The following is a 57,671-nucleotide window of genomic DNA, read 5'->3' as shown; positions in this document are numbered from 1 at the left end:
TTATTCTTTAGGAGGGCTGATTTTGGACAAAATTCCTCTACTAAATAAACTTAATCTTCGAGAGAGAATAACCGCCAATTTTTTCTGGGGAGACCTCACGACCAACAATATTGCCTTTAATAAACTTAACACATTCCGCATTACCGGAAACATTCCCTATGCCGAAGTAGGCATAGGAGTGGAAAATATTTTCAACTTTTTTTCGATTGATTGTGTGTGGCGACTCAATCACCTTGATGGCGTTGATGTAGCTCGTATTACCCGCTTCGGCATATATACTGGTGTAAAAATTCAGTTCTAACTCCTAAATTTCCTCATGAAAACACTATTCATACTTGCAACTTTGCTTTTACTGCATTCTGAAAAAAGTATAACCGCTGAACAGATTATAGGTAAATGGATGTCGGAAGATAAAGACATAGCCGTTGAAATATTTAAAAAAAATAATAGTTATTCGGCACAGGTAATATGGTTTTTATGCGACCCTAAAACTCCGGAAATGCGCTCTTTCAAAGATATCGAAAACCCAGACCCCAAATTGAGAAATCGCCCTTGGCTGGGCATGTTAGTAGTAAACGACTTGAAGTTTGACGGTAAAAGTGAGTGGAAGGACGGTAATATCTACGACCCCAATTCGGGTAGAACATATAAATCAGTGGTTAGGCTACAATCACCTGATAGGCTCATTGTCAGGGGATATTGGGGAATTGAATTATTTGGTAAAAGTCTCACATTCAACAAAATACAATAATGAATCCAAATCCGTTCTCACAAATTCAAACGTACCTGACGAAATCATTTTTTGTACCGAAAAAAGCGATTGTCTCTGATTTACTTTTTAGGAGGTTAGCCTTCAGCAGCGCTGAGTTTATGGAAATTGTCTTTTTGTTGGAAACTCAAAACCAAATCACGCTGCCTGATGCTGATTTGCAGCAAGTTAAAACAGTAGGTGATTTGGTTTTGCTGACTGAACAATGGCTCAAAAATGCCACCGTCACTAATTACTAAAATCTACATCAGGTTTTGCCAGTTTGCTTTCTTTTTTGCGGAAAGTTGCGTCGGGTTTGCCGAGGGGTAATTGTAAGGTGAGTTTGTAAAAACGTACCTCACGACGGTTCATACTTGATTGATAAATAGCAGGTTGTTCAAAAGTGGTAACAAATTTTCGTGAATTGAAAATGTCATTGATACTAAACGACACGCTCGCACGGTTTTTCATAAATGACTTACGTAGCGCAAAGTCGGCGGCTTGAACAGGTAGTCTGTCGCCCTGTAAAGCTGGCGAACGGCCATCCCGATTGAGGTTTAGTTGGGCGGAATAATTGGCAGGAAAACGGTATGATGCACTCAGTTTGGCCCGAACAGTAACGAGTTCTTTGTGTAACGTAGTCGTCTGCAAAATAAAGTTGAACACATTGGCATTGGCCATAATCGTAAGCGGCCCAGATGCATATTTCAACGTATTTTCCATGCCGTATTGAATGTCCGCTTTGACATTGATGAAGGTCGTTACCAATATCGTGGGTTCAGTGGCCGAAGGCTGCACAAAAGGCTTGATGGTGTGGTCTTCGTAAATGTAATAGGCCGAAGCAAACCAACTCAGGTTTCTGATATTTCGATTGTAGCTCAGTTCGGCGGTATTTACAAATTCGGGTTGCACATTTGGATTGCCAATGGTGATATTTTGGCGGTCATTGGCCTGAATCCCGACAAATAAATGTCGAAAATTAGGCCGTCCTACTTTGCGACTCAAACTCAATCCAATTTCTGAATCTTCGCTGAATTTTTTGGACAAAGCAAACGACGGAAAAAACGCCTGAAACCAATGGCCACCCTTTGCCGATGGATAGGTATAGCCAAAAGTCGAATTGTCGAACTTGGAAAGCCCGTGCAGAAACGATTGTTCCATGCGTAGCCCCGCTTCCATCTGCACGTGGTTGCGTAGTCGGCGACTGTACAGCAAATAAGCGGCGTTGATGGTTTCTAACACATTGGCGTTCTGTGAATAATTGACCAACAGGTGATAGGCTTGCGTTTCGTTGTTGAGTTGGTTGAACAAATACTGCTGGTCACGGTCAAAGGTGTAGCTACGCAAGCCCATTTCGAGTCGGGTGGAGTCGTTGATTGGATGAACATAATCTAACTGCGCCAAATACTGACTACCAATCTGCCAACCCGTAATTTTGTCAGTTTCTGGGTAATATTTTTGGTTGCTTCCATCGGCATTTTGGGCCGTAGTGAGCCAATCAGCGGCGTTAGATACGTTGTTGCGGGTGTAAGAGGTAATCAAACTCAATTCTCGCCCTTTTCGGGCAAAAGTGCGTTTCCAGTCAAACTCCACCCCTACGTTGGTATAGGCGTTTTCGGGTAGTGTAGTACGACCGCCGTAGCTCGTAATCATTTTTTCAGCGTTACGGTAGTCGTATTGTTGATTGGTAACGGTATTGAAAGCCCCGCCCACGATATTGCCTGCTACTGAGAAAGTGTTGTATTTGTTGGGGGCATAATCAACCGCCAAACGACCGTTGTGGAAAATGTTATCAAGGCTAATATCGGTATTTTGGTTGAAGTAACTAACGGGCGAACCATTGGCAAAATTGGTGCGATGCACGTAGCCCGTAAGCGGGTTTTTGGTTGAATTCATATTGTAGAGAGCCGTTACATTCCACTTTCCTTCGTGGTAATCCAAGTTCAGCGAGCCATCGTACCGTCCGTTGTTGCCCACGCCTACGCTGACCGTACCGTTGTAGCCCGTTTTACGGTTTTTCTTCAAAACAAGGTTCACAATCCCGCCCGAAGTGGAGGCATCGTAACGTGCCGATGGATTTGAGATGACTTCCACCGATTCAATCTGATTGGCAGGAATCTGCGCCAACGTAAGTTGGGTGGGTTTGCCGTTGATGTAAATGGTCGTGGCCATGTTCCGCAAAGTTGCATTGCCGCTTTCGTCCAAGCTAATGGAGGGTACATTTCTCAACACCGATTCAGCCGTACCACCTATGGTTGTCAGGTTCTTACCCACATTAAAAACCCGTTTATCCATGCCCATCGAGAGCGGGTCTTTCTCACCCTTTACTTCCACTTCTTTGAGCATACTGGCATCGGGCAGTAGTTTTAGACTGCCCAAATCAAGCGGATTTTCGGTCAATTGGACGAGCTGGCTCAGGGTTTGATAGCCAATAAATGAAACTTTGACCGTCAGTTTGCCCGTTGGAAGATTGTTGATGATAAATTCACCCGTTTCGGAGACTATCACGCCACCCACGAGCGAATCTTTGGTATTTTGGGGTTTAAAAACACTTACCGACGCAAAGGCTAAGGCTTGGTTGGTGGAGGCATCGAAGGTTTTACCCAAGATTTTTCCAATTTTTGTAGAAGTAGGTTGCTGGGCTACGGCCACATTAGCCAATAGAAAAGCGATAAAGAACAAATTTTTGAACATAAAAATAATGGTTTTCATGGCACTTGATTCACACCTTTTCTGAGGTGACACCACAAACCTACGGCACGATTTAGAAGAAATTTTGAATTTTAAAATGCCACGAAAAAACAATGTAGTTGCTGGTCAAAACTGTAATGAATTTGCCAATGATAACGATTACAAATCTGTTTCACGATGGCCAGACCCAAGCCACTGCTGGGCGTTTCGGCAGAAGAAGTGCTAAACCGTTTGAACAGATTGGCGGTATTTAACGAGTGATTATGACCAGTGTTGGACACAATGAAGCGGTGTTTAGAAAACTCAACCCCTATTTTTCCATTTTCTACATTGTGCCTAATGGCGTTCAGTAACAGGTTGTTAATCAAGATTTCGAGTAATATTCGGTTGCCTTCTATAAAAACACCTTGCTCTATTTGTTTTTCGATGGTGATGTTTTTAGCTTCGATATGTTCGGATAGAAAGTCGAGGCTATCATTCATCAACTGGCTCAAATTGATGGGCTCCGTATCAACAAATTGCTGATTTTCAATTTTGGCAAGTAGCAACAGATTTTTGTTGATTCTCGAAGTTCTTGCCAATGCTTTATGCGCAGCTTCAATAATTTCAGATTCTTTGCCAGTCAATGCTTCATTTTGAAGTAACAAATCCAATTTCGACTGGATAATAGCCAAGGGCGTTTGCAATTCGTGCGAAGCGTTTTCGGTAAATTCCTTTTGTTCTTGGTAAGACGATATATTTTTCTCAATGAGCCTTTGCAAGCTGCCGTTTAGTTCTTCAAATTCGAGAATAGTTGTTTTTTCAAACGCAATACTTCGCTGGCTACTCAGGTCAAAAGCCTTGATTTGGTGTAATGTTTTATAGAATGGTTTCCACAGTTTGGCCGATATTCGTTGGTTGAGTACGATAAAACCGATGACCAACAGGATGAAAAATCCGAAGGTAACAAAAGCAATGTCGCTGATGATTTCATCGGCTTCTTCTACATTGGTTTCGACCGTAAGATGGTACGGTTTCCCGTTGATAATCAGATAAGAAGACAGCCCACGAAAGCGGTTACTGTGCCTTGAATGTAGGTTGTTGGCTCGCATAACCGTATAAAGACTATCTGATTTCTGAACAGGTTTGGCTAAGGGCCGTAGGTCAATGCCAGGTTCAATGCGATTCCAAAGGCTGAGACTTTGGATCAGAATGGTGTCGTTGATAACGATTTTACTGAATTCTGTCTCAATTTTTCTTTTTACAAATTTATTATGCAGGTCTATTTCGCTCAACCAAATGCGATTTACGATGTAATAATAAGCTGGGATACTACCTGCCAACACCAACAAGGCATAGAGCGTAAATGCTTTGAGTGGCGTATTCAGCAATTTATTCATTTTCCCATTTATAACCTGTGCCATAGACGGTCTTTAAGTAATTGTCGCAACCTGCTTCGGTCAATTTCTTTTTTAGGTTTTTGATATGGGCATACACAAAATCGTGGTTGTCGAGCATATCGGCCAAATCGCCCGAAAGATGCTCGGCAAGGGCATTTTTGGAAATCACCCGATTCCTGTTGCCCATAAAAAACAGCAACAAGTCAAACTCCTTTTTGGTAAGCAAAACGGGCGTGTTGTGTATCAAGAGGGTTTTTGCCAATAAGTCAATTTTTAGCTCATTTTGTTGAATGATGTTGGCATTGGCAAATTGACGGCGACGAATGACCGAGTAAATTCGAGCGGCTAATTCTGACAAATGGAAGGGTTTTGCCAAATAATCATCTGCCCCAAGGTGCAAGCCCTTTATTTTATCGTCGAGGGCATTTTTGGCAGAAATAATAATGACACCGTCTTGCTTGTTTTGTTTTTTGAGTTCTTCCAAAATCTTCATCCCATCGCCCCCAGGTAGCATCAAGTCGAGCAAAATACAGTTGTATTCGTAGGTCGTAACTTTCTCGAATGCTTCCTCAAACGAAGCCGCAAACTCACACAAATAGTTTTCGCCCAATAAATAATCGGCGATGCTCTTAGCCAATTCGGGTTCGTCTTCAATGATTAAGATTCTCATTGGGCTAAGGTAAGTGAATGATTTAGAAGAAATTTTGAATACTATTTCCAAATCAACACAATCATTCCAAAAAAAATCAGTCCTGCACCGATTAAAACTTTGGGAGTCATTGGCTCTTTCAACAAAAAGAAGGAGAGCAAAAGGGTAATGATAATGCTGGCTTTGTCAATAGCCGTCACATACGACACCAACCCATCTTTCATGGCTCGGTAGTAAAACACCCAACTAACGGTGGTGGTAATACCCGATGCAACAAGTAGAAGCCATTGCTTTTGGGTAAGCAACCCAAAATCTTTGTACTTGCTGCCTACTACATTGATGAGGGTAATCAGAAAAAAGATAACGGCGGTTCGGATGCCTAAACCCAAATCAGGGTGAATGTTTTTCAAGCCATACTTGGCAAGCACTGAAGTAATACCGGCAAATGCCATAGAAGCAAGAGCGTATAGTGTCCATTTTTCCATTCATACTATTTTTTACACAGTGAGCCACCTTGCTAATAGTAGCAGGACGGCTCACTATAAATTCAAATCAAATCTTTGCTACTGCTTTGCCGCCAGCATCAAAAAACAAATCTTTGCCCTTTACTTCGGCTTCGTAGTAGGTTTTACCACCTTTTTTTATTTCGGCGGCTTCTTTTATTTTTTTGCCTTTGAGGGCTTCTTGCACCGAAGCAGGCAATGCCGATACTTTGATTTCAGTTTCTACTTCCTGCACTTCCCCTTTGGCATTTAAGACTACTGATAGTTCTTTGCCTTCGTGCTTAAAAGAAGCCTCGTAATCGGCATTTTCTTTGTCCCATTTGACAGGCTTAGTATGAGGATACTGCTTGGCAAAGCCTTCTTTTACTGCCTTTGGCAATTTGTCGGCATTGACTTTTTGGGCGTTTGCCCCTGTGAGCGTAGCAGCTACGAAAGCCGCCATCAATAAGGTACGTTTCATGATTATAGTTGTTTAAAAATTAAATTTACAATACAATTTTACACCCTGATTTTGTAGAGATTCTGTAAATGAAGCAATTGGTTTGTTAAGATTTGTTAAATCTATTTCCATGCTATTTTGACAGTATGCAATAAGGCACTGTATTGGTATTGAGCCTCAAAACCATAAAACTCGCAAATTTGCTGAATGAGTGCCATACCCAATCCGTGAGAGTCTGAAGAATGATTACCTTTCTGAAAACGTTGCCATAGTTTTTCGGTATCTTGTAAAGGCTCGTTGCCAGTATTGCTGATAATCAACGAGTTGTCAGTTAATTTTATCGTAATGATTCCTCGTGGTATGTTGTGTTTGATGGCATTTCCCAACAGATTGTTGAGTAGCACTTCTGCCAAATAAGGATTGATATTCAATAGAATTTCTTTGTCAACTAAAATGCTGATTTCTAAGGCTTTGTGAGTAATCCAAACTTCCCAAAATTGTAGCTTTTGCCTAAAAAAGTCCCCTAAATTGAGTGCAACCATTTCTGTAAATTGCTGATTTTCTATTTTCACTAATAGCAGCAAGGTTTGATTGAGTTTTGAAAGATGCCGCACACTTTCTATCAACTCGCTGATTTTGGTAAGTTGTTTTTCGTGTAAGTTGTCGGACTGTATCAGTTGTTCTAAATTAGATTGAATAACCGCCAATGGTGTTTGAAACTCGTGCGAAGCGTTTTCAGTAAACTGCTTTAAGCTATTGTAATCGTGCCATATTCGGTGGGTGAGGTGGTTAATGTTTTGTTGTAAAACGCCGAATTCTTTGGTAGTGGTAGCCATGAAAGAAAGTGGCTTCTGTTCTTGAATTTTGAATGATTGTAGTTGTTGCAGGGCCTGATAGAACGGTCGCCAAAGACGATTTGATATGATGTAATTGATTATTAATAAGCCAATTATCAAGCCTAACAATACCACGCCGAAAATTAAGAGAATTACCCCTACTAAGTCTTCGGTTTCGTAAAGAGCCTTCGAGATAGTTACTTTTACAAAACCTGTATGAGTTTTAACACCAAAAATCAGTATTCGATAATCAAGCATTTCTCCTGTTTCGAGCGGATTGGGTAGCAGGGTATCAGACAAAGATTCTTTGACCAAAAAATTAGTATTTTCAATGCTAATACTGTCTGCCAGCGCAAACCACTTTTGCTCACTGTCCTCAATCTTGTCAATTTCTCGAAGTATCTTAGCTTGTTGTGCCTTTAATTGCTCAGTTGCTTCTCTGTCGAATACGTACATGAGTAAATAGTGACTAAATACGCCACCAAGTGCCGCTACGACAAAGGCAGAAGCTAAAAAAGAAAGAGCTGTTTTGTTACTGAGGGTCATTCATTTGACGAATTTATAACCAATGCCGTAGATTGTTTGAATGTAATCAAGGCAACCTTGTTCGGTAAGTTTTTTGCGTAGATTTTTTATTTGCGAATACAAAAAATCGAAGCTGTCAGCTTGGTCTATGTCATCGCCGTAGAGATGTTCCGAAATAGCCGATTTGGTCAGTATTCGGTTGGGGTTTGCTAGCAGATACATCAGTAAATCGTATTCTTTTCGGGTAAGTGAAACACCATTATTATTGACCCAAACCTCAAAAGAATCAGGATAGACCCGAATTTGGCCGTGCTGAATTTCGGTATTACCATTAAACTGTCTTCTGCGACCAACCGATTTCAAACGAGCATTGAGTTCGGAAAGATGAAAAGGCTTGGTAAGGTAATCGTCAGCACCTAAGTCAAGTCCTATTATTTTATCGTCTAAGGCATTTTTTGCCGAAATAATAATGATACCCGCCTCTGGCTGTTGTTTTTTGAGCAACTTTATCGCCGTAAGCCCCGACCCACTCGGCAGCATGAGGTCCACCAATACGCAGTCGTAGGCGTAAACTCCAATTTTTTCTTCAGCATCAGGCAAATCTACCACCCATTCTACCACGTGCTGTTGCGATTTTAAGAAATCCATCATCACCTCAGCCAATGGTTTTTCATCTTCAATCAAAAGTATTTTCATCGTTGTCAAAATTTTCGACTATACCCCGCCCGCACCACTTGCGTTTCGTAGTAGTCGGTGCTATTTAAGGTAAAACCCGTGCCATTGATCGTTTTGTGAATGTTCATGGTATTGAGTAAATCAGTGGCGTTTAAAAATAACTCACCTTTTTTCAAGGTTTTTTTCAAACCCATATCCAGCGAATACCGCTGCCCGATGCGTCCCTGTGGAATCAAGTCAGGGGCAAGATAGATGCTCGTTACTTGCCAATCGAAGCTCTGTGGTAGGTGCAGCAAGGCATTTACTTTAAAATTCCCCGAAGTGAGTTGTTGCTTTTGCCCCGTGTAGGTGGTCGGAATGGGGTATTTGTTGGTAATGCTGAACGCCTCAATGGTGTTTTGATAGATATTTACGCTGGCGTTGAGGTTTACAAATTTAGAAAAATCTTGTTGCCAAACCAACTCTACGCCTGTGTTATAGCTGCGGCCAATGTTCTGAAAAATATTGAACAACACTACGTTATTGGGGGCTTGCGTGGCTATGCGGCTAATCGTACCGTCAGTGAGGCGATGATAAACCGTCCCGTACAAACTGCCGCTATTCCACAAATGCCTATAGCCCAATTCTACCGAAGTTGTGAATTGCGGTTTGAGGGTAGGATTGCCCACTTTTATCAATTCGGGTTCGTCATATTTCGGAAAAATACGAATATCCACCTCGTTGGGTCTGTCCACCCGCCGATTGAAAAACACCGACAGCTTGTTATTTTCGTTGATTTTATAAGCCAATCGCACATTCGGAAAGGGCTGCGTGTAGTTGTATCCGTCGCTTTTGTAGGTGTTATGGTTGGGATTGATTTCATAGTTTACCCGCACGTATTCGAGGCGAAGTCCTGCTTCTACTTCTAATTTGGGGTTTTCGTAAATGTAATTTCCGTAGAGGGCAGGAATGGTTTCATAATAATTTGCCCAGCCGCCCGCATTGACATCAATGACCGAATTAGCCCCCGGGAAAAACTGCATATTCACAGGGATTGTCCGCCTCCGCAGTTTGATGCCCGTTTCCAATTTGCCATGTGCCAGCGGCTTCACGTAGTCAAGATTGAGGTCTGATACCTGTTCGTCGGAGAGCAATTTAAACGAATCGGTTCCTTTTGAAGTGGGCAATGTATTCGTAAAAAAATATTTTTCGTCTTCTCTATGGAAGGTATAATTGTAATTCAAGTTGAGTAAATGCCCCGCTTGCTTGAATTTATGCACCAAAACCGCCGTGGCTATCGCCGTATATTTTACCTCGTCTTCCAGAAATTGCCACAAACGATAACGATTTGCATAGTCGTTACCCAAAAAATACGGATTATCGCCATTGTCCAAAATCTTTTCACGATTGAACAAACCCGAAACCGTAAGTGTATTGTTTTTGTCGAAAGTATAATCTAAACCTGCTTTTACGGTGGCGTAAGTAGTGGTACGATTGCGTACAAGTTGCTGCACTATCCGCTCGCCTGTGGTATAGGTACGGGTCGAGAACTCGTTTTTGTTCAGTGTTTGGGTATAAAGCCAGTCGCCCTGCAAGAAAACATTGGCCTTTTGGCTACGATGATTCACCGAAAACGAAGGGTTATATTTAGGCGTAGCCTGAAACTGCGGTTGTACATTGGGCAAGTTTGTTTGTTTTTGCCACAACGCCCCCAGCCCAGCCGTAAGCCCTACCTTGCCATTCCAGCCAAATTGTTCGTTTTTCTTGAAAATCAGGTTGATAATGCCCGCATTACCATTGGCATCGTACTTGGCTGAAGGATTGTTGATGATTTCAATTTTTTCAATAGCTGATGCAGGAATATTTTCTAAACCTTTCTGGCTACCAAATCCCGTCAAGGCGGTTTGTTTGCTGTCAATCAACACTACTACTTTATCGCTGCCTCTGATTTGAAGCGTACCCTCTTGCGTGGTAGTTACGCCGGGCAGGTTGTTCATCATCTGTAACACTGACCCGCCGCTTTGTGCCAAGTTGTCGCTTGTGAGGTAGGTTTGTTTGTCCATTTTACTTGATACACCCACTTGTTGCCCTATCACTTTTACCTCTTCGAGCAGTTGTTTGTTTTCGGTCAATTCAATTTTGCCGAGGTCTAAAAACTCACTCAGTTGCCCCACCGAAACTTTCTTACTAACAGGCAAATAGCCTACTAATGAAGTGCTAAGTAAGTAGTTGCCTTTGACGATGTTGTTCAACACAAAAATGCCTTCTTCGTTGCTCACCGCCCCAGTCACAAACGAGCTGTCAGCTTCTTTTTTGAGAATAACGTTGACATAGGGTAAGGGGTTTTTGTTGCTTACATCCAGCACTTTGCCCGAAACAGCCACCTTTTGTGCGAAGGTCGAGACCGTTGAAATGAGGGGAATAAACCCTATGAGTAAATATTTTCTTACAGATTTCATGGTGAAAAAATTAGAATTTGCCTGCAAAATGTACTTGAAATCTGTAAGAAGTTTGTAGAAATGAAGCAAAATCTCAAAAGGCTACATGTTGAAGAAGTAATATACCTTTTCGGTTAGTCAAAATCTGAAAGTAAAATAATTCATCTGAATTATTTTACTTTCAACGTCTGAGCATTAATGGCCACAATAATCGTGCTCAGGCTCATGAACACAGCCCCAATGGCAGGCGAGATAACAATGCCGGGTATGAACCCTGTGGCTAATGGTAAAGTAATGGCATTATAAGCCGTAGCCCACACTAAGTTTTGAATCATTTTTCGATAGGTAATCCTACCAAATTGGATTAAGGTGGCAACATCTTTTGGGTTACTGTTTACCAAAACAATGTCGGCGGTTTCGGCGGCTACATCAGTGCCTGACCCTACGGCAATGCCCACGTCGGCTTGGGCAAGGGCGGGAGCATCGTTAACACCGTCGCCGGTCATGGCCACAAACTCTCCGTTGGCTTGTTGTTCCTTTATCTTTTCTAACTTTTGATGAGGTAATATTTCGGCCATATAGCCCGTCATACCCAATTTTTTGCTGACGGTTTCGGCTACTTTTTGATTGTCGCCTGTCAGCATGAACGTTTTTATACCTTGCTTTTTTAAGATTTGTACAGCCTCGGCGGATGATTCCCTGATTTGGTCAGCAAGGGAAATAAAGCCAGCTAATTGGTTATCAATCAACACAAAAACGACCGTTTCGGAGGCGTCAGCGACTGCCCCTTCTGGAATATTAAAGTTGTTTTCTCTCAAATAACCTGGGCTTACAACCCATACATTTTTTTGATTCACTTTTCCCGAAACACCTTTTCCTGTAATTGCCTGAAAATCCTCTACATTTGGGATGGATACTTTTTGGGCTTTTGCTTCGGCAATGATACCCGTAGCAATGGGATGCTCCGAGTTTTGTTCCAACGCTGCTGCCAACGCCAAAACGTCGTTTTTGGTAAGATTAGACAGAAAACTACTTATACGAGTGACTCCAAAAATACCCGTGGTGAGCGTTCCTGTTTTATCGAAAATGAGGGTAGAAATCTTACGAGCATTTTCAAAAGCAGTACGATTGCGAATCAGTAATCCATTTTTGGCCGCAAGGGAAGTAGAAATAGCTACTACCAGTGGAATAGCTAAACCCAGTGCGTGAGGACACGAAATCACCATGACTGTTACCATCCGTTCGATAGCATACGCCCACGATTGACCCACCATGAGCCATACTATCAACGTACCAAAACCCATTACTAAGGCAACTATGGTGAGCCAAAAGGCCGCACGGTCAGCCAGCCGTTGGGTATTTGACTTGGTGTTTTGAGCGTCTTGTACCATTTGAATCACTTTTGCCAAATAGGTACTTTCGCCCGTTTGTTCTACCTTTATTTCAAGCGAACCATTTCCGTTTAATGCTCCTGCAATCACCTTTGCGCCGATTTGTTTGAGGACAGGGGCGGATTCTCCCGTAAGCATAGACTCATTGAGATAACTTTCTCCTTTCAAAACAATCCCATCCACAGGAATCTTTTCGCCAGGGCGTACCAAAATATGAAACCCAGGTGTCACTTCTTTCAACGGCATATCGTGCAACATTTCTCCGTGCATTACGTGAGCTTCCGCAGGAATCATCTGAATGAGAAGTTCGAGTGCTTTGGAAGCATTGGCCACTGAACGCATTTCGAGCCAATGTCCCAATAGCATAATTACAATCAACGTAGCCAGCTCCCAGAAAAAGTCCATACCTTGAAAACCAAAAACAGTGGCAACGCTGTACACAAAAGCCACAGTGATAGCCATGGCAATGAGGGTCATCATGCCTGGGTGACGACTTTTGAGTTCATCCAAACACCCCTCTAAAAATGGTTTGCCACCATACCAAAACAATACCGACGAGAGTGCCAAAAGCAGGTATTTTCTTCCTACGAATTCCAATTGAAAGCCCAACCAATGTTGAATCATGTCAGACAGCACCAAAATCGGAACCGTCAATCCTAAACTTACATAGAAACGTCGTTTAAAGTCTTCAATCATAGCCGAATGGTCATGACCTGCTTCTCCATGCTTGGGATGATGTCCTGTGTGGTTAGTTTGTTGGTGGTGGCCAACAGGATTGTCATGCTTATCGTGGGTCGAGTGCTGGTGTTCCATAATTGTTAGTGTTTTGACACAGGAGAAGGTTTTATGATTTTCTTTTTACGACTCAACCAAAACAACCAAAATCCCGAGAAGACAGTTATAAGCCCTAAAACAGAAAATGCTCTTAACACCCAATTGCCAAAATGGTCACGGGTTTGGTAATCCATGGTGTGGAGCATCCACAAAACATCGAAAACTCGCCATTTGTTGTTTCTGAACTTCTGAACAGTGCCTAATTGGGTGCTTACATAAACCGTTGTGTTAGAGGGGTGGTCAAAAGTAATGGCGTAAGCGGGTAAGGGTTCTTTTCGGTATTCGTGATGTCCATTGGTAGTAGTCAGATACTCCACAGATTTTACTTTTGCCTCATCAGTAAAACTGCTTTGAGCCACTTGGGTGGCTTCGGTTCGGCTCAATGCAGGTCTTAGTTCGCCTGAAACTGCATTGGCTAATTGTATTTTTTTGCCTCGGTCATGTTCTTTGGAGTAGATGATTTGATAGATGGGTTCGCTCAAAATCTGAACCAAGTGGGTATCGAAAATAAAATTAACACTATCCTTCGCTTTGAGCTTTTGTAAAACATCAGAGAGCGGAGCTAATTGAATATTGCCTCTTATGGGATGGATGTGGGCTTTTTGGTGGTCACCATGGACATCGTCTAAATCTGACCAACTAAAATACAACCCGCCCAACGTCCAAAACAAGAATTGAACACCAAGAGTCACCCCCAGATAGCGGTGACTCTTGCGAATTGTACGGTGTAGTTCCGCTCGTTTCATTAAAGCGTTTCTTTGACTTTACCACATTTGAGCATCATATCACCAAAATAAGGATTGGCAATTTCCTTTTTTTCGCTTAACCAATAGCCACCTTTGTTGTCATTGGCCATCGGACAAAAATCATAGTAAACGGGGCTGCTTGGTTTCATGGTTTTGGCTGCGGCATAAACAGCATTAGTTAATGAGCCAAGCTGTGCTCGCTGGGTATCAATACTTGATGCTTTGGTAATGGCATCTGCGGCTTTGAGCGCATCAGCTCCTACCATTTTACCTGCCTTTTTTAGAGCAACCGATAATGTTTTGGCTTCGGAAGCAGCAGCTTTGGCATCAGAAGCTACCAAAGCATTCTTGACTTTAAAATAAGCTGTCAGTACGGGAGTAACACCCATTGCTGCCATATTGTGTCCTTCGTGTTGGGCAAATGTTACACTCGAAATCAAAAGAGCAAATGCGAAAACGATTGTTTTTTTCATTGTGTTTGAATTGTTTGATGGTAAAAAATAATAGATTGAAAGTGAAAGAGTTAACATACAGTTTTTGCAATTTTGTCCATGATACGGTGGCTGTCACCAAACCGACAAAGCGCATCGCAGTTTTTTCTAAGTTCAGAGAACAAAATGTATTTGATAGGAACGTTGTTGCTTTTGACGGATGGGCGGGCCAATTGCAGACATACATCTTTCTCTCGATGGTCTGGTACGACTAAATAAAACGTTTCGTCACCGTCGGCTATGCTATACGACAAATCGCTCAGACGTAGAATGCCAGAATAGATAGAGGTACTTTTTTCTACCTCGAACGCTGCCAGTACATTGTCGGTGTCTTTCTCAAACCAAAGCACATCAATCAATCGAATGGTGTTGCGGGTTTCGATATCACACTTAATGGATGGGAAAACGGCTTGGCATAAGAATGAAAACTTGTGTCCATCGTAACTTCTTGATTGGTCGTTTGTGGCAGGAAAAGCATCATAACCCAATGCTTGACCGATTTTAAGCAAATGGTACTGCATTTCGGTGTGCAGGTTATCGTCCTGACGCTCGGTTTGGACTTCACGATGGCGTTTTTCAATGAGTTTTTCCAGCTTCTGCCGTTCTTCGGCAGAGAGGTATTCGTCATTGCCTAATATCATTTTTTGTGTACCAATCTCAAAAAGCAATCCAGCCAAAGCTCCTAAGTCAGACGAAAGTTCATTGCGGTGTTCTTGGTTAGTTTTGAGCATCACTTCTCGCATTTTCAGGAACTCCGACCACGAACCCAATTTTTTCTTGTCTTTAAACAAGTAATTGAAGCCGTTCAAAATAGCCGTATTGAACGGTGGAATCAGCGTGGGATGAAGGAAGTACAGGATATTGGCCACAGAAGGCCCCAAACCTTTGATTTTGAACTCATCCAAGCGAATGATTTCTCGAAGCAACTGTTCTTCTTTGGTGGCGCTGAGGCAGTTTTCCAGAAACTGCCCAAAGGCTTTTTTGTGGTCTTGGTTTTCGTAAATGTCTGGTATTCTGAGCTTGGGCTTCCAATAAAACGGGTGTGAAGCCCCCACAAAAACCTGTTTTTGTTCGGTAATACAATTTAGTACAAATTCGAGCGATGACCCTCTAAAATCATTGGGAAACTTGCCTTGCTTGATGTCGGCCACGATTTGCTGTACCCCCCGCCGAATGGAACGAAAGGCTTTCAGGCGCTCTTCGTTGTTGATAAACCAAGTGTTATACACCGATTCTTGGTCGGACTTGTATTGGCTGATGATATGGCTCAGGTTGGTGTTCATCAACAACAAGTTTTGTTTTGTTGAATAGGCGGACAGGGCATATCTCCATAACTGCAATACACGCAGCAATCACCATTCAGAGGCTTCAAAACGGTTTTGCATTGCTCACACTCGTAAAAGAATTGGCAAGCATCTGTGGGCATGATTTCTGTTTTTTGATGACCACAGTTTGGGCAAGTAATTTTAGATTGCAAAATGATAGCTGTCATTTTATTATAATTTTATGTTTGACTACTTTGTAACCTGTTGCTTGGATATTTTGTGTGATTTGGCTGACAGTTACTTGTTTAGCGTCGAACTGTATCTTTGCACTACCATTTATATAAGACACTTCTGAAACAACTACACCTTTAAGTTTTTGAAGTTCCGCTTTGATGTGTTGCTCGCATCCTGCACACGTCATTCCTGAAATGGTAAACTCAACTTTTTTCAACTTATTCTTTTCGCTTACAAACGCCTGATTTTTATTGCTTTGAAAAAGAAGATGCGAATAGCTGGGAAATGCCAAAAGCAAAAAAGATAGCACAGTTATTATACCCAAAAATGATTTAGAATCCCAAAAAGGTTTTTTTCTATCGTGTTCACAATCGCAAGAAGCTCTTTTTTTTGGGGTGAGTTTTTGATACCAAGCAAAGCCGAGAATCAATAAGGTCGCACCTATAAAAAAGGGTCTTGCCGGTTCAACCCAAGAAAAAGTTGAAACTATTCCACTTGTACCTGCAAAAATTGCCAGTATTGGCATGATGCAACAAAGAGAAGATGACAAAGCCGTAAGCAGGCTTAAATTTGAGAGAGAAAGTAGTGTTTTCATTTTTTAGCTCTAAATAATTCTAACGTTCCAAATACAGTTCGGTATTTTTTTAACACTTTGACACTTAAAAAACCAGCTTCGAGTAGGTAAGAAGGCATCAAACCCGCTACGTTGTCACGGGTGGTTTTGAAACCATCTAACAATTGTACGCCGTAAAATAGCCCCCGCATCAAACTGTTTTCGGCTTTACCCCAATCTGCTATATACAGCTCTCCATCGAATTTCAATACCCGTTTGATGTCTTGTAAAGCTTTTGCTTTCTGAATGGGGGTGAGGTGATGAAACACCAAACTCGAAATCACTCGGTCAAATGTCTCATCGGGATAAGGTAGTTTCATGCCGTCGTATTGATCAAGACGAATAGGGTGTGGGAAACCTCGTAATTTATGCTGGGCAATTGCCAGCACCTCTGCATCTACATCCACACCCGTAACAAATGCCGAAGGGTGTTTCGATTTAGTCATCATCGAAAGCGTAGCCGTTCCACAGCCAAAGTCAAGGACGTGGTATTCGGTTTCGATACCCGCTTCTTTGATGAGGTCTTGTTTGAATTGCTTTTCGGGCATTGTCCATTGAATCAACGGGTCATATACTTTTGTCAACCAGTTGAATCGTAGGGCAGGGATGTAGGTGGTGTTGCTCATAGATACGCTCGTTTTTAGTGCTTATGCTCCATTGCTCCACTGTGCATTTTGTTCATGTCAGCAATAAACGCCTCTGCGATTTTGGCAGCAGCTTCGTTTTTATCAGCCCGAGCCATTTCTGCCGATTTTTTTGCTGATTCTATCGCCTCGCTGTGTTTGCCCGCTTTCATTTGGATTCGGGCTTGGGTCAATAAAAAATTAGCTTTGGCTTCTTGTGCCGTGGTTTGCTGAATCCATGCCAATGCTTGGTTTATGTCTTTGTCGTTTTCGTAGTAATAGTTAGCTGCTTGAAACAAGAGCATAGGACGAGTACCTTTTTCATCTACAATTTTCTTCTTGATATCGGCCATAATTTTCTCATCAGTAGTCGTCTGAATCGGGATTTTCACCGAAGTATTTTCCCAAGTCAAATACAGATTGGCGTTGTTTTTAACGATGTCCTGAACTTCAATGGTAAAGGCTTCATAAAAACGATTCGTTGTTTCGGGTTTAGCCTTGAATCGTACCAAGTCTTTTGCTTGGTCGTACCCACCTGTACCGTGCATGGTCGTATCACGATTCAGCACAATCGTCCATTCATCCGCAGCGGGGATTGAGAAAAGCGAATAGTTTCCTGCGGGTACTTTTTGGCCACCAATGGTAAGGTCTTCACTAAATTTAATGGTTGAACAATCGCCTGCACCTGTTCGCCAGAGTTCGCCGTTATAGGGGACTAAACCGCCCATGATTTTGCGTCCACGAGCCAAAGGGCGTTCGTATTTAACTGTAATTCGAGCAAACCCCACTTGTTGAGTAAAGTGGGCTTCGGGGCTGGCTGGGGGAAAGTTTAATTGGGCATGCGCCGAAAGGCTTGCCGTTAAAAGTGCGAGAATAAGTGGTTTTTTCATTGGGTCAAGTTGTTTATATAAGTGATGATTAGATTTTTTTCTTCTGAGGTAAGTAGGGCTTTTTTATGAACCATACTATAAGATGGTAGAGGCATTTTGTTTTGCTCTATTTGGTTCTTCATTGACTTCAACTTACTGACTTGTTTTCTTTCAGAGTAAGTCCCAAACTCACTGAAATTCAATTTCTTTTTGCCCTCTTTGATGTGCTTATTCAGTAGCCAACCCAGCGGTTGGATGGATGAATACCACGGATATTCGGTATTGTTGCTGTGGCAATCGTAGCAAGCTCTTCTAAGAATATTACCTATTTGAGTTGGCACTTTGTGGGTTTTAATAAAATCGGTAGCCATGACACGATTATCATTATTGGAGTCAGGTCGTATGAACTGTATTCCTACCAAAATGATAAATAGCCCTGCTACTATTTTCTTAGAAGTCTTCACGTGTGTGGCTACTTTATTTCTTCTTGTACTTTCCCACAAGACGACATCTCTTTACCCATGTAAGGATTTTTGATTTCTTTGGTTTCGCTTAACCAAAATGCCCCATTTTTGTTATTGTACATGGGGCAATAGTCCTTATAGAGTGGCTTTTCGCTTCCGAAGGCCTTTACCAAATCGTATATATCCCCACTCAACATCTCAAAATGTTCTCGTTGGTGGTCTATATCTTTGGCATTTTCGGCAATGTGTTCGACGTTCTCTCTGGCATCTTCTTTTACGGCATCATATACTTTTTTTTGATTAGCCGTAAATCCCGATTCATCTAAACCGCTCATCGTGGCCATCATTGCATTTGCGGCTGATTCAGCATCAATCGCATTGTCGTTTGCCAGCGCATTTTTTAAATCTAAATAGCCGGCAACGAATTTTTTTACAGATGCTTTTTCGTATGTTGTGGTTTCGGGTGTGGTCGCTGCAATAGTTTCATTAGCAACTTCTTTTTGTTCTTTCGTTTGGTTGTTGCAAGAGGATAATAAAATCACACTGATTAAGGAAATTGCGATTAGGTTTTTCATTTTTGTAGGTTTTGTGCCATCCTAAAATGCAAGCGTATTTTAGGATGGCGAGTTGATGTTGGTTGAATACAAAAATTAGTGTTTCATGTGGCTGCCATCGGCTTTCTTCCCCATACCGTTTTGGAAGCAGTGGATAGCGCAGGCAACACCTTTTAAGCTATCGTGTACGTTTCCAATTACTTTTCCCTTGGCATCTACAATGTCACATGTTTCATCAGGGTTGTCTTTTATCGTGAATAGTAGCTGGCCTTGTGCGTTGTAGTATGTTTTGCCGTCTTTGCCCATTCTGCCCATTTTTTTGTTGGTCTTGGCATCTATCAAATTACCTTCACCATCCACGAAAGCAATTTTGTGGCCGTCATGGTCTTTGATGATTTGGTCTTTGGTTACCAGCCCTACACTTGTACCTTTGCTGTCCACCACCTTACCATCTTTGCCAATGCTAAAAGGATGTTTGTAATCAGATTGGGCAAAGGCAAACGATGATACAATAGACAAGAGAGCGATAAAAGCCCCGATTCGGAATAATTGGTTTGTTTTCATTTTGATTGGAATTGATTGTTAATTAAAATTTAAAAATTGGTTCACTTCTGGAAAGTTACGAATAGAGCCAGCCTGACTAAAATGATAATAATCATCCCCCTGAGATACTTTTTCCACTTTTGAGGGGGCTCATTTCCTGTTTGACAACATTCTTTCATGGCCTTACATGATATGCCCCTCCATGGGATTACTGCCTTTTTTAAAAATGTATTCGCTGTTGAGCAAATACGCTCCCGACACCACAACCTTTTCACCTGCTCGCAAACCTTCGGTGATTTCAGTATAGTCTTTGTTGGTCGTGCCGACGCTCACCATGCGGCTTTCAAAAGCACCGTCAGCGTTTTCTAACCAGACCGTAACGCCGTTGGTGTCCTGAATAAGAGCGTTAGTAGGTACAGCTATGGTGTTTTTTATTTTACCTTTCAGGGTGATGTAGGCTTGCATTCCTGTCTGATACTCCCGTTTGCCATTTGGAATGTCCACCCGAATTGTGACGATTTTACTCGAAGGCATCAACTCAGGATTGACAAAATTAACCCGCCCCTTAATGATGCGGTCAGCATAGTACGGAATCTCTACAAGAGCTTCCTTTGTTTGATTGAGAAATGGCAATTCTGTTACGTACAATTGTGCCTCTGCCCAAAGTGTACTGAGGTCAGAGAGTTTCAAGACTGTACTGCCTTCGCTCAGGTAGGAACCTTCCTCTGCAAGAACTTCACTCACTACACCTGCGTATTGACTATTGACGGTCAGCTTGTTGTTGGGTTGTTCTGACTTCTCTAATTCAGCAATTTGGGCATCGGTCATTCCCCAGAGCATCAATTTATTCTTGGCAGCCTCGACCAACTGTTTAAAATTGATGTCTGTATCTTTCAGCACTTTTTGTTTCTGCGAAGCAATCAAGAAATCCCGCTGCGAAGCCGAGAGTTCTTCGCTGTATATCTCATAAATAGGCTGTCCCACTCGCACAAATTCGCCTACGTTGCGTACCAATAGCCTTTCAATGCGTCCAGGTATCCGAGCCGTAACGGTGGAGAGTTTGTCTTTGTTTTCGGTGAGCATGGCCGCCAGCGTAATTTCTTCACCGAGTGGCCGAAGGGCTACCGTTTCTACCTGTACGTTTGCCAGTTGTTTTTGCTGGTCGCTTAGTTTTAAGCCCTGATTTTTCATGTTGGGGTCAATGACAATTTTGGTCAAAGCCATCTTGCAAATCGGGCAGGTACCAGGCTTTTTTTCCATCACCTGTGGATCCATTGAGCAGGTATAAAACACATTGTCGGCTACTTTTTCAGTGCTTTTTGGCTTGCAAGATTCCCAAAGTACCGTTAGACCCATTAAACCTGCGGTATTGATAAATGCTCGTCTTTTCATCGCATTGAGAGTTCGTTAGATTTTACAAAACTTTCGCTGTCCATGAGGAATTGTGCGTTTTCGGCAATCGTTTCTTGACTCGAAAGGCCAGATAGTATCTGAATCCAGCCACCTTGTTGTAGTCCTGTTTTGACCGTACGGGAGCGGAACGCTCCCTTTTCCTGCACAAATGCGGTTTTGGTTCTGCCCATATCAAGTAAGGCAGTCGTCGGCACCCATAATGCAGCTTGACTGCCAGCATTGATAGAGGCATTGACCAATGAACCGATTTTCAATTTGCCATTTGGATTGCTCAGATATACCCTTGCCTGTGGATTGCGATTGGTGGCCGAAATCATGGGTTCGAGGTAGTTTACTTTACCGAAAAACTGGTTTTCTTCGTTGTTTTCCAACATAATCATCACCGACTGACCTACTTTGACTTTGGGTACATCAGTTGGGTAAAATTCAAGCATTGCCCAGACCGTACCGGTGCTTTGTACATCGAATAAACGTTGTCCTTTTTGCACGTACATACCTTCTTTGAGGGTCAATTCACCGTTTTGAGCGGCAGGTGGCGGCGCAATTGACGAACCAGTTTTTGAACTGCCCATCCCGCTGCTCATGCTGCCACTTCCACCCGAAGGTGAAGGCATTGGGGCCGCCCCCCCAACACCACGCTCGACAATCACACCATTATACGGGCTGTAAATGCTCAATTGCATCGTTGGTTTTTTGTTTTGTTCGACAGCCTTTATTTGCTCAGAAGTTAAGCCCAACAGCGATAGTCGTTGTCTGGCACTTTCTATTAAAACCTGATTATCAGCATCGTTTTGTAACAAAAAAATCAAGTTTTGTTGGGCTGTTACAATTTCTGGACTGTAAATGTCCATGATTTTCTGCCCCTTGTTCACCGCTTGGAACGGATACCGTACATACAGGCGCTCTATTCGACCACCAAAGCGGGTGGCAATACTGTTTAAGGCCCGTGCATCATAACTCAAAAAACCAAAGGCATTGACCACCATTTTTTGAGAGCGGTGCTCTGGCTGGGTAGTTTTTACGCCACTCAACACATATTCATAAGTAGGCTTCACCAGAATCGCTAAACTGTCATTGGACGAAAGTGCTTCGGTAGCACCTCCTTTTTTTACTAAGTCCATCCCACAAATCGGGCAAGAACCTGCTTTGTCTTTCTGAATTTGAGGGTGCATAGGGCAGGTATAAACAGCTTTTTCAGCCGAGACAGCTTCTTTTTTTTCGACTAAATCCATACCGCACACGGGACAGGAACCAGGTTTATCGTAGGTTTTCTCGCCCTCACATTTCATGGTACAGTAATATTGCTTGCCTGCTTTTTTCATTTGCCCCATCATAACCGTTGCTGTATCGCCGTGGGTTTGGTGGTTAGGCACTTTTACCAAATCCATACCGCAAACAGGACAGGGTCCAGGTTTGTCGTAGGTTTTGTTGCCTTCGCATTTCATGGGGCAGGCATACACATCTTTTGGTTTGTCTTCGCCTTTTTGGAAATATTGGTTGATATATTGACAACCCGATAAACCAACGAACAAGACAAAAACAAGCCAAACGAGGCAGTTATCTTTTTTCCAATTCTTTTTCATATTCTACCTGTGCTTGCAGTAGTTGTTGTAATAAATCTAACTGGTTCATACGAGCCATTTTGAGCTCCATCCACGCATCAAGTACCATGAACAATTCGTCGGTGTTCTGTTCGTAAGCCAATAAGGTACTTTGATAACGTCTGCGCAAAGCGGGAAACTGCTCGTTTTCGTATTGCTTAATTTGGGCTTGGTATGATTGCATCATTACCTGACGATCAGCCAAATTCCCCAAAATCTGATTAGTCAAACCTTCACGTTGTTTATTATAGGCCTGTCGTTGATAATCAAGCCCTTTAATATTGGCTTTAATTTGTCGGCTTGACCATTTGGCAAAAGGAATCGTGACCATACCCATAAGCGTAAACTGCCATTGGTTACCAAAAGCGAACATGTGGCCGTACTGTACACCGACCATGGGTTTGAGTTTCTGAAACTCCACCTCCTGTTTGTAGCGGGAAATGGTCAGGTTTTGGTCAATCACCCTCAAATCACTGCGGTTTATTACGGCATTGGTATCCAAATTTAACGGAGTATTTGGGTACAGATAGGTCAAAGAAAGCGTGTCAATCTGGAAATCAGTGGCTCGATCTTGCAGCATGAGCGTATTGAGCATTACTTTTTGCTGACGAATGTCGCCGTCAAACATCAGGTTCATGCGGTCTAAATCTAAGAGGGCAGCTTTGGCTTTGTAAATGCTGCTTAGTTTCTCCTGATTGTATTTGTACCGAACCTCTGCCGACTCAATCATATATTTGAGTAGGTTTTGACTTTCTTTCAACACATTTTTCTTTTTTTCCAATACCAGCCAACGGTAATATGCCATTTTAGCTTCCGAGAAAAGCATATTTCGCATTACACCTTTTTGAGCGACTTCCATACCCGACATAGATTTCATATAGCGTTCTTCGGCATCAAGCATTTTACGATTGGGTATCATCTGTTCGCCCTGAACCATAAATGATCCCATGCCCTGATTCATGCCTTCGTGGTATAATGCACCCGCCCGACTCCACATCATATAGTTGTACGGGGTCATAAAGAATCCCGCACCAAATTTGGGGGCTTCCCAGTTTCGAGCACCTTCGGCATACGCATCCAGTTCTTTGACTTTGGCGTCCATCATTTTCAAATCAGGGTGGGTTTCCTCAATTCGATGGAGTATCCCGCTCAAATTCAGTTTTTGTTGCGCTTCGCAAACAATAGCATAGAGCAATAGCCCTACTGCTAACCATGGCTTTTTACTCTTTAACATCATAAAGTTCAATTTTTCCGTAGCGTTTTAGCTCCCATTCTTTGGTCATCTCAAACACAACAGGTGTAACCAATAGCACATAAATTGTAGAAGTAATTGTACCGCCAATGAGCGGAATCGTAATAGGGAGCATCACATCTGAACCTACGCCCGTTGCCCACAGAATCGGAATTAGACCAAACAAAGAAACAGAAACGGTCATGAGTTTGGGGCGAAGTCGTTGGGCTGCTCCCCTAATCACATATTCTCGAATATCCGCATTAGTGATGGTGTCTTTTGAATTACCTTTGGCAAACACCAAATTTTGCATAGCTTCATTGAGGTAAATCGTCATAAGCATAGCGGTTTCGATAGCCATACCGAACAGAGCAATGAAACCCACTGCCACCGCTACCGAAAGATTGACCCCGTAGAAATACACCATATATACCCCGCCAATGAGGGCAAATGGTACGGTAATCATGGTAATTAGCGCCTCTTTCATGGAGTTGTAGGTGAAATACAACACAAAGAAGATAATGACCAGCACGATGGGCAGGATAATTTTGAGGGTACGATTGGCACGAATCTGGTTTTCCCATTGCCCACTCCATTCAATAAAATAACCTTTTGGCAGTTTTTTTACCGAAGATTCCAATTTCTTCATCGCTTCCTCCACGGTACTTCCTAAATCTCGGTCTCTGACATTGAAAAGTACAGTACCCCGAAGCATGGCATTTTCTGAGTTAATCATAGGTGGCCCTTCTGAAATTTTCACTTCGGCAACGGCATCCAAGGGAATTGGGCCGTAGCTTGCGGTTTGAACCTGCATTCGTTTTAGAGCCTGAATATTGTTTCGGAAGTCTTGGGCAAATCGAGCATTGACCGTAAAACGTTGACGACCTTCTACGGTAGTAGTTAGAATCATACCTCCCAAGGCACTTTCTACAATCATGTTTACGTCATCAACACTCAATCCATAACGCCCGATTTCCTCCTTTTTGACTATTATATCAATGTATTTACCACCTGTAATGGGTTCAACATATAAGTCTTTTATCCCGTCAATGCCATCCAATTGTTTTTTGAGCATCTGCGACACTCGATTGATTGAATCTAAACTTTGCCCGTACACCTTCAAACCCACATCGGTGCGAATTCCCGTCGAAAGCATATTGATACGGTTGATGATGGGCTGCGTCCAGCCATTGGTTACGCCAGGAATTTGCAGTTTGGCGTTTAGTTCGTTGATGATGTCATCTTTGGTTTTGCCTTCCCGCCATTCACTTTTGGGTTTGAGCAGTACTATCGTTTCCAGCATACTGATAGGTGAATTGTCGGTAGCGGTGTTGGCTCGACCTGCCTTTCCCATAACGTGGCTTACTTCGGGCACGGTTTTCATCAATTTATCTTGGACTTGCAGCAGGCGTTTTACTTCTGAATTTGATACGTCTGGGAGAGTGACAGGCATGAAGAGCAGCGAACCTTCGTCGAGTGGAGGCATAAATTCCGTTCCTAAATTTAGCATCATTGGAACACTAACGGCCAAGGCCAATATGTTAATACTAATGGTGGTTTTACGATACTTTAAGCACCATTTTAGAATAGGGGTATAGATTTTTTCGAGGAATCGGTTGATTGGATTGGCACTTTCGGGCTTCAATTTCCCCCGAAGTAGTAGAACAATTAGTATAGGCGTTAGGGTAATTGCCAAAAAAGCATCAACGAGAAGGATAAATGTCTTAGTCCAAGCCAAAGGAGAAAACAGCTTGCCTTCCATACCCGTCAGCAAAAAGACGGGCAAGAAAGAAGCAATCGTCACAATCGTCGAAAAAAATACCCCAGGGCCTACCTGTTTCGATGATTTTTCGATAATCTCCGAGTGTTCATCGGGAGTAAGTGGGTCTTTTGAGACTCGAAATTTAATTTTAAACCAACTCATATACTTTGATTTTTTTCTTTATCCAATTGGGCTTCTGAAAGATGCCTATACGCATTTTCAACCATCACGATGCCGTCATCTACTACCACGCCAATAGCCAAAGCAATACCCGTTAACGACATGATGTTTGAAGAAATACCAAAGGCATTGAGCAGAATAAAGCCAATAGCCACTGAAATCGGTAACTGTATCAGAATGATTAAGGCACTGCGCCAGTGCAGCAAAAAGATGAGAACTACAATCGAAACGGTTATCATTTCTTCAATCAAGGTTCCTTTTACTGACTCTACTGCCGCTTCAATCAGCTCGCTGCGGTCATAGGAAACCTTAAATTTGACGTTTGGCGGAAGCCCTTTTTCGACTTCCTTCATCTTGATTTTTACGTCCTTGATAACAGCATCAGCATTTTCACCGTAACGCATCACCACGATTCCACCCACTACTTCGCCTTCACCATTTACATCGAAAATGCCCAAACGGAGCTCTCCACCCATTTGAACGGTTGCTACATCTCTTACCCTCACAGGAATGGAGCCATAATTTCCTACGGGTATATCTTCAATGTCTTTGACATTTTTGATGTAACCCAATCCCCGCACGATGTAGGCCATGTCTGACATTTCAAATTTTCGACCGCCTACATCATTATTATTCTTACGAATAGAATTCAATACATCCATCAGCGGGACATTAAAGTAATTAAGCTTGTAGGGGTCAATGTTGATTTGATACTGTTTGCCAAAGCCGCCGAAAGAAGCCACTTCACTAACCCCTTTTACGGTTTGTAGGGCAAATTTGACATACCAATCCTGTAAGGCTCGTTGCTCCCCTAAGTCCATGCCCGGGGCTTCGAGGTGATACCAAAAAATGTGTCCTACACCTGTGCCATCGGGGCCTAATGAAGGCGTTACTCCCTGTGGAAGTAATCGTTGGGCATAATTGAGTCGTTCCATCACTCGTGTTCTTGCCCAATAGACATCTACATTGTCCTCAAAAATGACGTAAACAAAGCTCATCCCGAACATAGAAGTACCCCGTACATTTTTGATGCTGGGTATTCCTTGTAAGTTTGAAACCAATGGATAAGTGATTTGGTCTTCAATGAGTTGAGGACTACGACCCATCCATTCAGTGAAAACAATGACCTGATTTTCGGACAAATCCGGGATAGCATCAATGGGGTTTGTTCGGACAGAATACACGCCCCAACCGAACAAGCCCAACGCCAGTACCATCACAATCAATTTGTTGTGCAGGGCAAAATGAATGAGTTTTTCTACCATACTATTTCCAAATATTTACTTTATTGTCATGTCGTTATTTTACTTCGCATTGCTATTTAAAACCAGCCCTTTTATGATGCCATTATCCTCCCATGTACAGAAAGCCTGTTGCTCATTGAGTATAGCGACTCTCGGAAATCTACCAGTACCTAATGTCATCGGTTCTTTTTGCCCAGATTGGCTCAACCAAATTTGACCTTGATTTTGCCATGCGATAAACGTGTTTTGGTTACTGGCCGCAATGGAAGCATTTCGCCCTTGGGCGAGGAATTGTTCAGGTTCGCCCAACTTTGCAGTGAATAGTTGATTTTCTCGCCGCCATACCGTCGTTAATACGCCGTTTGTATTCAAGCTGATTCCTCCACCGTCCATTGGGCAGGCGTTGAGTTTCCATGTTCCATTTCCCATTTTTACGGCGGGTTGAAAAGTGTTTCCTTCATCTTTTGAAGTCGTTACATACATATCTCGTGAACCACTAATCCAGTTCCTGAACATTACAACTACCTGTTTGTCTTTCATAAGAATGGAGGGCTGACAACACTCACAGACTGTCGAATCAGGTGAACGATAGATAAGTTTATTCTTACTCCACGTTTGACCGCCATCCTTAGAAATTGCGCCAAAAATCTTGTTTTTCTTATCGTCTCTCAGGTCAAGCCAAACCACAAAAAAAGTACCCTTACCATCGCTCGCTAAGGCATTGAAACCTTCTTTGGCAATTTCTGGTATATCATTGATAATAAGGCGGTTTTGCCATTTGCCTGTTTTACGATTAAGTACGTAGGCATACAAATCACCCTTCTTATCTATGGCAGTAATCACCGTGGAAAGATGAGAAGATGCAATTTGTGGCCCTCTTGACACGCCTAAATGCAATCCCGGCAAGCTGTCAACCAAGCTTGGCATCGTAAAAGACTGACCTTTATTTTGGGAAGAAGCGTAATAAAACGCATTCCCCTTACCGAATACCATTTCTATGGATTCGTTTTCACCTACGTAAATGGCAGGTTGAATACCTTTGTTGGGGAATAGGGCTTGTTGCCCACGGGCGACCGTAGTGACAATGAAAAGTATTAAAATTATTCTACTAAGCATTGTATTGAAAGGTTAATGAAAATATTAGTCGAATGTGTATAAGGATACTATTTAACTTCAAAATTGAGCATCATCCCGTCATCTTCATGTTCGAGGTTATGGCAATGAAATACAAACTTCCCTGCCTTCTCAAACTTAGCGATAATCCATACTTTTTCGCCGGGCATGACCAAAACCGTGTCTTTCCATCCTTTTTCGTGGGGTTGGATATTTCCTCGTCCACCTGTTCGACTCGCAACTTGAAAAAACACACCATGTAAGTGCATGGGATGTGGTTCGTCACCCATTGTGTTGTCAAATTCCCAGATTTCGGTGCTGTTCAGGGCTACGCTTTCATCAATGCGATCCATATTGAAAATCTTCCCGTTAATCGTGTGCATCCCTTTCATAGCCATTGTTCCACCGTGGCTTCCAGAAGTCATGTCCATCATTACCCCAATATCGAAGGTGCGGGTCTTGGTAGCAGAAGCACTTGATAGAGACATTATAGAATTGAGCGAGGTTGGCATTTTGAATATATCCGTTTCAGTTTTGCTCACCATAAACTTCAAGATTTTGAAGGTTTGGCTTCCTTGTGAACTCACTCCCGAAAAAGAATTACTCTGCAAGTACACTTCGCTGTTGAGAGCTATTTTGCTAAAATCCACCAATAAATCAGCTCGTTCGCCTGGGGCAAGTAATAGACTTGTAACGGTCTCAGGAGCAGGAAGTAAGCCGCCGTCTGAACCAATAACCATGAAAGAATTGCCGTTGCTCAATGCTAAATTGTACATTCGTCCGTTTGAGCCATTCAAAACTCTAAGACGATACATTCGAGTTGTAACAGGCTGAAAAGGGGAGCTCACACCATTGACCGTAATGGTTTCCCCCATGTAACCAATCATTACCTCTTCTAAGGTTGGGCTATACATGATTGCCCCATTGGCATCCAATCGTTTATCCTGAATCACTAAGGGTAGTTCGTAGGCATCCGAAGGTAAATTCAACGCTTTTTCTTCGGGGCTTTCGACGATAAACATTCCTGCCAACCCTGTAAAAACTTGTTTACCCGTTTTTTCATGTGGGTGTGGGTGATACCAAGCCATGTTTGCCGCTTGGTCAATCTTAAAAGTATAATTGAAGGACTGCCCTGCCGTCACCATTTGGCTGGGGTGACCATCCATCGCAGCAGGTACAAGCAAACCATGCCAGTGAATATTAGTTTCTTCTGACAGGCCATTGGTAAAAGGAATCGTAACTGTACTGCCACGCTGTACCCGAAAAGTGGGTCCTAAAATGCCGTTTTTGTACCCCAATACTTGACTGGATTTTCCCGCCAAAATTGCGGCATTTTGACTGCGGGCATTCAGTGCTGTTCCCGAAGTAATAGTTTCGGGAATGGGTAAGCTCGTATTAAATGCACCCTCAACCACGGTAGGAGCCGTTGTCATATTCATTGTCGCCATGTCGTGATTCATACAACCAGACAACAAACTCTCGCCGACCAGCACTCCTGCCGTTCCAAATCCAAGTGTTTTTAAAAAATCGTTCCGTTTCATGTTTTTGTTTTTTGTTATACCTCGTCCAGTGGCTTCCTTTTCTTATCCCGAATTTTTCTAAACTGACTTGGGGTCATTCCCGTGATGGTCTTGAACTGTGCTGAGAGGTGAGCTACACTACTATAATTAAGTAAATCAGCGATTTGTGAAAGAGTCAATTCATCATAGACCAGTAGTTCTTTTACCCGTTCTAATTTCTGATTGATTAAATACTGCTCAATGGTAATACCTTCCACTTCTGAGAAAAGTGTACTGAGGTATCGGTAATCTCGACTTACTTTTTCCGTGATGTAATCCGAATGTTTCATCCGTCGAAGCCCGTCATTTTGGAGGTGAACCAATTCAACGATAACCGTTTTGACTCGCTCAATTAGCTGTTGTTTTTTGTCACTCAACAATTCAAAGTCATGCATTTGTAATCGTTCCGAAATTTGGCTGAGTTGCATTTCGGTTGCTGGCTTTTCGAGTACTACTTCGCCCAATTCGATTGCTAATACTTGGTGTCCAAGTGCTTCAAGTTCTTGACGAACCACAGTTTTGCAGCGACTGCACACCATATTTTTGATGTACAGTTTCATAATTTTTCTAAGAAACGTAGGTAGGAAGACATGATAAATTAGGTAATCATGGTGAAAAAGAAAACACCAAAAAGCAACCCGAAAGGTTGCCATCAGCCCACAGTGGGCATTTTACCTAATCAAATCAGGAAGGATTGTACAAAAATGAGCATACTACGCCCGTGAAGTGGTGGCGCAGGGCTGTAAAAATGCGGTAAACGGAACGAAACGGTTTGACTAAGCCAAGCCCTTGAAGAGAAATAAATAGGATTGAAAATAGATACTAAATCAATGTGCTGACTTATGAAATGTACCGAACTGCCGTCAGCCGAAGGGGTTTGAATTTTATAGTAAGACACTTTGTCCGAACAGCACTTGCTACGCTTAAAACTGTCTCCACACCCAGACCTTTTATGACTGGCTTTATGGCTTACTTTCTGACATTTTTCTTCATGAACAAAAGAAACTGTCTTTGTTCCCTTCATCAAACACCAATGCTCATACATAGCAAACCCTGTGCTGGCAAACAACACTTGGATGGCTAAGTAAAGGCAAAATGTGCGCTTGATGATTTGCTTCATTACACTATGCTTTGATAGCGACAAATGTACGAATATGCAAGGGAATAGAAGGTTACATTTTTTTCGATACTTTTTACATAATTTTCAGATTAAACGAAGGAAACGCTAATACCACCTTATAAGAAATGTAATCGTAATAATTTTTTATTACTTACGATAACCTTTACTTATCGTAAGTAATAATATCTTTGTGAAAAACTTAAAATTATGTCCCGAACAGAACTTGAAAAACTCATCTACGTCAAACACCCTCACAAGCAGACACAGCAAAATCAGATAGACGCCTTGGTGGAAAGCCCTTCCGACCGATTTGACTTCTTGGTCTTATTCTTCAATTTTGGAAATGCGTCGTATCGCTATATGAGCCTTGCCAGAGGTGAAGAGACGATTGAAGATTTTGAGGATTGGTTAGAAGGCTTGCCCGAAAGAGTAAGAAATACTTTTAGGAAGGAAGGTTTTGAAGCGGCGAAATCTACTTGGCCATTTCGGCGTCATGTGATGGAGCGTCGTGACCTTGGGATGGATGAATATATCAAAAGTTTGTTACGTCCAGCTGATTGGGAAAAGTGGAATGAATACAAAAAAAGCGATGGAGATGACCAATGAAATCACGGAAATTGAGATAGGTCGGTCTTTCCCTGTCAGTGAAGTGCTTTTTCAAAAAATGGCCGACTACGCCCGCAAGGGTTTAGAGGGGGCGGCCAACACCCAACGGGCCTACAAATCGGACATTAAGGATTTTAAAGGCTGGTGCGTTGAACATGGTCAAACTGACTTACCCGTTTCAGCTGTAACGCTGGCCGCTTACGTGTCGCATTTAGCTGATACCCACAAGTGGGCAAGCATCAATCGAAAATTGGCAGCAATTAGTAAACTACACGAACTAAGCAATTTGGACTTGCCTACCAAAGACAAAGCTTTTCGTGCAGTGATGGAAGGCATCAAGCGTACCAATGGCGTTCGACAAAAGCAAGCTCCTGCTTTTAAGATGAAGGACTTGAAAACTATTTTGCAAGGAATAGACACAAATACTAACGCAGGTTTGCGTGACAAATGTTTGTTGTTAATTGGATTTGCAGGAGCTTATCGCCGGTCGGAATTGGTGAGTTTGAATATCGAAGACGTACAATTCAATGAGGATGGAGTTATTATTTCCTTATCAAAGAGTAAGACTAACCCATACGGCGAATCGGAGGAGAAAGCTTTTTTTTATAGCCCAGAAGTCGATTTTTGCCCGATACGAAATCTAAAAAATTGGATTGGACGTTTGGAGAGACCAACAGGGCCACTGTTTGTTCGAGTGCGAAAAGGCGATAAAATCACGGAAGAACGACTTAATGACATGACTGTTTATGACACAGTCAAAAAGTATATAGGTGGCCGATATTCAGCCCACTCCCTTCGAGCATCGTTTATTACAATTGCCAAAATCAATGGAGCCGATGACTCAGAAATCATGCGCCAATCGAAGCATAAAACAAGTGCTATGATTCAGCGATACACCCGTATCGAAGACATCAAGCAACATAATGCCGCTACAAAGCTGGGGTTATAAGTTGAAAGAAATTTATGAATTAGGTAAAGCACTTTGATTATCCATTCTCAGTAAAATAATAGCCCCCGAAATAATGGTCAGTACACCAATAAACGTAATGGACATATTCACACCGAAGGCATCAGCGACTGTGCCTGTCAATAAAGCTCCGATGGCATACCCTAAATCTCGCCAGAAACGAAATGTTCCTAAACATTCGGCTCGTTGCGTTGGATTGGTGTAATCAGCAATAGCACTTAGGAATGTTGGATAAACCAGTGCAGTACCCAACCCCAAGGTGACTCCTATGAGTATAAAATGGGTAAATGTAGAAGCAAAAGCCAAAAACAGAATCGCTAAGCCTTGTATCAGCATCCCCCAGAATAGAAGTAGCTTTTTGGAATAAATATCAGATAATCTTCCCGTAAATAACTGACCGATTCCCCAAACCGAAGGATATACCGCTGCAATCGCCCCAATAGTGGTAGGTTCAAAGTGCTGATTGAGCAACAGTAAGGGGAGAAGCCCCCATATCATACCATCGTTAAGATTATTGGTCAAACCTGCTTGGGTAATGGCATTCAACGATTTATGCCGAAAGGAGGTATCTAAGAATGGATGAGGGAGAAGAGTTTTGTTATTTAATTGTGTTTCTTTTAATACGTGATGTCCCGTGTCTTGAACCTTAAAAATGCTTATTCCAAGCCCTAAAAACGAAAATAAAATACCGATATAAAAAGGGTAAGGTCTAACGCCATATTGTTCGGCCAGAAAGCCAGTCAGAAAAGCAACTACTCCAACAGATAGATACCCCGCAAACTCGTTGATGCCAACCGCCAAGCCACGGTTTTTGTCGCCTACAAGGTCTATTTTCATTACAACTGCCATGCTCCACGTCAATCCTTGGTTAATGCCGAGTAAAATATTGGTTAGCACAATCCATGTCCAACTTTCGGCATATATTAGCATAAAAGGAATAGGCAATGCAAAAACCCAGCCTAAGACAAGTAATTTCTTTCGACCGAAAACATTTGCCCATTTGCCCGTAAAATAATTACAAATCGCCTTTGTGATTCCAAAAGTAATGATGAATGAAAAAATGGCGGTCTTGGACCTAATGCCAAATTCTTGTTCAGCAAGTTGGGGTAAAACTGTACGTTCAAGACCAAGCATACCACCTACAAAAGCATTGACAATCACTAAGTACGAAAATTGTTGCCAGTTTTCCCGTAACCCCTGTTGTATATTTTTCATAGATTTATTGAACAGCACAGCGGTTTGCGCCTGCTTCTAAATCTGCTTGTAAATAATTAGCAGGAGTAGGCGGCAATTTTGACAAAATAGCTTCAATGAATTTCTCTTTTTCGAGCGATAGCAGCTTAATTGACTTTTTGATTTGGCCTAAGTTTGCTGAAACAATCTCTTGACCGATTTCAATTGACTTTGAGGTATGGGCAGGTAAAATCTTAATATCATCGTTTAAGATTGCAATCAAGTGGAGCGAGTCATAAAGCATCGCAGCTTTCAACCATGTTTCCTGTTCGTTGGCTTTCAAATCAGGTCGTCCAACGCTATCTGTAAATAAAGTATCTCCTGTCAGTAAAGCACTGTTTTCAATTAGAAACGAGGTACTTTCAAGAGTATGACCTGGGGTATGAATGACCTTTATGGTTGTTTTTCCTAAATCCAGTTCTACGCCATTTTTAATAGGTGTAAAGTTATAATTAACATTTGCCAAATCAATCATCAAATGTGCTGCTCCCGTGACTTCCGCTAATTCCTTGGTTCTCGAAACATAATCTGCGTGGATATGGGTATCGGCTACTTTTTCGATGACATACCCATGTTGAGCAGCAAGGTTCAAATAAATGGAAGGGGGAAGCGAGGCATCAATAACCATTGCTTTCTCTCCTGAACCTATTATATAGGATAAACACCCTTTTGCTAATCGCCTGACTTGGATGATTTTAACGTTGCCGAGTTCTATAATAGCTGTATCCCAAGCAAAATTCCATGCTTTCATGCCACCTTCAAGAGAATAAGCGTCATAGCCATTTTCGGATAGTAATTCAGCGGCAAAAAGGCTTAGGTTTCCACCGGCACATAAGGTAACAATGGGGAATAATTTATCCAAAAGCAAAAAGTCGAATGCGTCTCTGTTTCCTGCCTTTAAATTTTCGTAAACGTCTAAGTGAATACTTTGTGGAATGTGCCACTCGGTTCTTTCGGATAAAGGGCGAATATCTAAAATAGATACTTTTTTATCTGCTGTTAACCAATCACTCAGCGTCTGGGTATCAATTGTTTTGACTGTTGCCATTGTAAATGGGGTTTAATTCTTCACAAAGGTCAGGCAACCAAAAATACAATCCTTTTACATTTGTTAAATAATCATTTAATGTTAGCTCTAATCCGACTCAAACTTACCTGTGTTATACCCAAATAAGAAGCGATACATTTGAGGGGAACCCGTTGTATAATGTTGGGGGTGTCTTGCAGAAGAGCCAGATAACGCTCCTCTGCGGAGTGGAATTGGATACTTTCGATTCGGTTGACTGTTTCGACATAGGCGCTCTCAAAAATTTTCCTGAATAGTCGTTCAATTGCTGGGAAAGTATCATAAAGCTGGAACAACTTGGGTTGCAACTCCCGATTCGGGCCAAAAGTAAGATAGACAGATTAAGCACTATTACTTATCCTAATCCTGCTGGTTCTTTGGCTGCGGGTGCATACTTCCATTGAAAAATGCGTTCCAAGTCAAACCGAAGCGGTTTATTATCCAGCAGTTTAATAAAGTCATATTCTCCCATCATGTTCACATGCTGCCAGGTAACGGCAGTGCCATTGCCGATGACCGAAATCATTTCTTCCAGTACGGGCTGCGAATCTATCCTGGCAAGTAATTCTGATAAGTATAAGTAATTCCAAAGCACGATAGCATTCTGGATCAGCCGCCGGCACAGAATGATTTTTTCCTGCTCTTGCTTGGTGGCTACCTGAAATTCCTGATTCTGACCGAAGAAAACGGCTTTGGCAAACCGGTTCATCATCTCAATATGGCTTAGCTGCTTTTCAACCGACTGCCGTAATTCCAGGTCATCGTAATACCTGAGGATAAAAGCGGTCCGAATGATTTTGCCGAACTCTTTGAAAGCCTTCTGCAAGGGATTCTGTTTGGCATACGAGTTCATTCGTTTGAGTACCTGAAAAGCGGTGGTTTTGCCCAGTTTGAGCGATACCATCACCCTAAGCATGTCATCCCAGTGCGTCTCAATGAGCTTTTCACTGATGTAATGGTCAGGCAACAGGACGTATCCTTGCCCGGCGTACTCTTTCTGGGAAACAAAGCTGTAGAGTTCCAGCGTACCCAGCTCCTTGATGCGGGGCGCAAAGAACACGCTTAAAAAATGCATCATACCAAATATGACTTCGGTTCCCCCGTGGGAGTCAGTAGAATGCATCGTACTCTTCACCACCGGATTGCCTAAATGCATATCCGCTACATTCCCCGCTTCCCGGTCAGCAGCCGTGATAACGGCCGAATAGTAAGAAGCAAACCGTTCGTCAATGGCAGTGTTGATACTCGATGCCTTTTGGAATCCGGGATACTTGGCCGAATAGGTAGCATTCAGCGAATCGCCCTTCACCAAAATTTTCTGCCCATCACTGGCCGTATGGAGTTCGGTGGGGGACTTCCGGTGAATCTCTGGCAGAGCCAAGCTATTTTTCATTTGGATGATTGTATTATTGGCATCGGCCAGCGCCTGTTCGGACAAGTACCAATCGGCCGTATGCTTCAGGGTAGAGGCCTGCACGCCTTTGGAAATCCGGCCCATCCGGTCTACCCCGATATTGCAGCCCATTGCCAGGATCGCGGCAAAAAAGGTTTCCTGGGTAGGGCGTTTCTTTTCGTCGGTTTTGCTCCCATGTCCAAACAGATGCAGAAAGGGAGCGGCTTTTTCCACATCTGACAATACGGAAAGGATGGATACGTACCGGGCCGGACGAAAATAGGCGGCTACCCGTTCCGTGTCGGGTTTCTCCACGGCGGGAGTCGCAATTAGGGGCTTTTTCTCCCGGTTAAAGGTAAAGTGGGGATTTGTAGATGCTTTGATATTTTCATTCGTCTGGCAGTACAATGCGTGCAAATGCTCTTTTAACCCAGCCAGCACCTTACCGTAATCGGCGAAGTGAGTCAGTTCGGCATCTTCCAATAGCCGCTTCTTATGGGCTTTCCATTCGTTTTTGTCAATCAGGTATTGATCCAGGAAGCGGTAGCGATAGGAATACCTAAAATTGATGGTGCCGGACTTAATTCCGTGGGCAAGGGCATCAAACAGAAACATTTTGTACAAACGGGGACGGAACTTTACTTTATCTTCTTGCTGGACGTAAAGTTCATCCTGACGGACCGTTTCCAGCCAATCCAGGTTCTTAGCTGGGGTGGAAATCCGGCCCTTACGCGCCGCGTAGTGTTCAAGGGCTGCCCCTAAAGCCGGATCGGTATTCTCCGAATCGGGCATCAGGTGCCCAAGGACCGCTCCGATGCGATTGGTTAACCAGGTGCTTTTCTTTTCCCATAAGTCTGTAAAATAGGGGGACTGGTCCTGATTTGCTTCCCGCTCCAGGGTTTCCAACTGAACTTGCTGTCCGGCTGGCAGAGAAATGTCTTCTTCTAATAACTTCTCTAATGCCCTTACTTTCTGTTCCGGGGGGTGGTCACTGGCCAGGATTGCTTTTACGGCTCGAAGCTGCTCAAAGTACCCCTTCCGGGACTGGATCAGTAGCCGGGTAGCGGCAGTACGCTGCTTCTGGGTAGCGAAATAATCCTCTTTTTGTAAACGTCGGGTGGCGTTTTCAGCAGATTTGACCCCATCCAGGACGATATCAATAAAGAAATCGTGTCGCTTGCGAATCTGGTGAATCAGAAAGCAGAGCAAATACAGGTACCGGTCTGAATGGGCGGCTATTTTGTCCGTATCAGCAATCGTAGTCCAGTAGGCGTGGTAGTCGATAATGGCATCGGAAAGACTCAGTTGCCCGATAAGGGCTTGCAGCCTTTCCAGACGGCTTTTTAACACGATAAATTGGGCAAGACTGCTGGCAATTTCTGAGGGTCTATTAGACTGGTTGATCGTTTTAAAGCCGACAATATCGGCATTTTGGTAGGCCGCTTTCCTTTCCAGAAATTCATCCAGCACGGCTTTGTGTTCCTGAGTCAGATGAGTTGCCAGCGCCTGGCTTAACTGTTTTCCTGCCGAAACCAGCGTTTCGTTAATCACCCGCAGGTATTTGTCATAGGCCGGGGATTCCATGCGGGCCCTAAACAAATAAGACTGCGTTTCAAACAACACCTTTCGGGGCATGAGTTGTCGCTCCACCAGCTGCTGAATATGTTTGCGCAAGAAGGTTTCCTCCAAAGGCTGCCAGCCGGAAAGCTGAAGGATTCGCTCCCGGTGATGATAAGCCATCTGTTTGTTATAGTGGGCCTGGAAAGGAATATCGTCCCAATTAATCCCTAAAGTCTTTACTACAAAGATTTGATCCGGACTGCGAAAGTCTCCCACTTCAAAGAAACGGCCCACGGCTTTGAAATACCCCCACTGCAAAAGAAAGCCCGCCTTAGCGAGCGGATGCCGAAGTTTGGCAAGTTCCTTTCCGAGTGCTTCATCTATCGCAAAGAAATAGCGTTGCTCTTCCAGGTTAAGTACCGGAGGAGTATTAAAGACTTTGATTTCAGAAGCTTGTAATAATTTGATTCGGCTCATAGTTGGCTGTACCTGAAAAAGAAAGATACTTCTGTAAGTCTTTAATCAGTAAGTCGTTAGCAAAATACCACTTGCAAGCCATTCAGACCAACTGTTTGATCAGACCAACCGGTTGAGAAGTGGTGTTCTTCTTTTGGCAGGCCATGCGGAATTGGATTATCAGAGCCGAAAAGATGGTAAGACCTCCGACCACCAGTATGGACGGATAAATACCTACCCAGTCAGCCAGTATGCCGGTCAGTAAGGCCCCGATGGCATACCCTAAATCCCGCCAGAAACGGAATACGCCCATACTGGCAGCTCTTTGTTCCGGATGGGTATCCGAAGCAATGGCGGCCAGAAATGTAGGATACACTACCGCAGTTCCCAGTCCCAATAAGGCGGAGATGGTCATAAAATGCCAAAAGGCTATCGCCCAGGGGAAAAGCACAATGGCTACTCCCTGCAGGAACATGCCGTAGAACAGCAACCGCTTTTTACAATACTTGTCGGCCAAGGCTCCGGTAAAGAGTTGTCCTACGCCCCATACGGCCGGGTAGGTCGCTACAATTACCCCGATTTGCTCCAGGGAAAAACCCTTCAGCGACAACAGTACCGGCAAGAGTCCCCAGACCATTCCGTCATTTAAATTATTGACCAGTCCGGCCTGGGTAACGGCTCCCAGATTGGAGTGAGCGAAAGTAGTATCCCAAAACACATTCAAAAGCTTTTGCTGCCCGCTACGGCCCGTTTCCAGTTTTACATGGGATGCCGTGTCCTTGACCAGAAAGATACTTCCCACAAGGCCAATGACGGCAAACCCTGCCCCCATCAGGAAAGGATAGGGTCTGATACCATAGCGGGAAGCCAAATACCCGGTCCCAAAAGCGACCAGGGCAATCGACAAGTACCCGGCAGATTCATTGATGCCCATGGCCAGTCCCCGGTTCTTTTCGCCCACCAGGTCTATTTTCATCACCACAGTCGAAGACCAGCAGAGTCCCTGGTTAATGCCCAGCAGCACGTTGGCCAACACGATATAATTCCAACTGGGAGCAAACATGAGAATCAGGGGAACCGGCAGGCCAAAAAGCCAGCCGTACACCAGCAGATTCTTTCTCCCTACGCGGTTGGCCAAGGCCCCGGTGAAGTAATTGGTGAAGGCTTTGCTTACGCCAAAAACGACAATAAAAGATAGCAGGGCCGTGCGGGCCACCAGGCCAAACTCCTGCTCGGCCAGCTCGGGGAGCAGCGTTCGCTCCAGGCCAATCATTCCCCCAACAAAGCCATTGATGATTACCAGCAGGGTAAACTGGGGCCAGTTCTCCCGCAGCCCCAGGACGGTAGGAATTGTGGACATAACGGTAATTCTTTATAAGGTGGGAAGGAAAAAAAGCATATCGCCTGATGTGGATAGTTATAGCGGTACAAAAGAATCTCCTCCGGGAATATAACTTAGGCCATGTGAAAGGGAAGGTTTCGGCTTTTCCAATCCGGGAATCCTTCTTCCAGGCGCCAAGCCTTAATGCCTTGTTTTTGCAGTTGTTCGACGGCTTCATCAGCAAACACACAGAAGGGGCCCCGGCAGTACACAATCACCGGTTTGTCTTTGGGTAAAGCGGCAATCCGTTCCGAAAGGTGTTCCATCGGGACCGATAAGGCTTGGGGAATGTGTCCGGCCCGGTACTCTTTTTCGGGCCTTACATCCAGGACCACTACATTTTCCTGTCGGACTTTCTCGATCAGCTCGTCGATGGATATTGACTGGAAGGAGTTTTTCTGCTCCCGGAAGTCTTTTAGGGTCCGCTCGATCTGGGCAAAACGTTCTATTCCTAAGTCCCGAAGTGATTTCCATACCAGATAGACTTTTTCATCGGCTAACCGGTAATGCACATAATGGCCTTCTTTCTGAATGCTGACCAGTTGAGCTCCCTTCAAAGTCTGTAAATGCTGGGAAGCATTGGCTATGCTGACATCAAGTTGCGTAGCAATTTCTTCTACCGTGCGGCTCGACTGGGCCAACAGGTCAATGATTTGCAGCCGGTAGGGATTGGCTAAGGCTTTAGTAAGACCAGCCAGTTCCGAATAGACTTTTTCTTTAAACTCCTTTTTTTCCATGGGCTTCCAGATGAATGAATCAAAGGTAAAGGTTTGTAATTATTCAATAGAATTATTGAATAATTATCTTCATTAAATTGGGTCACAAAAACGTGGGTTTTCCGGTACAGGAAAAATCGAGAGGCTAAAGCGTCAAAAATTAAAATTTACTTGTACCCGAAAGTTATATTCGATATCAATATACCCTATATTTGAAAAGACGGCATAAAGGGTACAAAATCGGGTATTATGAAAATTGGCTACGCAAGAGTATCAACGCAAGAGCAGATATTGGACCTTCAGCTGGATGCTTTGAAAAAGGCCGGGTGTGAAACGATTTTCACCGATAAGGTATCAGGCATAAAAGTTTATAAACCCGAGTTCGAGAAACTCTTGCTTTACGCCCGGGAAACAGACACCATTATTATCTGGAAGCTGGATCGTTTGGGTAGGTCTACCAAGCAACTCATTGAACTGGTAGAAATGCTTGGTAAGCGCGGAATTAATTTGATTTCCCTCAATGACCCGATTGACACCACTTCTCCCAGTGGCGTCTTAGTCTTTCAAATCTTTTGTGCCTTGGCCGAACACGAACGGAATCTGATTGTGCAGCGCACTAAAGCCGGATTACAATCGGCCAGGGCTCGGGGGAGAATGGGAGGACGGCCGCAAGGGTTAGCCGTAAAATATCAAAAGGTCGCCCCAGCGGTAAAAGACCTGTATGTAGCAGGACAAAAGTCCACTACCGAGATCATGCAATACTTTAACATTGGCTCCCGGAGAACACTTTACAAAGTATTACGATTTGCGGGAGTGGATGTCAAATCATTCCAGAAAGAGAAATCAAGGCCAGTTTCACCAATCCTAGAGCAGGTAGTTCCAGAGCAGGCACCTTAATTTATTAAAAGCCTTCTAACCTTTGGCTTCTGATCTATCTTACTTTTGGCCCGAATCGGGAGTTGCAGCCGTATTTATACTGCGACCGTAGCTAATTCGAGAGGATGTAGAGTAACAAAATCGTTTGAAATTAAAGAACCAGAAAACGCATATACCATTGAGGTTTCTAATGACTTGCTGTTTTGTGCTAGTTCGGAGGTTGAAGTTAATGCTACACAGACCGACGCAAAAGCGTACAGTTGGACACTTCCCGATGGTAAGCTACTTTCAACTCCTGTAGCATCAATTGGTCAGCCAGGTCAGTACAAGGTCGAAGTGACCAACGCACTTGGTTGCAAGGCTAGTGATGTATTTAATGTAACGATTATTGATGTAAAAACGACCGCCACCTTCGCCATGTCTTATGTTGGCTTGGTAGGTGAACGAATTTATGCAGTCAATCTAACACCATCAATACCTGTAAGATGGCGAGTATCTTCAGAGCTAAAAATTGATTATGAAGGTACAGATCAGCTAGTTTTTAGTGCTCAAAAACCAGGAGAATATAAAATAGAAATGATTGTTCCTGAAGACGGCTGTGAAGCTATCGTAAGCAAAAAAATTACAATTTTTACTCCCCCAAGCGGTAGAATTGCTCCAAATGGCTTGTCAGATGAATCAAATACGACTAAGAAGCAAGAAGAAGCATTTATTGTTTACCCCAATCCTGTAGCAACAATTCTTCATCTAAAAACCCAAGACAATAAAGGGAAAGAGGTGCATGCAACATTTACGGATGCTTCGGGTCGTAGGATATTAGAACGTCGGTTTACCCCCGAAACCAATACCCACCAAGAAGAGTTTGCCATCAGTGAATTACCAGCTGGAATCTATTTCTTGAGAGTGGTAACTGATACCCAGCAAGCTATTCTTAAAGTAGTAAAGGCCAATTAAGCATTACATTTAGAATAGAAAAAACAGTCGGGTAAGTCTATACTTATTCGGCTGTTTTTTTCTATTTGTAGGATTATAACATTGTACCCTGCTCATCTAAGCCAATCCCCAATTATAGGTAGCGATTTTGATTTTGAAATAAATTGTTGTTTGGAGAGATGCCTTTCTTACAAAAATACTTGTCCAAACAAACGCCCGTTTAAATATACTCTTTCCCCATTTCGTTGGCTTCTAGGTCAAATGCCCTTTTTTGCCCAAAAAAAGTCAATAGTTATTGTCTATTTATCAAAGTATAGTTAATTTTAAATTTTATCCATATTAACTATACAATTTATGAAAATTGGTTACGCCCGCGTCAGTACCAAAGACCAATCCCTCGATTTACAAACCGATGCTCTCGCCAAAGCAGGCTGTGAACATGTATTCACCGAAACGGCTTCAGGAGCCAAGTCGGATCGCCCTGAACTTTTGAAAATGCTTGACTTTGTTCGCACCGGTGATGTCGTCGTCGTTTATAAACTCGACCGACTCGGGCGCTCGCTGAAGCACTTACTCGACGTTGTTGCCTTGCTCAATCAAAAAGGGGTTGGCTTATTTTCCATCAACGACGCCATTGATACCACGACTCCCCAGGGGAGGTTGTTTTTTAATATCTCAGCCAGTTTTGCTGAGTTTGAACGGGACCTCATTCGCGAACGTACCAAGTCAGGCTTAGAAGCGGCTAGGGCCAGAGGAAGAAAAGGTGGGCGTCGAGCGGGTATGACCAAGGAAGCAATCAATAAAGCCATCTTAGCCGAAGCCTATTACAAAGAAGGTAAACTCGGGGTCAACGCCATTGCCCAAGAAATCGGGGTTTCCAAAATGACCCTCTACAAATACCTACGCCATCGAGGTGTAAAAATTAGTGCCTACCACAAAACATCCAAAGATAATAACTAATAAAAACCGCCAAGCCATATTGGTTTATCTAAACGTCGGTTCTGCAAAATACCCCCTCCAAAACGCTAGAATCGCCGTTTTTTCAATATGGCTCCTTCTAAATGGTTATGAACAAAAGGGGTTTTATGGCCAATATTCGACATATTTTTTAGACTAAAAATTAGCCATTTTTTTACAAATTTTCATATTTGCATACAAGCCTATACTGGTAATCACATGGTAATACATTGCCATTACATTGGTAATACTTTGGTTATATACAGGACGTATATGATTTTCAAAAACACATAAGTCTCTGATTAGCAAGCTCAATGAATATACCCATTACCATTTTCAAAAAAAGTCACAAAAACGGTTTATAGAGCATTATACTGGAAATAACCGAAATTACCGCGATATACACTAGGTATATATCAATCAAGTAAATACCCACAAACCCATGAGGTTCAGGCTGATTTTTCATGGATTTTGATATGGTTTCTTTGGAGATAATTTCCCTGATTGGCATCATTAAAAAGTGTGATGATACGTAATGAAACATAATGATTCGTAATGATACGTAAGCCCGTTTTACACATAATATTGCAGTGCAGCTTTAAGAATCCCAGCCACTTTATTACGAAGAGAGGCTGGTTCCAGTACTTCAATGGCGCTACCATATTCTAAGATTTTTGTAATTAGCTCATTGTTACAAATCACCCGAAGTTCCAAAACCGTTTTTCCATCTTGGGGATCAATAGAAGCTTCTTGCGTTGGATGGATTTTTTTGGTGAGGGCATATCTTTCTCGTACTGAATCGTGAAATTTTAGCTTCACTTTTCTGGGTTTACCTTTTTTTGTTACCCCCACCATATTTTTGAAATGGGCATTCAAATCAGCCTTATTAGGATGTTTAAATTGTTCTTGGGTCACAAAAGGTTGATTTAACATTCGGTCAATGGGGAATACCTGGAGAAACACACTTTGGTTATTTCCTTGTGCCCAACCCACCAAGTACCAGCGGTTATTATGTTCCCGCAACTGTAAAGGCATAACCACCTTGGTTTCGGCTTCTGCCATTTCAAACCCTTGATACCTAATCTTGATAAATTCTTTGCGGTGAATCAATTGATAAAGTTTATCAAAATAGCTCCGACCTCTTAGTTCTACTTCTTCAAATTCAATCAAGGGATTCAGGTCTCCTTTTAGCTCTTCTTCCTCATATTCAGTCAATAGTATATAAGGGCCAATTATGGCTCGTATCTCTTGTTCTAAGGCAAAAAGAATATTTTCAAATCCATCTAACACGTCAGTTTTTTGAAGTTGATGAATATAATACAGTAACTCATTCAGCAGAATTTCTCTACGTTTGGTCGTATCGGGCTGCTCAGGGCCTTCAAACTCCAATTGTAACATCGAAAATGGTTTCTCAGAATTGTACTTGTATCCAAAATAACGACTTGAATCAATAGAAGCTTTTAATTCATTACGCATGAAAGCGATGTAGTCGATAATCGTTCTTTTATCCGTATCACATGCCTCGGCCAATTTTTCGCCCGAGTACGAATTTCCCGTACGAAGCATTTTATGAATCTTTAGAATTGCTTTTAGCTTGACGTAGGAGTCGTGTCTTTTTCCCATTTTTAACATTATTTTTTTCAAACGAAACAAAGGCGTATCTGAGATTTTTCTCCCTACTTTTTTGTACGGAATTTTGCGCCATCGTTTCACTAAACAGGCACGCACCATGACTCCAGCTATTCATTCTTTTTTAGGCTTTATCGCTACGGCAGAACAAGAATCGGCACTGACTGCAATTGAACGCTTTTTGGAAAGCGACCACGACTTTATTATTGTTCGTGGAGCAGCAGGTACTGGTAAAACGAGTATCATGAGCGCCGTTACCAAATACGTAACCAGTCTTTCGTTACCTCCTGTGCTTTTAGCTCCCACGGGTCGAGCAGCGAAAAACTTGGCTCAAAAGACAGGATTACCTGCTAAGACATTTCACAGTTGCCTTTATGTCCCAACTACGGATATAAATGAAGCAATTGTACGATGGGTACGAAAAGAGAATGATTGCCCCAAGCAGCAAGTATTCATTGCCGATGAAAGCTCGATGGTAAGCGACCGTTTAGAAAAGAATAGTGATTTCATATCACAAAATTCGTTATTGGCCGATTTTGTTCATTTTGTGCGCCAAGGCAATTCTAGTAATAAAATAATTTTCATTGGGGATATTTGCCAACTACCTCCTGTCGGCTATTCAACAAATGAAGCACCACCTGCTTTAGTGGAGCACTATCTAACCAATAAGTTTGGTCTGCAAGGAAGCACCATTGAACTATCGCAAATCATGCGGCAAGGAGCTAGGTCACAAATTCTTACAGCCGCCACTGAGCTTCGTCGTAGTATGACTTTGCAAAGTTTGAATACGCCCAAAGCATTAGGGACACCGTTCTACAATCCCCAGCAAGCGGTGGATTTGTACCTCAAACGCTATATTACGGGTAAACATGATAGCGTTGCCATTCTATCGTTTGGTCACAATTATAAAAATGACTGCAATACCCAAATACGTTCTTCTTTAGGACTTACAGGGTATTTGTCTGCAAATGATACAGTTATGGTTACTCAGCCACATTTAGGCGGTACTTATATCGCAAATGGTGAAATGGGCGTCGTGAAAGACGTGGACTCTAAACGCCATCGCGTAGCAGACTTAGAATTTGTTGAAGCTGACATTACTTTTCTTGACGAAAATGACAGCGAGTTCACCCAAAAAGCCATGGTATTGCTCACTTCTTTGCATTCAACTATTACCCTAGAACAACGAAAAGCACTGTTTGCCTCTGAATTTCGCAGTAATAGACTTTTCCGTCAAAGTCAGAATATCAGGGATAGCGTGTATCTAAATGCCCTTCAACTAAATTATGGACATGCGTTTACAGTACATAAAGCTCAAGGGAGCGAGTGGGACACTGTTATTATGAATACATGGATGCCACAAACCGATTTGCGTTTTTTATATACAGGCATTACCAGAGCCCGCTCAGAGCTTTTCACCAATGGAGCCTACAGATATGTATCTTAATACCTTGTTTATTAATTAATTGGAACTATTTCATTCAATCATTTCAATAAAAAATATTCTTTTTCATAGTTTATTAGAATAAAAATTAATAAGTTTCGAGAACGTTAAACCTACAACCGTTTTGAAAAAAATTCGCTTTTTAAAAGTACAGTTCGACGCCGAAATCGAGGGATGGGAGCTACCTGCGTTTCGTGGGGCAGTCATTCAGAAGGCAGGAGAACAACACATCACCTTCCATAACCACATCAACGACCAGGAAGTCATTTATCGCTATCCCGTGATTCAATACAAACGTATTGGTCGTAATCCTGCTTTGATTTGTGTGGATTTTGGGGTGGACGAGGTGCATCATTTTTTCAACAACCGCAACCTCGACATCGAAATCAGTGGGAGAAAGCTGTCGTTGAATGTAAAATACCTTCAAATGAACCAATTTACGCTTCAAGTGTGGGAAAAAAGCTTTTCGATGCGGCTTACGCAGTGGCTTGCGCTCAACCAAGAGAACTACGCCAAGTACCGTGCTACCACCGATGAGTTTGTGCACCTCACCCTGCTTGAAGGTATTCTCAAAGCCAATATTATCTCTTTTGCCAAAGGGATTGGGTGGGACGTTGACAAAGACATTCGGTTGCGTATAGACACCATTGAAAAATCGCGGCTAGTCACCTACAAAGAGCAAAAACTGATGGCTTTCGACGTGACCTTCCGCACCAACGTTTCCTTACCCGATTACCTTGGACTAGGCAAAGGCGTAAGCCACGGATTTGGTACTGTTAGACAAGTAAGAACCCAATAAAAAATAAAAGACGTGCAAACCATAACCTTTACTTGCGAAGTAATTACGCCGATGTTTCTGGCAGGAGCAGACGGCACAACCCCCGAACTCCGCCCTGCGTCTATCAAAGGAGCTTTACGCTTTTGGTGGCGAGCAATGAATGGGCATTTACCCATTGATGAGATGCGAAAGCTGGAAGGAGAGATATTTGGGAGTACTCAACAACGAAGTAAAATTATCATACGTACAAAACAAATTGACATTAAGTATGGAAATATCAATAAGTCCGAAAATTTACAAGGTAGAGACTATCTTATGTACTCGGTCTTTATGAATGAAAAAGAAGCTATTACATCAGGCACTTTTGAAGTGACATTTTCATCAATTGACAATAAAGCTTTATTGGAAGCAACTTATTGTTTTTGGCTACTTTCAAATTTGGGGGCGTTAGGTACTCGTTCAAGAAGAGGATGTGGTAGGTTTATTATTAAAACCAGTACCAATAATAAGGATGATTTCCAGTTTAGTAATATTTCCAGCACTTTATTAGAACAAACTGAATACTTTAGACAAAGCTTAAACACAATAAAAAAGTATTTTAGGATAAATTCAGTTAATGGTAAAACCTTGTATCCTAACTTTCAGAGTTACAGTATATACGTTATTGACATGGCATGTGATAAGGCAGAGGACGCTTTAAACAAAATTGGCGAACTATTTATGAACTTTAGACGTAGAAGACAACCAGATTATAACAGTGTAAAATCATTCATATCAAATGGTACAAAACCTCAAACGATAGAAAAAGCAATATTTGGTCTTCCTATAAGTTATAGGTTTCGCTCTTTAGGTGGAAAAAGTGCTATGATTGAGGGGGGGAATAAAATTACACGTAGTGCTTCAAGTCTAATGATTGAAATTATAAAAATTGGTGAGAAATTTTACCCTATGATTATAAACTTTAATTCTCAATTATTAGAGAGTAGTGTTAGTCTAAAGCTATCAAGTAAAGAGCAAAAGAATAAAACTGCTTATCCAAGGCTTCCTACTACAAATTTGAAGAATAAATTTATCGATAGTATCAACGGGAAAATATTAATATAATGAGCAATAACAAAAAATATCTATTCCTACTAACCATTGGCCCTGTACAGGCTTTTATTGCTCAGGCAAGAAAGACTGTGGACTTGTATGCTGGAAGTAAGATTTTAACAGAACTCACAAAAACGGGCATAGCGTATATTGGAAGAAAAAAAATTGTTTTTCCTTATGCAAAGTACGAGACAGAAAAGGATTGGGAGGAAGTTAATTCTCTTCCTAATCGTTTTGTGGCACAATTATCAGGTACAGAAAGTGAGATAAATCAACTTGGTAAAGATACGGAAGATGCAATTAGAGCAAAATTCAAAAGTATTTCAGAAAAAGTATTGAAAAATGCTGGAATACCAACATTCCCAGCTTTTGAACAGCAGATTGAACAGCATTTGGATATTTACTGGGCTGCTATTGAGCTTGGAACTGACTATAAAGAAACTTATGCAAAGTTGGAGCAGGTAATTGGTTCGCTTAAAAATATGCGACAGTTTCAACAATATACTTATGAGGGTATTGGAGAAAAGGGTCGTAAATGTAGTATTGATGGAGAGCGAAATGCTATTATTTACAGAGAAAACCCTGAGAAGAAAAGACCTTTTGCATTAAGCTCTCAGGCTAAACCAACTAACTACAAATTAGACGAAGGCGAAGCCTTGAGTGCAGTAAGTTACACTAAACGAGCTTACAAAGCTGAATCTTTTCCCTCTACTGCTTCTATTGCATTAATGCACGTTCATCATATTTTAAAAAATGATGGACTTACGAAAGTTTATTATAAGTTACTCAATGACACAAACGACCAACTTTTTTATAAAGAGAATATTGAAAGTAATAAGTACTTAGAAAAAGTAATAAGGGAGTCAAATAAAAACAGTTCTTTATTACCAGATTCAATCCGTGATTGCCATAAAAACTATTGGGATATTGCTCAAGAGAAAGGGTTTAAGTCAAGTGATAAACATAAATATTACGCTGTTTTGACATTTGATGGTGATAGTATGGGTAAATGGTTAGGCGGTGCAAACGTTAACGGGAGTTTGGAGGCATTCCATGAAGGTTTTTCAAAGCTTCTGAGTGCTTTTGCTAAAAAAGCCGATGAGATAGTAAAGAAGGAAGTTAAAGGCTATACAGTATATGCTGGTGGAGATGATTATTTGGGTTTTGTCAATATCAATCATCTCTTTGGTGTTTTACAAGAATTACAAGAGGCATATAAAACAGAAGTCAGCAACCCTTTAGCAACCTACAGAAAAGATGACAAGGAAATAACTTTTTCAGCAGGCATTTGTATAGCTCATTACAAAGAGCCTTTGCGTTTGGTACTTCAACAAGCCCATGCGATGATGGATAAAGCCAAAGATATAGACGACGACAAAAATTGCTTTGGTATTTCTGTTATCAAAGGGTCTGGTGAGAATTTAGAAACGGTCTGGAAAAATGAGCATATCGGTTTATTAGAAGAAACCACAAAGGGATTAATGGATAGAGAAGATAAAGATACCCCGTATTTCTCAGATAAATACATTAAGGTCTTGGAAACAGAGTTTCAAAAGCTTGTTGATGAAGATAATAAATTAGAAAAAGACAGTAGTAAATTACTGATTACAGAAATCAAAAGAACTCTTACCCGTGCAGTAAATAAAGGTTCAAAGGAAGAGAAACAAAATGCAGTAAAAACGATGAGTGAGACTTTAAAAGATTTACACAATGCAAATTTATCAGATTTACCTAATTTCTTTTCAGCACTAAACTTTTGCCGTTTTATGCAACGAGAACTTTGTCCTAAAACCTTTTTAAACATGTAAAGCCATGCCATACATCAAAATAGAAGCCATTGATACCTTATTTTTTAAAGACGGACGACCTTTTTCTATGGGAGAAGAAACCTACGCTACGGGTATTTTTCCACCGCCACCAAGTGTATTTTTAGGAATGTTCAGAAGTGCTTACGCCAGTGAAAAAAATATCTCTCTAGATAGATTTAAGGAAGAAACGGAGCATATAAGAATTGAGGGAGTGTATTATTCGGCAGATAAGAATTATTTCCCTATACCTTTAGATTTAGTAAAATTAAAGTCATCAATCAATACAGAAGCTGTCTCTTTATGTCTATCATTGAAAAATGGGTTTGCTTCTAACTCTACTGATTTCTCTCACATTTTATGGCATCCTAAACATATAGAAACGGTATCCAATGGTATGCTGTCGAAGGATGTGTTTGAAGATTATTTATATGATGATAGTTCGCTTGACTCAGCGTTTCCTTATTTATCAATTGACAAACTTACCACAACAGAAGTAAAGATTGGTATTGGTAGAAATAAGGAAAATAAACAAAGTGAAGATGGTAAACTTTATAGAATTGGTATGAGAAGAATGCAGAACGACTCAAGTAAAGAACGGTTTTCATTCATTATTAAAACTAATGAACGCCTATTAACCGTACACGGAAAATTAGGTGCAGAAGGTAAAAGCGTTCACTTTTATCCAAATGCAGATTTTAGACCTATTAATAATATTGAATATCAAGACAATCAATATTTTAAACTATATCTGCAAACACCTGCATTTTTTAAAAATGGCTCATTACCCAATTTAAAAGAATACTTCCCATCATGGGATTTAGAGATTATAGCTGGTGTAGTTGGAAAACCTCTACATATTGGTGGATTTGATATGACAGAAAAAGGTGGTCCCAAAACAATGATGAAAGCTGTACCAGCAGGAAGTGTGTATTATGTAAAAATCAATAATGGCACAACTAAAGATTTTGTAAATAATCTTCCTAGTTCTTTACATTCCATAAGTGATTTTAGACAAGAAGAAGGGTTTGGCATTTATCTTATTGGCAATCTCAATATCAATAAATACTTACAATCAATACTATAAAATATGATTAAGATAATAACTACGGTTGGTACGTCTATTATTACTAATTTTTTAGATCATAACGTACAAAGTGTAATTAATAATGAAAACTCGAAAATAGACGACCCTTATCAAAAAATTGTAAATGGAGATATCAAACCAAGACATGAGAATCATATAAGAGAGCGGATTTCTAAGTTTTTTTTATTTAATACTAAAAAAAATCAGGATGGCACATGGTATTATAACCAAGAGTCTCAAGGGTTAAATAAAAATTGTTGTGCAGAGATTAATAGTATTTTAAAAATTAAAGAAAGGAAACAGCAAGAAGAATATAAGGTTTACTTAATCTGCACAGACACAAGTTTATCAAAGATTTCTGCCGAGTTAATTAAAAGTTGTTTAGAAACTATAAACCTTGACTGCGAAATAATAAGTGTCAATGGATTACAGGTAGAAAACAACACAGACTTTAATCAAAAAGGCTTTCAAAATCTTATAGAAACAATCACTTCCATCAAGAAAAGTGATTTTATAATGAAAAAGAAGCCCACTTATATATTAAATATCACTGGTGGATATAAGGGACTAATCCCTTTAATGACTATTTATGGTCTTGTTGGCGAACATGAACTTGTTTATATATATGACCAAAGTAACTCTCTTATTTCGTTAAAAAATATTCCATTAACTTTTGATTGGGCTATAGTTGATGAAGTTGCACCTTATCTTGATAATAGCACTTTTTACCAAGTTAAAAATGACCAAAATGTTCTAAAACTATTAAGTAATTATGGTTTTTTAACATCTAATAATCAAATATCTCCTTTCGGAGAATTATTTAGAACTATAATGGATGAAAATATTCCAGAAGGGAAAACTTCATTAGGAATGCTGGTTGAGTATAAATTAGCAGAGTTCTATTCACAGTTTGATAAGTCAATTAGAAATGACTACGTCATAACAAGAGGAGTATATATTGATGATGTGAATAAGTACACACCAGGCAACGAAATTGACATTTTAATGGAAATAAAAGGTCAAGACTCTATATGTAAAGCTATTTGGGATGATGGGCAAAAAGCTGGACAGAAACCAGTAAATGAATGTTATATCACCAATGAATTAAAAAGTTTTGGGCAAGTTTGTTTAGGAACAAAGGCTATCAAACAATTTGAAAATTTTCTTGACCAACTCAATAACCATTGGGCAAGTCAACTTCCGAAAGAAATCAGATATGTAGTGTGGACACTCAAAAGAAATGGATTACCTGCTGTGGAAGAAAATAATAAGAGGATGTTAGACACACTATTAGAAATGAAACACCTTGTTGGAGTAAAGCTAAATAACGAACTTTTATTCAAACCGTACTTATTAACGCTAAGAATTGACCCTAGAAAAGATAACTCTTACGTTGATATGATGCAGAGAAGTATTAACCAAAATGATTTCAAACTAATTCAACTATAATAATACGATGTTCAAACAATCCAAACCCCTATTTTTCATTTGCGAAACACCCTTGCACGCTGGCAGTGGCTCAGATTTGGGTATAGTTGATTTACCTATTCAACGAGAAAGACACACTTCTTTCCCAAAAATAGAAGGTTCTTCTTTTAAAGGTGCTGTCAGAGAAGCTGTTGAGCAAAAAAGCGTAGATTTCACCGCTAATAATAAAACACTGAAAACTAATGATAAAAAGCATTGTGTTGCTTTAGCTTTTGGTCCAGAAGATGGTGACGCACACGCTGGTGCATTAGGCTTTTCAGATGCTCGTTTGTTACTTTTTCCTGTAAAAAGTGTAAAGGGCGTTTTCGCTTGGGTTACTTGCCCAAAAGTATTAGAGCAGTTTAAGCGTGATATGTCTTTAACAGGTATAACAATTACAATAACTGGAAATGAACCAAAATCTGATAATTGTATAACAGAAAGCAAAAACTTAAAAATTGGCAACGATAAAATCGTTTTAGAAGAATATGCTTTTACTATTGGCAGTTCTTATGATGTTATAATAGACAATAAAGCACTTGGTGCATGGCTTTCTGAGCTAATTACTGATGGCTTTTGGAAGGATAAACTTACAACTGATATTGTTATTTTATCAAATGACGATTTCAAGGATTTTGTCAACCTAAGTACCGAAGTTATCACACGCACAAAGATTGATAACAAAACAGGTACAGTACAAGCAGGTGCATTATTTACCGAAGAGTTTCTTCCTGCCGAAAGTATTATGTATAGCTTAGTAATGGCAAGTCCTGTGTTTTTGAAAGAAGAGAAGAAGAAAGATGCGATTCTCCAGACTGATGTAGATGTTATGAATTATTTTTCTACGGCACTACCTGATGTAATTCAAATTGGAGGAAATGCTACATTAGGCAAAGGTATTGTACGAGTTGTAAAATCATTACTAACAGAAAAGGGGGTAAAAAATGGCTAAGACAATTAATGGAATCGAACAAGGTAGAGCAGATTTTGCTTATCAGTGTGCTTTAGATGGGAAAAATATATCTTCCAAAAGGCCGATTCAAGAATATGAAAATCAATGGTTTAAGGATGATAAATATAAATCATACGTAAAAAGCCTTCCGATGATGATTAAAACAAATGGACTGGGTGCGACAATTGCTTTTATTTTTTCAAAAAAAGCAAAAGAGAAGGAGATAAATAGAGTTAAGCACAATCCAGGTACAGAATCAAATCCTAAAAATGCTTATGATTTGATTTATGCACATGTAAATCATTGGTTACACTTACCTGAAAATATTTATCTTTTAGAAGGTAAAGAATCATTAGAATTAACGTTGGCAATTGTTGAATTACCAAGCGGTCAATATCGAGCAGTAACTAACGAAGTACTGGCATTGTTTAACTGGCTTCGCCGATTTGCAGAAGGTTTAATTGAGGGAGATGATTTAATACAAGAATAATGAAAAAGGGCAAATTTATCATACTTAATGACAATGGCAAACTTGTAGCTTGCATCAAACGAGCTGATGGGCAGGTCATAAGGATACCAGAATTGGAAGTAAATCCTGACATTCAAGAATTAGATGGAATGCCTTGTGAGTACTTCAAAAAGGAAATTTTAATCATAGATGGTGAAAATATCTATCAGAAAAAATACACCCCTAAAGAAGAGCTAAAGCAAGAGGTAAAAAGTCCTTCCCTTGATTTTAAATCACAGCTTAACCAAGCAATGAATGCTAAAGATACAGAGGATGAATCTATGGAAAATAAAACAAGAACGAAACTTTCACAGGATAGCTTTTCTCTACAAGACTCCAAAGTACCATCAGATGTGAGGCAGATAAGGATTAGCGACAAAGATATTGATAATTTTTATCTCAAATTGAATAAGTTTGCTCGTTGGACTGTAAATGAAAAAGGTGAAAATAAGTTTTTATTTTTTAATAATCAAGAGCGTAAAGACAGACAAAAGAAGGTTATTCTCGGCAAATTTGAAATCAAAGAAAACTTTGGCATATTAGAAAATAAGTTTACAGACCTTAACGAACGTCATCATAATAATGCGAAAGCCTTATTTGGCGAAAATGTTATGGATGTATCACTTACCCCTAGCTATCATTTAGTAGTAGGACTTGGAGGGCATTCTGTGTATGAAACCTCTATGACTTTACACCATATTTACGGTGTTCCATACATTCCTGCCAGTTCAATAAAGGGTGTTGTGCGTAGTTGGATTATTCTTGATATGTTTGATAATAAAGAATCGTCAGCTCTTGAAGATGATACTTTCGTAAAATGGTTTGGTAGTCAATCAAGTGCTGGTAAATTGGTATTTTTTGATGCTTTTCCCAATGAAAAGCCAAGAATAGAGCCTGACATTATGAATGTTCATTATCCTAAATATTATCAAGGGACTGAACCTCCTACAGATACGCAATCTCCTGTACCTGTTTCTTTTTTAACTGTTACGAAGAGTCCCTTTAAGTTCTTTATAGGTTCATCAGAACTGAATATAAACAGTGATAAGCTAAAAGATAAAACAATTGAAGATTGGCTCAAAGATGCACTTATTAACCACGGTATCGGGGCAAAAACTGCAATTGGCTACGGATACTTTCATTAATTTTCATTCTCTCTTCTTATAATTTTCTTGTACAATTAGGAATTGAATTCCTAATTGTACAGAACAATTCGCACAAAACTCAAGCTTTAACTATGGCACGAAAAGTTTTTATTTCATTTTTGGGGACTAATAATTATGTTCCTTGTAACTATTTTATAGAAAAAGATACTACACAAAAAGTGAGTAATGTAAAGTATGTACAGGAAGCCATTATAAAGTTATTTTGTAACGATTTCACTCAAAACGATGTAATTTTTACATTTACAACATCGCTGGCTCATCAAATGAATTACTTAGATAATGGTCAGTGGAATAATAAAAGTCAACAATACGACTTGCCCAATATAGGTTTGCAGACAGTTTACAAGAATATTTTAGGAACTTCAAATAGTCCCAAATATCAATCTTTACCTATTAAAGAAGGTTTTTCTGAGAATGAGATTTGGGAGATATTTGAAACTGTATCAAGTGTTATTGAAAATGGGGATGAGTTGATTTTAGATATTACTCATGCGTTTAGATTTCTGCCAATGCTTGGCGTAACACTAATTGATTTTTTGAGAGTAACAAAAAATATCTCAGTCAAAGGGGTATTTTATGGTGCTTTTGAAAAATTAGGAGTTCAGGCAAAAGTACTTAATATGCCTATAGAAGAGCGTAATGCTCCTATTATCAACCTATTATCTTTAATTGAGTTACAACGATGGACACAAGCAGCTAATAATTTCCAACAATATGGATTTATTGATGATATATTAGAATTAACCAACAAAAATATTAAACCTATTTTAGCTAAATCTCAGGGTAGAGACGAACTCTCTCAAAACTTACGTAGTTTTGGAACTATTATTGACACGCTTATAAAAAATATATTTACTAATAGAGGAAAAAGCTTAAAAGAGTTTAATTCAGAAGTTCTCAAAAAAAATATTTCAAATATTGAATCATCTGATTTATTTATAAAACCACTCAAATCTCTCTTTACAATCATTAAAACTAAAATATCTCCTTTTAATAATACCAAGGAAATTTGGCTCGACTCAGCAAAATGGTGTAGCAATCATAATCTTACTCAACAGGGCATTACTCAATTACAGGAAGGCATCATAACATACATTCTCGAAAAAGTAAAGCTTACTTATGATGATTCTTTTTATGATTGTTATTTAGAAAAACCAAGAGTTTTAATTTCAAAAATACTAAACATTATTGAAAAAAAAACTGATGAAGAAAACTGGAAGGGAATTAGCCTGGAAGATAAAAGGCGGATTCAGATACTTATTAATCATCCGCTAATAATTGATTTTGCAAGCATTTTTGCCAAAATCACAAGTTGTAGAAACGATATTCAACATAGCGGTTATGTATCTAATGCCAATAGTCAATCATTTAAAGTAAACCTTCAATCATTTATTAAACACGTTGACGATATTGTTCAAAAGTACGATGCTCCTCAATCTCACTAATCATCCAAGCCACCAATGGCCTGAAAACCAAACTGCTCTGGCTCTTGAATCCTATCAAAATGTTACAGATTTACCATTTCCACAAATTGCACCTAGCCTCACTTCTGATCAATTAGACGAGCTTGTTGGTAACTATTTTCAAAAAGTTATAGAACTTCACCCAAATGCCGTTCACATTATGGGTGAAATGACTTTTACCTTTCGTTTGGTACAAAAGTTAAAGACTTTTGGCATCTCCTGTATCGCCAGTACAACGGAACGGGTAACTGAGCAAATCGGCGAAATGAAAACCTCCAAATTTCAATTCGTACAATTCAGAGAATACTAATCCAACTCATACCATCCACGCATCCCTTCTACAACTTCTCGGATTTTAGAACGGAGTGTTTTCGGAGTCATAACCTCGCAGTCAGCGCCGAGTTCGAGAATTTTACTTTCTAACTCCTTATTGATGATGAGGTTATACGAGAAGGATATGTCGGTTTCGGTTTCTTGTAGTATCTTTTGAGAAGGATGAATCGGCTTAGTGTTGACGTACCACGCCCTGGGCTTGAGCACCCGAATCGTCACTTCTTCAGGTTGACTCGCCTGTGGCTTGGTGACACCTATAAAATGTTCAAAGTACGTAGCTGGGTCCAAAGTATCGTTTGACTGGAACGAAGTGCTTGCGGGTGTAAGCTTATTCATTCTGTCCAGGGCAAGATTGTAGAGTAACTGCTGGGAATGTTCGAGGCCAAACAAATACCATCGGTTGTTGTATTCTTTCAGAAAATAGGGATGAATCACAAAGGTTGACTGTACTCCCTTAAAATCGGTATAATCAATTTCAATACACTGCTGACAATTGATGTAATTGTACAACTCATTCAGGAAATGAAGCCCTTTCAACAACGGATTTTCTGATTCTCCGCAAACACACCTAATATTTTTAGTATATTAGCGCTCAAAAAGCAGGGATTATGAACATATTCAGTTTTACGGCTCATTTCGGTTCGGAGGAAGATTGTCGTTTGCATTTCAAGGAGCAGCGTGATAAGGAAGGGGTTGTCTGCAAGCGATGCGGGGGCACTTCCCATTATTGGTTACAGGGTAAATGGAGTTATGAATGCAAAGGTTGCCGTTTCCGCACCTCGTTGCGCAGCGGTACGAACATGGAGAGCTCCAAGCTGCCGTTTCTGGTGTGGTACAAAACGATGTTCCTGATGAGTTGCACAAAAAAGGGATTCTCCACCAACGAACTCCAGAAGCAATTAGGATTGAAGCGTTACGAACCGGTATGGGCGATGGTACACAAACTCCGCAGGGCGATGGGCAACCGGGATGCAAGGTATACACTGGAAGGGATGATAGAACTGGATGAGGGTTACTTTTCGGTGGCCAGTAAGGAAATCGAGCGAGGCAAGGGTACACGTGGCCGGGGAGCCGAGGGAAAGCAGAACGTT

The 57,671-nt window shown here is 41.2% G+C and carries 54 protein-coding genes and 1 pseudogene (1 of these 55 running past the window's edge); 20 read left to right on the top strand and 35 right to left on the bottom strand.

Going from position 1 to position 57,671, the window contains the following annotated elements; genetic code table 11:
• The 3 genes in view from AC23N5_RS25270 to AC23N5_RS25260 are tightly spaced (at most 15 nt apart) and all read left to right on the top strand, a layout consistent with a single transcriptional unit that may run on beyond the window.
• Positions 1–301, top strand: the 3' portion of a protein-coding gene (locus tag AC23N5_RS25270; RefSeq protein ID WP_277341198.1) for a DUF5686 and carboxypeptidase-like regulatory domain-containing protein. The gene continues 2,225 nt to the left of window position 1, outside the view; 301 of the gene's 2,526 nt are visible here — the last part of the coding sequence; the start codon falls outside the window, past its left edge; it ends in the stop codon at positions 299–301.
• A gap of 15 nt (positions 302–316) precedes the next feature.
• Positions 317–751 carry a DUF2147 domain-containing protein gene (locus AC23N5_RS25265; RefSeq protein ID WP_277341197.1) on the top strand — a complete coding sequence of 145 codons (435 nt, stop codon included), beginning with the start codon at positions 317–319 and terminating at the stop codon, positions 749–751.
• Entirely contained in the window at positions 751–1,008 is a 258-nt protein-coding gene (locus AC23N5_RS25260; RefSeq protein WP_277341196.1) for an acyl carrier protein, read from the top strand. The genes AC23N5_RS25265 and AC23N5_RS25260 overlap by 1 nt, the downstream gene beginning before the upstream one ends.
• Here the strand turns inward: AC23N5_RS25260 and AC23N5_RS25255 are convergent.
• The 28 genes from AC23N5_RS25255 to AC23N5_RS25120 all read right to left on the bottom strand — a co-directional run bounded on the left by AC23N5_RS25255 (position 998) and on the right by AC23N5_RS25120 (position 30,712).
• The gene (locus AC23N5_RS25255) at positions 998–3,442 is read right to left on the bottom strand and encodes a TonB-dependent receptor (RefSeq protein WP_277341195.1); all 2,445 of its coding nucleotides are present in this window, start codon (positions 3,440–3,442) and stop codon (positions 998–1,000) included. The genes AC23N5_RS25260 and AC23N5_RS25255 overlap by 11 nt on opposite strands.
• 89 nt (positions 3,443–3,531) lie before the next feature.
• Positions 3,532–4,842: a sensor histidine kinase gene (locus AC23N5_RS25250; RefSeq protein ID WP_487757733.1), complete on the bottom strand. Its 1,311-nt coding sequence runs from the start codon at positions 4,840–4,842 to the stop codon at positions 3,532–3,534.
• Positions 4,811–5,488, bottom strand: coding sequence for a response regulator transcription factor (locus AC23N5_RS25245; RefSeq protein ID WP_277341193.1), 678 nt, complete (start codon positions 5,486–5,488; stop codon positions 4,811–4,813). Before AC23N5_RS25245 ends, AC23N5_RS25250 begins: the two co-directional genes overlap by 32 nt.
• 41 nt (positions 5,489–5,529) lie before the next feature.
• Positions 5,530–5,952 carry an EamA family transporter gene (locus tag AC23N5_RS25240; protein ID WP_277341192.1) on the bottom strand — a complete coding sequence of 141 codons (423 nt, stop codon included), beginning with the start codon at positions 5,950–5,952 and terminating at the stop codon, positions 5,530–5,532.
• Positions 5,953–6,019: 67 nt separating this feature from the next.
• Positions 6,020–6,430 (bottom strand): PepSY-like domain-containing protein, encoded by a 411-nt coding sequence (locus tag AC23N5_RS25235; protein WP_277341191.1) that lies wholly within the window; start codon positions 6,428–6,430, stop codon positions 6,020–6,022.
• A gap of 101 nt (positions 6,431–6,531) precedes the next feature.
• Positions 6,532–7,791, bottom strand: a complete 1,260-nt coding sequence (gene porY / locus AC23N5_RS25230; RefSeq protein WP_277341190.1) for a sensor histidine kinase — start codon at positions 7,789–7,791, stop codon at positions 6,532–6,534.
• Complete coding sequence (locus AC23N5_RS25225; protein WP_277341189.1) at positions 7,792–8,466, bottom strand: response regulator transcription factor; 675 nt, start codon at positions 8,464–8,466, stop codon at positions 7,792–7,794. It lies immediately after the preceding gene.
• A gap of 5 nt (positions 8,467–8,471) precedes the next feature.
• Complete coding sequence (locus AC23N5_RS25220; RefSeq protein ID WP_277341188.1) at positions 8,472–10,883, bottom strand: TonB-dependent receptor; 2,412 nt, start codon at positions 10,881–10,883, stop codon at positions 8,472–8,474.
• A 149-nt stretch (positions 10,884–11,032) separates the two neighbouring features.
• Positions 11,033–13,066: a copper-translocating P-type ATPase gene (locus AC23N5_RS25215; protein WP_277341187.1), complete on the bottom strand. Its 2,034-nt coding sequence runs from the start codon at positions 13,064–13,066 to the stop codon at positions 11,033–11,035.
• Positions 13,067–13,071: 5 nt separating this feature from the next.
• Positions 13,072–13,833 carry a hypothetical protein gene (locus AC23N5_RS25210; protein ID WP_277341186.1) on the bottom strand — a complete coding sequence of 254 codons (762 nt, stop codon included), beginning with the start codon at positions 13,831–13,833 and terminating at the stop codon, positions 13,072–13,074.
• Positions 13,833–14,306, bottom strand: a complete 474-nt coding sequence (locus tag AC23N5_RS25205; protein WP_277341185.1) for a DUF3347 domain-containing protein — start codon at positions 14,304–14,306, stop codon at positions 13,833–13,835. The genes AC23N5_RS25210 and AC23N5_RS25205 overlap by 1 nt, the downstream gene beginning before the upstream one ends.
• 50 nt (positions 14,307–14,356) lie before the next feature.
• Complete coding sequence (locus AC23N5_RS25200) at positions 14,357–15,607, bottom strand: hypothetical protein (protein ID WP_487757732.1); 1,251 nt, start codon at positions 15,605–15,607, stop codon at positions 14,357–14,359.
• A complete protein-coding gene (locus AC23N5_RS25195) occupies positions 15,607–15,816 on the bottom strand; it encodes a GDCCVxC domain-containing (seleno)protein (RefSeq protein WP_013931253.1) in 210 nt (69 codons plus the stop codon). The genes AC23N5_RS25200 and AC23N5_RS25195 overlap by 1 nt, the downstream gene beginning before the upstream one ends.
• Positions 15,813–16,418, bottom strand: coding sequence for a mercuric transport protein MerTP (merTP, locus tag AC23N5_RS25190; protein WP_013931254.1), 606 nt, complete (start codon positions 16,416–16,418; stop codon positions 15,813–15,815). Before merTP ends, AC23N5_RS25195 begins: the two co-directional genes overlap by 4 nt.
• On the bottom strand, positions 16,415–17,062 hold the full coding sequence (locus AC23N5_RS25185) for a class I SAM-dependent methyltransferase (protein ID WP_013931255.1): 648 nt from the start codon (positions 17,060–17,062) through the stop codon (positions 16,415–16,417). The genes merTP and AC23N5_RS25185 overlap by 4 nt, the downstream gene beginning before the upstream one ends.
• A 14-nt stretch (positions 17,063–17,076) precedes the next feature.
• Positions 17,077–17,949 carry a DUF2911 domain-containing protein gene (locus AC23N5_RS25180; protein ID WP_013931256.1) on the bottom strand — a complete coding sequence of 291 codons (873 nt, stop codon included), beginning with the start codon at positions 17,947–17,949 and terminating at the stop codon, positions 17,077–17,079.
• Positions 17,946–18,392, bottom strand: coding sequence for a heme-binding domain-containing protein (locus AC23N5_RS25175; protein ID WP_013931257.1), 447 nt, complete (start codon positions 18,390–18,392; stop codon positions 17,946–17,948). The genes AC23N5_RS25180 and AC23N5_RS25175 overlap by 4 nt, the downstream gene beginning before the upstream one ends.
• Positions 18,393–18,400: 8 nt before the next feature.
• Positions 18,401–18,967 (bottom strand): DUF3347 domain-containing protein, encoded by a 567-nt coding sequence (locus tag AC23N5_RS25170; protein ID WP_013931258.1) that lies wholly within the window; start codon positions 18,965–18,967, stop codon positions 18,401–18,403.
• Between the two features lie 75 nt (positions 18,968–19,042).
• Complete coding sequence (locus AC23N5_RS25165) at positions 19,043–19,510, bottom strand: 5-fold beta-flower protein (RefSeq protein WP_013931259.1); 468 nt, start codon at positions 19,508–19,510, stop codon at positions 19,043–19,045.
• A 162-nt stretch (positions 19,511–19,672) separates the two neighbouring features.
• Positions 19,673–20,881 carry an efflux RND transporter periplasmic adaptor subunit gene (locus AC23N5_RS25160; protein WP_013931260.1) on the bottom strand — a complete coding sequence of 403 codons (1,209 nt, stop codon included), beginning with the start codon at positions 20,879–20,881 and terminating at the stop codon, positions 19,673–19,675.
• Entirely contained in the window at positions 20,878–22,485 is a 1,608-nt protein-coding gene (locus AC23N5_RS25155) for a heavy metal-binding domain-containing protein (RefSeq protein ID WP_487757731.1), read from the bottom strand. Before AC23N5_RS25155 ends, AC23N5_RS25160 begins: the two co-directional genes overlap by 4 nt.
• Positions 22,460–23,740 carry a TolC family protein gene (locus AC23N5_RS25150; protein ID WP_277341176.1) on the bottom strand — a complete coding sequence of 427 codons (1,281 nt, stop codon included), beginning with the start codon at positions 23,738–23,740 and terminating at the stop codon, positions 22,460–22,462. Before AC23N5_RS25150 ends, AC23N5_RS25155 begins: the two co-directional genes overlap by 26 nt.
• Positions 23,724–25,658, bottom strand: a complete 1,935-nt coding sequence (locus tag AC23N5_RS25145; RefSeq protein ID WP_277341175.1) for an efflux RND transporter permease subunit — start codon at positions 25,656–25,658, stop codon at positions 23,724–23,726. The genes AC23N5_RS25150 and AC23N5_RS25145 overlap by 17 nt, the downstream gene beginning before the upstream one ends.
• Entirely contained in the window at positions 25,655–26,941 is a 1,287-nt protein-coding gene (locus AC23N5_RS25140) for an efflux RND transporter permease subunit (RefSeq protein WP_277341174.1), read from the bottom strand. Before AC23N5_RS25140 ends, AC23N5_RS25145 begins: the two co-directional genes overlap by 4 nt.
• 39 nt (positions 26,942–26,980) lie before the next feature.
• The gene (locus AC23N5_RS25135) at positions 26,981–28,036 is read right to left on the bottom strand and encodes a sialidase family protein (RefSeq protein WP_277341173.1); all 1,056 of its coding nucleotides are present in this window, start codon (positions 28,034–28,036) and stop codon (positions 26,981–26,983) included.
• 47 nt (positions 28,037–28,083) lie between these two features.
• A complete protein-coding gene (locus AC23N5_RS25130; RefSeq protein ID WP_277341172.1) occupies positions 28,084–29,574 on the bottom strand; it encodes a multicopper oxidase family protein in 1,491 nt (496 codons plus the stop codon).
• 14 nt (positions 29,575–29,588) lie between these two features.
• On the bottom strand, positions 29,589–30,152 hold the full coding sequence (locus AC23N5_RS25125; protein WP_277341171.1) for an AraC family transcriptional regulator: 564 nt from the start codon (positions 30,150–30,152) through the stop codon (positions 29,589–29,591).
• Positions 30,153–30,271: 119 nt separating this feature from the next.
• Entirely contained in the window at positions 30,272–30,712 is a 441-nt protein-coding gene (locus AC23N5_RS25120; RefSeq protein ID WP_277341170.1) for an HYC_CC_PP family protein, read from the bottom strand.
• A gap of 207 nt (positions 30,713–30,919) precedes the next feature.
• Here AC23N5_RS25120 and AC23N5_RS25115 point away from each other — a divergent pair, with 207 nt between their 5' ends.
• The gene (locus AC23N5_RS25115) at positions 30,920–31,318 is read left to right on the top strand and encodes a hypothetical protein (protein ID WP_277341169.1); all 399 of its coding nucleotides are present in this window, start codon (positions 30,920–30,922) and stop codon (positions 31,316–31,318) included.
• Positions 31,284–32,267: a tyrosine-type recombinase/integrase gene (locus AC23N5_RS25110; RefSeq protein WP_277341168.1), complete on the top strand. Its 984-nt coding sequence runs from the start codon at positions 31,284–31,286 to the stop codon at positions 32,265–32,267. Before AC23N5_RS25115 ends, AC23N5_RS25110 begins: the two co-directional genes overlap by 35 nt.
• Positions 32,268–32,279: 12 nt before the next feature.
• Here AC23N5_RS25110 and AC23N5_RS25105 read toward each other — a convergent pair whose 3' ends face one another.
• The 5 genes from AC23N5_RS25105 to AC23N5_RS25085 form a co-directional block, all read right to left on the bottom strand.
• Positions 32,280–33,500, bottom strand: coding sequence for an MFS transporter (locus AC23N5_RS25105; protein ID WP_277341167.1), 1,221 nt, complete (start codon positions 33,498–33,500; stop codon positions 32,280–32,282).
• A 4-nt stretch (positions 33,501–33,504) separates the two neighbouring features.
• The gene (locus AC23N5_RS25100) at positions 33,505–34,566 is read right to left on the bottom strand and encodes an MBL fold metallo-hydrolase (protein ID WP_277341166.1); all 1,062 of its coding nucleotides are present in this window, start codon (positions 34,564–34,566) and stop codon (positions 33,505–33,507) included.
• A gap of 373 nt (positions 34,567–34,939) precedes the next feature.
• Positions 34,940–38,014, bottom strand: coding sequence for a Tn3 family transposase (locus tag AC23N5_RS25095; RefSeq protein WP_487757730.1), 3,075 nt, complete (start codon positions 38,012–38,014; stop codon positions 34,940–34,942).
• A gap of 82 nt (positions 38,015–38,096) precedes the next feature.
• The gene (locus tag AC23N5_RS25090) at positions 38,097–39,353 is read right to left on the bottom strand and encodes an MFS transporter (protein WP_051397917.1); all 1,257 of its coding nucleotides are present in this window, start codon (positions 39,351–39,353) and stop codon (positions 38,097–38,099) included.
• Positions 39,354–39,448: 95 nt separating this feature from the next.
• Positions 39,449–40,111, bottom strand: a complete 663-nt coding sequence (locus tag AC23N5_RS25085; RefSeq protein WP_028523417.1) for a metalloregulator ArsR/SmtB family transcription factor — start codon at positions 40,109–40,111, stop codon at positions 39,449–39,451.
• 228 nt (positions 40,112–40,339) lie between these two features.
• Here AC23N5_RS25085 and AC23N5_RS25080 point away from each other — a divergent pair, with 228 nt between their 5' ends.
• From AC23N5_RS25080 to AC23N5_RS25070, 3 genes are all read left to right on the top strand, one after another.
• Positions 40,340–40,987, top strand: coding sequence for a recombinase family protein (locus AC23N5_RS25080; RefSeq protein ID WP_183980753.1), 648 nt, complete (start codon positions 40,340–40,342; stop codon positions 40,985–40,987).
• Between the two features lie 45 nt (positions 40,988–41,032).
• Complete coding sequence (locus AC23N5_RS25075; protein ID WP_487757729.1) at positions 41,033–41,920, top strand: T9SS type A sorting domain-containing protein; 888 nt, start codon at positions 41,033–41,035, stop codon at positions 41,918–41,920.
• 333 nt (positions 41,921–42,253) lie between these two features.
• Positions 42,254–42,859 carry a recombinase family protein gene (locus AC23N5_RS25070; RefSeq protein ID WP_028523400.1) on the top strand — a complete coding sequence of 202 codons (606 nt, stop codon included), beginning with the start codon at positions 42,254–42,256 and terminating at the stop codon, positions 42,857–42,859.
• 570 nt (positions 42,860–43,429) lie between these two features.
• Here the strand turns inward: AC23N5_RS25070 and AC23N5_RS25065 are convergent.
• Positions 43,430–44,479, bottom strand: coding sequence for a helix-turn-helix transcriptional regulator (locus AC23N5_RS25065; protein ID WP_487757728.1), 1,050 nt, complete (start codon positions 44,477–44,479; stop codon positions 43,430–43,432).
• Between the two features lie 106 nt (positions 44,480–44,585).
• Here AC23N5_RS25065 and AC23N5_RS25060 point away from each other — a divergent pair, with 106 nt between their 5' ends.
• The 11 genes from AC23N5_RS25060 to AC23N5_RS25010 all read left to right on the top strand — a co-directional run bounded on the left by AC23N5_RS25060 (position 44,586) and on the right by AC23N5_RS25010 (position 56,557).
• A complete protein-coding gene (locus AC23N5_RS25060) occupies positions 44,586–45,932 on the top strand; it encodes an ATP-dependent DNA helicase (RefSeq protein WP_487757727.1) in 1,347 nt (448 codons plus the stop codon).
• 121 nt (positions 45,933–46,053) lie between these two features.
• Entirely contained in the window at positions 46,054–46,728 is a 675-nt protein-coding gene (locus AC23N5_RS25055) for a CRISPR-associated endonuclease Cas6 (RefSeq protein ID WP_164490310.1), read from the top strand.
• Positions 46,729–46,740: 12 nt separating this feature from the next.
• A complete protein-coding gene (cmr1, locus tag AC23N5_RS25050; protein ID WP_487757726.1) occupies positions 46,741–47,811 on the top strand; it encodes a type III-B CRISPR module RAMP protein Cmr1 in 1,071 nt (356 codons plus the stop codon).
• On the top strand, positions 47,811–49,607 hold the full coding sequence (gene cas10, locus AC23N5_RS25045) for a type III-B CRISPR-associated protein Cas10/Cmr2 (RefSeq protein WP_487757725.1): 1,797 nt from the start codon (positions 47,811–47,813) through the stop codon (positions 49,605–49,607). The genes cmr1 and cas10 overlap by 1 nt, the downstream gene beginning before the upstream one ends.
• 4 nt (positions 49,608–49,611) lie before the next feature.
• Positions 49,612–50,691 carry a type III-B CRISPR module-associated Cmr3 family protein gene (locus tag AC23N5_RS25040; protein ID WP_487757724.1) on the top strand — a complete coding sequence of 360 codons (1,080 nt, stop codon included), beginning with the start codon at positions 49,612–49,614 and terminating at the stop codon, positions 50,689–50,691.
• 3 nt (positions 50,692–50,694) lie between these two features.
• Positions 50,695–52,140, top strand: coding sequence for a putative CRISPR-associated protein (locus AC23N5_RS25035; protein ID WP_487757723.1), 1,446 nt, complete (start codon positions 50,695–50,697; stop codon positions 52,138–52,140).
• Positions 52,141–52,147: 7 nt separating this feature from the next.
• The gene (cmr4, locus tag AC23N5_RS25030) at positions 52,148–53,110 is read left to right on the top strand and encodes a type III-B CRISPR module RAMP protein Cmr4 (protein WP_487757722.1); all 963 of its coding nucleotides are present in this window, start codon (positions 52,148–52,150) and stop codon (positions 53,108–53,110) included.
• Positions 53,103–53,600 (top strand): type III-B CRISPR module-associated protein Cmr5, encoded by a 498-nt coding sequence (gene cmr5, locus AC23N5_RS25025; RefSeq protein WP_487757721.1) that lies wholly within the window; start codon positions 53,103–53,105, stop codon positions 53,598–53,600. Before cmr4 ends, cmr5 begins: the two co-directional genes overlap by 8 nt.
• Entirely contained in the window at positions 53,600–54,763 is a 1,164-nt protein-coding gene (gene cmr6 / locus AC23N5_RS25020) for a type III-B CRISPR module RAMP protein Cmr6 (RefSeq protein WP_487757720.1), read from the top strand. Before cmr5 ends, cmr6 begins: the two co-directional genes overlap by 1 nt.
• Before the next feature lie 92 nt (positions 54,764–54,855).
• A complete protein-coding gene (gene csx2 / locus AC23N5_RS25015) occupies positions 54,856–56,229 on the top strand; it encodes a TIGR02221 family CRISPR-associated protein (RefSeq protein WP_122934714.1) in 1,374 nt (457 codons plus the stop codon).
• A complete protein-coding gene (locus tag AC23N5_RS25010; protein ID WP_122934715.1) occupies positions 56,210–56,557 on the top strand; it encodes a CRISPR-associated protein in 348 nt (115 codons plus the stop codon). The genes csx2 and AC23N5_RS25010 overlap by 20 nt, the downstream gene beginning before the upstream one ends.
• Here AC23N5_RS25010 and AC23N5_RS25005 read toward each other — a convergent pair.
• On the bottom strand, positions 56,554–57,117 hold the full coding sequence (locus AC23N5_RS25005) for a helix-turn-helix transcriptional regulator (RefSeq protein ID WP_487757719.1): 564 nt from the start codon (positions 57,115–57,117) through the stop codon (positions 56,554–56,556). The genes AC23N5_RS25010 and AC23N5_RS25005 overlap by 4 nt on opposite strands.
• Positions 57,118–57,188: 71 nt before the next feature.
• On the opposite strand from AC23N5_RS25005, the pseudogene AC23N5_RS25000 reads away from it, so the two are divergent.
• Positions 57,189–57,671: pseudogene (locus tag AC23N5_RS25000) on the top strand (IS1595-like element ISBbi1 family transposase); the annotation flags it as partial.

This window comes from Runella sp. R5_40 (assembly GCF_057652295.1).
This window is presented reverse-complemented; position numbering and strand designations above follow the sequence as displayed.

What these genes read in the sequence shown, in the direction of transcription:
- AC23N5_RS25265 (WP_277341197.1), top strand. Translation starts at nt 317, where the DNA reads ATGAAAACACTATTCATACTTGCAACTTTGCTTTTACTGCATTCTGAA.
- AC23N5_RS25260 (WP_277341196.1), top strand. Translation starts at nt 751, where the DNA reads ATGAATCCAAATCCGTTCTCACAAATTCAAACGTACCTGACGAAATCA.
- AC23N5_RS25255 (WP_277341195.1), bottom strand. Translation starts at nt 3,442, where the DNA reads ATGTTCAAAAATTTGTTCTTTATCGCTTTTCTATTGGCTAATGTGGCC.
- AC23N5_RS25250 (WP_487757733.1), bottom strand. Translation starts at nt 4,842, where the DNA reads ATGGCACAGGTTATAAATGGGAAAATGAATAAATTGCTGAATACGCCA.
- AC23N5_RS25245 (WP_277341193.1), bottom strand. Translation starts at nt 5,488, where the DNA reads ATGAGAATCTTAATCATTGAAGACGAACCCGAATTGGCTAAGAGCATC.
- AC23N5_RS25240 (WP_277341192.1), bottom strand. Translation starts at nt 5,952, where the DNA reads ATGGAAAAATGGACACTATACGCTCTTGCTTCTATGGCATTTGCCGGT.
- AC23N5_RS25235 (WP_277341191.1), bottom strand. Translation starts at nt 6,430, where the DNA reads ATGAAACGTACCTTATTGATGGCGGCTTTCGTAGCTGCTACGCTCACA.
- porY (WP_277341190.1), bottom strand. Translation starts at nt 7,791, where the DNA reads ATGACCCTCAGTAACAAAACAGCTCTTTCTTTTTTAGCTTCTGCCTTT.
- AC23N5_RS25225 (WP_277341189.1), bottom strand. Translation starts at nt 8,466, where the DNA reads ATGAAAATACTTTTGATTGAAGATGAAAAACCATTGGCTGAGGTGATG.
- AC23N5_RS25220 (WP_277341188.1), bottom strand. Translation starts at nt 10,883, where the DNA reads ATGAAATCTGTAAGAAAATATTTACTCATAGGGTTTATTCCCCTCATT.
- AC23N5_RS25215 (WP_277341187.1), bottom strand. Translation starts at nt 13,066, where the DNA reads ATGGAACACCAGCACTCGACCCACGATAAGCATGACAATCCTGTTGGC.
- AC23N5_RS25210 (WP_277341186.1), bottom strand. Translation starts at nt 13,833, where the DNA reads ATGAAACGAGCGGAACTACACCGTACAATTCGCAAGAGTCACCGCTAT.
- AC23N5_RS25205 (WP_277341185.1), bottom strand. Translation starts at nt 14,306, where the DNA reads ATGAAAAAAACAATCGTTTTCGCATTTGCTCTTTTGATTTCGAGTGTA.
- AC23N5_RS25200 (WP_487757732.1), bottom strand. Translation starts at nt 15,607, where the DNA reads ATGAACACCAACCTGAGCCATATCATCAGCCAATACAAGTCCGACCAA.
- AC23N5_RS25195 (WP_013931253.1), bottom strand. Translation starts at nt 15,816, where the DNA reads ATGACAGCTATCATTTTGCAATCTAAAATTACTTGCCCAAACTGTGGT.
- merTP (WP_013931254.1), bottom strand. Translation starts at nt 16,418, where the DNA reads ATGAAAACACTACTTTCTCTCTCAAATTTAAGCCTGCTTACGGCTTTG.
- AC23N5_RS25185 (WP_013931255.1), bottom strand. Translation starts at nt 17,062, where the DNA reads ATGAGCAACACCACCTACATCCCTGCCCTACGATTCAACTGGTTGACA.
- AC23N5_RS25180 (WP_013931256.1), bottom strand. Translation starts at nt 17,949, where the DNA reads ATGAAAAAACCACTTATTCTCGCACTTTTAACGGCAAGCCTTTCGGCG.
- AC23N5_RS25170 (WP_013931258.1), bottom strand. Translation starts at nt 18,967, where the DNA reads ATGAAAAACCTAATCGCAATTTCCTTAATCAGTGTGATTTTATTATCC.
- AC23N5_RS25165 (WP_013931259.1), bottom strand. Translation starts at nt 19,510, where the DNA reads ATGAAAACAAACCAATTATTCCGAATCGGGGCTTTTATCGCTCTCTTG.
- AC23N5_RS25160 (WP_013931260.1), bottom strand. Translation starts at nt 20,881, where the DNA reads ATGAAAAGACGAGCATTTATCAATACCGCAGGTTTAATGGGTCTAACG.
- AC23N5_RS25155 (WP_487757731.1), bottom strand. Translation starts at nt 22,485, where the DNA reads ATGAAAAAGAATTGGAAAAAAGATAACTGCCTCGTTTGGCTTGTTTTT.
- AC23N5_RS25150 (WP_277341176.1), bottom strand. Translation starts at nt 23,740, where the DNA reads ATGATGTTAAAGAGTAAAAAGCCATGGTTAGCAGTAGGGCTATTGCTC.
- AC23N5_RS25145 (WP_277341175.1), bottom strand. Translation starts at nt 25,658, where the DNA reads ATGAGTTGGTTTAAAATTAAATTTCGAGTCTCAAAAGACCCACTTACT.
- AC23N5_RS25140 (WP_277341174.1), bottom strand. Translation starts at nt 26,941, where the DNA reads ATGGTAGAAAAACTCATTCATTTTGCCCTGCACAACAAATTGATTGTG.
- AC23N5_RS25135 (WP_277341173.1), bottom strand. Translation starts at nt 28,036, where the DNA reads ATGCTTAGTAGAATAATTTTAATACTTTTCATTGTCACTACGGTCGCC.
- AC23N5_RS25130 (WP_277341172.1), bottom strand. Translation starts at nt 29,574, where the DNA reads ATGAAACGGAACGATTTTTTAAAAACACTTGGATTTGGAACGGCAGGA.
- AC23N5_RS25125 (WP_277341171.1), bottom strand. Translation starts at nt 30,152, where the DNA reads ATGAAACTGTACATCAAAAATATGGTGTGCAGTCGCTGCAAAACTGTG.
- AC23N5_RS25120 (WP_277341170.1), bottom strand. Translation starts at nt 30,712, where the DNA reads ATGAAGCAAATCATCAAGCGCACATTTTGCCTTTACTTAGCCATCCAA.
- AC23N5_RS25115 (WP_277341169.1), top strand. Translation starts at nt 30,920, where the DNA reads ATGTCCCGAACAGAACTTGAAAAACTCATCTACGTCAAACACCCTCAC.
- AC23N5_RS25110 (WP_277341168.1), top strand. Translation starts at nt 31,284, where the DNA reads ATGAATACAAAAAAAGCGATGGAGATGACCAATGAAATCACGGAAATT.
- AC23N5_RS25105 (WP_277341167.1), bottom strand. Translation starts at nt 33,500, where the DNA reads ATGAAAAATATACAACAGGGGTTACGGGAAAACTGGCAACAATTTTCG.
- AC23N5_RS25100 (WP_277341166.1), bottom strand. Translation starts at nt 34,566, where the DNA reads ATGGCAACAGTCAAAACAATTGATACCCAGACGCTGAGTGATTGGTTA.
- AC23N5_RS25095 (WP_487757730.1), bottom strand. Translation starts at nt 38,014, where the DNA reads ATGAGCCGAATCAAATTATTACAAGCTTCTGAAATCAAAGTCTTTAAT.
- AC23N5_RS25090 (WP_051397917.1), bottom strand. Translation starts at nt 39,353, where the DNA reads ATGTCCACAATTCCTACCGTCCTGGGGCTGCGGGAGAACTGGCCCCAG.
- AC23N5_RS25085 (WP_028523417.1), bottom strand. Translation starts at nt 40,111, where the DNA reads ATGGAAAAAAAGGAGTTTAAAGAAAAAGTCTATTCGGAACTGGCTGGT.
- AC23N5_RS25080 (WP_183980753.1), top strand. Translation starts at nt 40,340, where the DNA reads ATGAAAATTGGCTACGCAAGAGTATCAACGCAAGAGCAGATATTGGAC.
- AC23N5_RS25070 (WP_028523400.1), top strand. Translation starts at nt 42,254, where the DNA reads ATGAAAATTGGTTACGCCCGCGTCAGTACCAAAGACCAATCCCTCGAT.
- AC23N5_RS25065 (WP_487757728.1), bottom strand. Translation starts at nt 44,479, where the DNA reads ATGGGAAAAAGACACGACTCCTACGTCAAGCTAAAAGCAATTCTAAAG.
- AC23N5_RS25060 (WP_487757727.1), top strand. Translation starts at nt 44,586, where the DNA reads ATGACTCCAGCTATTCATTCTTTTTTAGGCTTTATCGCTACGGCAGAA.
- cas10 (WP_487757725.1), top strand. Translation starts at nt 47,811, where the DNA reads ATGAGCAATAACAAAAAATATCTATTCCTACTAACCATTGGCCCTGTA.
- AC23N5_RS25040 (WP_487757724.1), top strand. Translation starts at nt 49,612, where the DNA reads ATGCCATACATCAAAATAGAAGCCATTGATACCTTATTTTTTAAAGAC.
- AC23N5_RS25035 (WP_487757723.1), top strand. Translation starts at nt 50,695, where the DNA reads ATGATTAAGATAATAACTACGGTTGGTACGTCTATTATTACTAATTTT.
- cmr4 (WP_487757722.1), top strand. Translation starts at nt 52,148, where the DNA reads ATGTTCAAACAATCCAAACCCCTATTTTTCATTTGCGAAACACCCTTG.
- cmr5 (WP_487757721.1), top strand. Translation starts at nt 53,103, where the DNA reads ATGGCTAAGACAATTAATGGAATCGAACAAGGTAGAGCAGATTTTGCT.
- cmr6 (WP_487757720.1), top strand. Translation starts at nt 53,600, where the DNA reads ATGAAAAAGGGCAAATTTATCATACTTAATGACAATGGCAAACTTGTA.
- csx2 (WP_122934714.1), top strand. Translation starts at nt 54,856, where the DNA reads ATGGCACGAAAAGTTTTTATTTCATTTTTGGGGACTAATAATTATGTT.
- AC23N5_RS25010 (WP_122934715.1), top strand. Translation starts at nt 56,210, where the DNA reads ATGCTCCTCAATCTCACTAATCATCCAAGCCACCAATGGCCTGAAAAC.